This is a genomic window from Curtobacterium sp. MCSS17_008 (genome assembly GCF_003234185.1).
Taxonomy (GTDB): Bacteria; Actinomycetota; Actinomycetes; order Actinomycetales; family Microbacteriaceae; genus Curtobacterium.
The window spans coordinates 1-55888 of sequence record NZ_QKSM01000016.1 but is presented as its reverse complement, the minus strand read 5'-3'; the positions used below and the strand labels follow the sequence as shown (position 1 = coordinate 55888).

60 protein-coding genes (1 of these 60 cut by a window edge) are annotated in these 55888 nt (G+C 72.6%); 35 read left to right on the top strand and 25 right to left on the bottom strand.

The genetic code is table 11. The features are described from left to right. The 5 genes from DEJ23_RS13620 to DEJ23_RS13600 all read right to left on the bottom strand — a co-directional run. Positions 1-232 carry the 5' portion of an NAD(P)/FAD-dependent oxidoreductase gene (locus DEJ23_RS13620; RefSeq protein WP_111240776.1) on the bottom strand. 962 nt of this gene lie to the left of the window's left edge, so 232 of the gene's 1194 nt are visible here — the first part of the coding sequence; it begins with the start codon at positions 230-232; its stop codon lies off the left edge, out of view. 7 nt (positions 233-239) lie between these two features. Next, positions 240-1040 (bottom strand): SDR family NAD(P)-dependent oxidoreductase, encoded by an 801-nt coding sequence (locus tag DEJ23_RS13615; protein WP_111240775.1) that lies wholly within the window; start codon positions 1038-1040, stop codon positions 240-242. 9 nt (positions 1041-1049) lie between these two features. Further along, complete coding sequence (locus DEJ23_RS13610) at positions 1050-1556, bottom strand: Dps family protein (protein WP_111240774.1); 507 nt, start codon at positions 1554-1556, stop codon at positions 1050-1052. A 107-nt stretch (positions 1557-1663) separates the two neighbouring features. Continuing rightward, positions 1664-2176, bottom strand: coding sequence for a MarR family winged helix-turn-helix transcriptional regulator (locus tag DEJ23_RS13605; protein ID WP_111240773.1), 513 nt, complete (start codon positions 2174-2176; stop codon positions 1664-1666). A gap of 155 nt (positions 2177-2331) precedes the next feature. Continuing rightward, positions 2332-2889: an NADPH-dependent FMN reductase gene (locus DEJ23_RS13600; RefSeq protein WP_111240772.1), complete on the bottom strand. Its 558-nt coding sequence runs from the start codon at positions 2887-2889 to the stop codon at positions 2332-2334. A 134-nt stretch (positions 2890-3023) separates the two neighbouring features. Between DEJ23_RS13600 and DEJ23_RS13595 the strand changes: the two genes are divergently transcribed. The 4 genes from DEJ23_RS13595 to DEJ23_RS13580 all read left to right on the top strand — a co-directional run bounded on the left by DEJ23_RS13595 (position 3024) and on the right by DEJ23_RS13580 (position 7743). After that, a complete protein-coding gene (locus DEJ23_RS13595; RefSeq protein ID WP_111240771.1) occupies positions 3024-4667 on the top strand; it encodes a glycoside hydrolase family 13 protein in 1644 nt (547 codons plus the stop codon). A 98-nt stretch (positions 4668-4765) separates the two neighbouring features. Beyond that, on the top strand, positions 4766-6718 hold the full coding sequence (locus DEJ23_RS13590; RefSeq protein WP_111240770.1) for a DUF11 domain-containing protein: 1953 nt from the start codon (positions 4766-4768) through the stop codon (positions 6716-6718). 120 nt (positions 6719-6838) lie between these two features. Beyond that, positions 6839-7480, top strand: a complete 642-nt coding sequence (locus DEJ23_RS13585) for a DUF308 domain-containing protein (protein WP_258375556.1) — start codon at positions 6839-6841, stop codon at positions 7478-7480. Beyond that, the gene (locus tag DEJ23_RS13580) at positions 7477-7743 is read left to right on the top strand and encodes a hypothetical protein (protein ID WP_111240768.1); all 267 of its coding nucleotides are present in this window, start codon (positions 7477-7479) and stop codon (positions 7741-7743) included. The genes DEJ23_RS13585 and DEJ23_RS13580 overlap by 4 nt, the downstream gene beginning before the upstream one ends. Positions 7744-7778: 35 nt before the next feature. On the opposite strand, the gene DEJ23_RS13575 is transcribed toward DEJ23_RS13580, so the two are convergent. Continuing rightward, complete coding sequence (locus tag DEJ23_RS13575; protein WP_181429271.1) at positions 7779-8690, bottom strand: LysR family transcriptional regulator; 912 nt, start codon at positions 8688-8690, stop codon at positions 7779-7781. 48 nt (positions 8691-8738) lie between these two features. Between DEJ23_RS13575 and DEJ23_RS13570 the strand changes: the two genes are divergently transcribed. Further along, complete coding sequence (locus DEJ23_RS13570; protein ID WP_111240766.1) at positions 8739-10022, top strand: MFS transporter; 1284 nt, start codon at positions 8739-8741, stop codon at positions 10020-10022. Between the two features lie 168 nt (positions 10023-10190). Further along, complete coding sequence (locus DEJ23_RS13565; RefSeq protein ID WP_111240765.1) at positions 10191-10802, top strand: hypothetical protein; 612 nt, start codon at positions 10191-10193, stop codon at positions 10800-10802. Between the two features lie 54 nt (positions 10803-10856). On the opposite strand, the gene DEJ23_RS13560 is transcribed toward DEJ23_RS13565, so the two are convergent. Continuing rightward, a complete protein-coding gene (locus DEJ23_RS13560; protein WP_111240764.1) occupies positions 10857-11771 on the bottom strand; it encodes a cation diffusion facilitator family transporter in 915 nt (304 codons plus the stop codon). Between the two features lie 46 nt (positions 11772-11817). On the opposite strand from DEJ23_RS13560, the gene DEJ23_RS13555 reads away from it, so the two are divergent. Continuing rightward, entirely contained in the window at positions 11818-12492 is a 675-nt protein-coding gene (locus DEJ23_RS13555; RefSeq protein ID WP_111240763.1) for a DUF4166 domain-containing protein, read from the top strand. Continuing rightward, a complete protein-coding gene (locus DEJ23_RS13550) occupies positions 12489-13481 on the top strand; it encodes an epimerase (protein WP_111240762.1) in 993 nt (330 codons plus the stop codon). Before DEJ23_RS13555 ends, DEJ23_RS13550 begins: the two co-directional genes overlap by 4 nt. A gap of 58 nt (positions 13482-13539) precedes the next feature. Here DEJ23_RS13550 and DEJ23_RS13545 read toward each other — a convergent pair whose 3' ends face one another. After that, on the bottom strand, positions 13540-14508 hold the full coding sequence (locus DEJ23_RS13545; protein WP_111240761.1) for an EamA family transporter: 969 nt from the start codon (positions 14506-14508) through the stop codon (positions 13540-13542). A gap of 71 nt (positions 14509-14579) precedes the next feature. Here DEJ23_RS13545 and DEJ23_RS13540 point away from each other — a divergent pair, with 71 nt between their 5' ends. Continuing rightward, entirely contained in the window at positions 14580-15494 is a 915-nt protein-coding gene (locus DEJ23_RS13540) for a LysR family transcriptional regulator (protein WP_111240760.1), read from the top strand. A gap of 145 nt (positions 15495-15639) precedes the next feature. Here DEJ23_RS13540 and purB read toward each other — a convergent pair whose 3' ends face one another. The 3 genes from purB to DEJ23_RS13525 form a co-directional block, all read right to left on the bottom strand. Continuing rightward, positions 15640-17025, bottom strand: a complete 1386-nt coding sequence (gene purB / locus DEJ23_RS13535; RefSeq protein WP_111240759.1) for an adenylosuccinate lyase — start codon at positions 17023-17025, stop codon at positions 15640-15642. Then, a complete protein-coding gene (locus DEJ23_RS13530) occupies positions 17022-17534 on the bottom strand; it encodes a low molecular weight protein-tyrosine-phosphatase (protein WP_111240790.1) in 513 nt (170 codons plus the stop codon). The genes purB and DEJ23_RS13530 overlap by 4 nt, the downstream gene beginning before the upstream one ends. A 143-nt stretch (positions 17535-17677) precedes the next feature. Continuing rightward, positions 17678-18076: a phage holin family protein gene (locus DEJ23_RS13525; protein WP_111240758.1), complete on the bottom strand. Its 399-nt coding sequence runs from the start codon at positions 18074-18076 to the stop codon at positions 17678-17680. 50 nt (positions 18077-18126) lie between these two features. On the opposite strand from DEJ23_RS13525, the gene DEJ23_RS13520 reads away from it, so the two are divergent. From DEJ23_RS13520 to DEJ23_RS13500, 5 genes are all read left to right on the top strand, one after another. Next, positions 18127-19206: a histidinol-phosphate transaminase gene (locus DEJ23_RS13520; RefSeq protein ID WP_111240789.1), complete on the top strand. Its 1080-nt coding sequence runs from the start codon at positions 18127-18129 to the stop codon at positions 19204-19206. A gap of 23 nt (positions 19207-19229) precedes the next feature. Beyond that, entirely contained in the window at positions 19230-20363 is a 1134-nt protein-coding gene (locus DEJ23_RS13515; RefSeq protein ID WP_111240757.1) for a thiamine pyrophosphate-dependent enzyme, read from the top strand. Between the two features lie 89 nt (positions 20364-20452). Continuing rightward, on the top strand, positions 20453-21412 hold the full coding sequence (locus DEJ23_RS13510) for an alpha-ketoacid dehydrogenase subunit beta (RefSeq protein ID WP_111240788.1): 960 nt from the start codon (positions 20453-20455) through the stop codon (positions 21410-21412). A 31-nt stretch (positions 21413-21443) separates the two neighbouring features. Beyond that, positions 21444-23060 carry a dihydrolipoamide acetyltransferase family protein gene (locus DEJ23_RS13505; protein WP_111240756.1) on the top strand — a complete coding sequence of 539 codons (1617 nt, stop codon included), beginning with the start codon at positions 21444-21446 and terminating at the stop codon, positions 23058-23060. 119 nt (positions 23061-23179) lie between these two features. Continuing rightward, a complete protein-coding gene (locus DEJ23_RS13500) occupies positions 23180-23845 on the top strand; it encodes a GNAT family N-acetyltransferase (RefSeq protein WP_111240755.1) in 666 nt (221 codons plus the stop codon). Here DEJ23_RS13500 and DEJ23_RS13495 read toward each other — a convergent pair. The 4 genes from DEJ23_RS13495 to DEJ23_RS13480 all read right to left on the bottom strand — a co-directional run bounded on the left by DEJ23_RS13495 (position 23764) and on the right by DEJ23_RS13480 (position 28995). Then, complete coding sequence (locus DEJ23_RS13495) at positions 23764-25044, bottom strand: esterase family protein (RefSeq protein ID WP_111240754.1); 1281 nt, start codon at positions 25042-25044, stop codon at positions 23764-23766. The genes DEJ23_RS13500 and DEJ23_RS13495 overlap by 82 nt on opposite strands. Continuing rightward, on the bottom strand, positions 25041-27080 hold the full coding sequence (locus DEJ23_RS13490; protein WP_111240753.1) for a bifunctional lysylphosphatidylglycerol flippase/synthetase MprF: 2040 nt from the start codon (positions 27078-27080) through the stop codon (positions 25041-25043). Before DEJ23_RS13490 ends, DEJ23_RS13495 begins: the two co-directional genes overlap by 4 nt. Before the next feature lie 90 nt (positions 27081-27170). After that, a complete protein-coding gene (locus DEJ23_RS13485) occupies positions 27171-28376 on the bottom strand; it encodes a sensor histidine kinase (RefSeq protein WP_111240752.1) in 1206 nt (401 codons plus the stop codon). Next, a complete protein-coding gene (locus DEJ23_RS13480; RefSeq protein WP_220034235.1) occupies positions 28369-28995 on the bottom strand; it encodes a response regulator transcription factor in 627 nt (208 codons plus the stop codon). Before DEJ23_RS13480 ends, DEJ23_RS13485 begins: the two co-directional genes overlap by 8 nt. A 125-nt stretch (positions 28996-29120) precedes the next feature. Here DEJ23_RS13480 and DEJ23_RS13475 point away from each other — a divergent pair, with 125 nt between their 5' ends. Further along, positions 29121-29855: a GntR family transcriptional regulator gene (locus DEJ23_RS13475; RefSeq protein ID WP_111240750.1), complete on the top strand. Its 735-nt coding sequence runs from the start codon at positions 29121-29123 to the stop codon at positions 29853-29855. Between the two features lie 155 nt (positions 29856-30010). Here the strand turns inward: DEJ23_RS13475 and DEJ23_RS13470 are convergent, their stop codons facing one another. Both DEJ23_RS13470 and DEJ23_RS13465 read right to left on the bottom strand, forming a co-directional pair. After that, positions 30011-30463: a glucose PTS transporter subunit IIA gene (locus tag DEJ23_RS13470; protein WP_111240749.1), complete on the bottom strand. Its 453-nt coding sequence runs from the start codon at positions 30461-30463 to the stop codon at positions 30011-30013. After that, positions 30460-30696 carry a PTS transporter subunit EIIB gene (locus tag DEJ23_RS13465; RefSeq protein WP_058741885.1) on the bottom strand — a complete coding sequence of 79 codons (237 nt, stop codon included), beginning with the start codon at positions 30694-30696 and terminating at the stop codon, positions 30460-30462. The genes DEJ23_RS13470 and DEJ23_RS13465 overlap by 4 nt, the downstream gene beginning before the upstream one ends. A 176-nt stretch (positions 30697-30872) precedes the next feature. On the opposite strand from DEJ23_RS13465, the gene DEJ23_RS13460 reads away from it, so the two are divergent. The 13 genes from DEJ23_RS13460 to DEJ23_RS13400 all read left to right on the top strand — a co-directional run bounded on the left by DEJ23_RS13460 (position 30873) and on the right by DEJ23_RS13400 (position 42878). Continuing rightward, positions 30873-32141 (top strand): PTS transporter subunit EIIC, encoded by a 1269-nt coding sequence (locus DEJ23_RS13460; protein WP_111240748.1) that lies wholly within the window; start codon positions 30873-30875, stop codon positions 32139-32141. A gap of 164 nt (positions 32142-32305) precedes the next feature. Beyond that, positions 32306-33232 (top strand): metal ABC transporter solute-binding protein, Zn/Mn family, encoded by a 927-nt coding sequence (locus DEJ23_RS13455; protein WP_111240747.1) that lies wholly within the window; start codon positions 32306-32308, stop codon positions 33230-33232. Between the two features lie 56 nt (positions 33233-33288). Then, positions 33289-34119, top strand: coding sequence for a metal ABC transporter ATP-binding protein (locus DEJ23_RS13450; RefSeq protein WP_258375551.1), 831 nt, complete (start codon positions 33289-33291; stop codon positions 34117-34119). After that, positions 34119-35063 (top strand): metal ABC transporter permease, encoded by a 945-nt coding sequence (locus DEJ23_RS13445; protein ID WP_258375550.1) that lies wholly within the window; start codon positions 34119-34121, stop codon positions 35061-35063. The genes DEJ23_RS13450 and DEJ23_RS13445 overlap by 1 nt, the downstream gene beginning before the upstream one ends. Next, complete coding sequence (locus DEJ23_RS13440) at positions 35060-35473, top strand: Fur family transcriptional regulator (RefSeq protein WP_181429270.1); 414 nt, start codon at positions 35060-35062, stop codon at positions 35471-35473. Before DEJ23_RS13445 ends, DEJ23_RS13440 begins: the two co-directional genes overlap by 4 nt. Before the next feature lie 10 nt (positions 35474-35483). Beyond that, complete coding sequence (locus DEJ23_RS13435; protein ID WP_111240745.1) at positions 35484-36179, top strand: alpha/beta fold hydrolase; 696 nt, start codon at positions 35484-35486, stop codon at positions 36177-36179. Positions 36180-36230: 51 nt separating this feature from the next. Beyond that, complete coding sequence (locus tag DEJ23_RS13430; protein ID WP_111240744.1) at positions 36231-37700, top strand: lipase maturation factor family protein; 1470 nt, start codon at positions 36231-36233, stop codon at positions 37698-37700. Between the two features lie 358 nt (positions 37701-38058). Beyond that, a complete protein-coding gene (rpmB, locus tag DEJ23_RS13425; protein WP_022903747.1) occupies positions 38059-38295 on the top strand; it encodes a 50S ribosomal protein L28 in 237 nt (78 codons plus the stop codon). Continuing rightward, positions 38295-38465 (top strand): 50S ribosomal protein L33, encoded by a 171-nt coding sequence (gene rpmG / locus DEJ23_RS13420; RefSeq protein WP_022908193.1) that lies wholly within the window; start codon positions 38295-38297, stop codon positions 38463-38465. The genes rpmB and rpmG overlap by 1 nt, the downstream gene beginning before the upstream one ends. Before the next feature lie 2 nt (positions 38466-38467). After that, entirely contained in the window at positions 38468-38773 is a 306-nt protein-coding gene (rpsN, locus tag DEJ23_RS13415; protein ID WP_022903745.1) for a 30S ribosomal protein S14, read from the top strand. Positions 38774-39064: 291 nt separating this feature from the next. After that, positions 39065-39352, top strand: coding sequence for an HU family DNA-binding protein (locus tag DEJ23_RS13410; protein ID WP_111226856.1), 288 nt, complete (start codon positions 39065-39067; stop codon positions 39350-39352). A gap of 176 nt (positions 39353-39528) precedes the next feature. Further along, complete coding sequence (locus tag DEJ23_RS13405) at positions 39529-41574, top strand: cytochrome c oxidase assembly protein (RefSeq protein ID WP_111240743.1); 2046 nt, start codon at positions 39529-39531, stop codon at positions 41572-41574. Further along, positions 41571-42878, top strand: coding sequence for an ATP-dependent RecD-like DNA helicase (locus DEJ23_RS13400; protein WP_111240742.1), 1308 nt, complete (start codon positions 41571-41573; stop codon positions 42876-42878). Before DEJ23_RS13405 ends, DEJ23_RS13400 begins: the two co-directional genes overlap by 4 nt. A gap of 95 nt (positions 42879-42973) precedes the next feature. On the opposite strand, the gene DEJ23_RS15805 is transcribed toward DEJ23_RS13400, so the two are convergent. Further along, positions 42974-43423, bottom strand: a complete 450-nt coding sequence (locus DEJ23_RS15805) for a DUF4383 domain-containing protein (RefSeq protein ID WP_181429269.1) — start codon at positions 43421-43423, stop codon at positions 42974-42976. 238 nt (positions 43424-43661) lie between these two features. On the opposite strand from DEJ23_RS15805, the gene DEJ23_RS13390 reads away from it, so the two are divergent. Next, on the top strand, positions 43662-44558 hold the full coding sequence (locus tag DEJ23_RS13390; RefSeq protein ID WP_181429268.1) for a phosphatase PAP2 family protein: 897 nt from the start codon (positions 43662-43664) through the stop codon (positions 44556-44558). Between the two features lie 114 nt (positions 44559-44672). After that, the gene (locus DEJ23_RS13385) at positions 44673-45812 is read left to right on the top strand and encodes a CE1758 family FMN-dependent luciferase-like monooxygenase (protein WP_111240740.1); all 1140 of its coding nucleotides are present in this window, start codon (positions 44673-44675) and stop codon (positions 45810-45812) included. 151 nt (positions 45813-45963) lie between these two features. On the opposite strand, the gene DEJ23_RS13380 is transcribed toward DEJ23_RS13385, so the two are convergent. Both DEJ23_RS13380 and DEJ23_RS13375 read right to left on the bottom strand, forming a co-directional pair. After that, positions 45964-46317, bottom strand: a complete 354-nt coding sequence (locus DEJ23_RS13380; protein WP_111240739.1) for a multidrug efflux SMR transporter — start codon at positions 46315-46317, stop codon at positions 45964-45966. Between the two features lies 1 nt (position 46318). Continuing rightward, a complete protein-coding gene (locus tag DEJ23_RS13375) occupies positions 46319-46633 on the bottom strand; it encodes a multidrug efflux SMR transporter (RefSeq protein WP_111240738.1) in 315 nt (104 codons plus the stop codon). A gap of 97 nt (positions 46634-46730) precedes the next feature. On the opposite strand from DEJ23_RS13375, the gene DEJ23_RS13370 reads away from it, so the two are divergent. Genes DEJ23_RS13370 through DEJ23_RS13355 form a run of 4 tightly spaced genes read left to right on the top strand, consistent with a single transcriptional unit; the run spans position 46731 to position 50633 of the window. Continuing rightward, entirely contained in the window at positions 46731-47309 is a 579-nt protein-coding gene (locus tag DEJ23_RS13370) for a TetR/AcrR family transcriptional regulator (RefSeq protein WP_258375546.1), read from the top strand. A gap of 58 nt (positions 47310-47367) precedes the next feature. Then, positions 47368-48381 (top strand): permease, encoded by a 1014-nt coding sequence (locus DEJ23_RS13365; RefSeq protein WP_181429267.1) that lies wholly within the window; start codon positions 47368-47370, stop codon positions 48379-48381. After that, on the top strand, positions 48368-49225 hold the full coding sequence (locus tag DEJ23_RS13360; RefSeq protein WP_111240736.1) for a TIGR03943 family putative permease subunit: 858 nt from the start codon (positions 48368-48370) through the stop codon (positions 49223-49225). The genes DEJ23_RS13365 and DEJ23_RS13360 overlap by 14 nt, the downstream gene beginning before the upstream one ends. Further along, a complete protein-coding gene (locus DEJ23_RS13355) occupies positions 49215-50633 on the top strand; it encodes a hypothetical protein (protein ID WP_111240735.1) in 1419 nt (472 codons plus the stop codon). Before DEJ23_RS13360 ends, DEJ23_RS13355 begins: the two co-directional genes overlap by 11 nt. A 24-nt stretch (positions 50634-50657) precedes the next feature. Here the strand turns inward: DEJ23_RS13355 and DEJ23_RS13350 are convergent, their stop codons facing one another. From DEJ23_RS13350 to DEJ23_RS13330, 5 genes are all read right to left on the bottom strand, one after another. Then, positions 50658-51617 (bottom strand): AraC family transcriptional regulator, encoded by a 960-nt coding sequence (locus DEJ23_RS13350; RefSeq protein ID WP_111240734.1) that lies wholly within the window; start codon positions 51615-51617, stop codon positions 50658-50660. Between the two features lie 214 nt (positions 51618-51831). Further along, entirely contained in the window at positions 51832-52878 is a 1047-nt protein-coding gene (locus DEJ23_RS13345; protein ID WP_111240784.1) for an NAD(P)-dependent alcohol dehydrogenase, read from the bottom strand. A 191-nt stretch (positions 52879-53069) separates the two neighbouring features. Next, positions 53070-53744 (bottom strand): DUF6766 family protein, encoded by a 675-nt coding sequence (locus DEJ23_RS13340; RefSeq protein ID WP_111240733.1) that lies wholly within the window; start codon positions 53742-53744, stop codon positions 53070-53072. 89 nt (positions 53745-53833) lie between these two features. Then, positions 53834-54259 carry a hypothetical protein gene (locus DEJ23_RS13335; protein WP_111240732.1) on the bottom strand — a complete coding sequence of 142 codons (426 nt, stop codon included), beginning with the start codon at positions 54257-54259 and terminating at the stop codon, positions 53834-53836. A 91-nt stretch (positions 54260-54350) separates the two neighbouring features. Then, positions 54351-55409, bottom strand: a complete 1059-nt coding sequence (locus DEJ23_RS13330) for a glycerate kinase (RefSeq protein WP_111240731.1) — start codon at positions 55407-55409, stop codon at positions 54351-54353. 248 nt (positions 55410-55657) lie between these two features. On the opposite strand from DEJ23_RS13330, the gene DEJ23_RS13325 reads away from it, so the two are divergent. Continuing rightward, positions 55658-55888: alcohol dehydrogenase catalytic domain-containing protein (locus DEJ23_RS13325; RefSeq protein WP_181429266.1), on the top strand; the 231-nt coding region annotated here is incomplete at its 3' end.

Sequence of the window (55888 nt, the reverse complement as noted above, 5' to 3'; positions counted from 1 at the left end):
TCCCGAGCACGAACGTCGCGCCGGTCTCCTCGGTGTGCAGGTCGACCTTCTCGTCCCAGCTGAACTCCGGGTCGGTCCACAGCTTCTTCGAGAGCGCCGGACGGGCGTAGGGCCGGTCGACGTCCTCGCTGATGATGCCGATCGAACCGTCCGCGTCGATCTCTCGGACGCCGCGGGCAGCCGCGTCGGCCACCATCCCGCCCCCGACGATGAGGTACCGGAAGTCGGTCATGGGTCTCCTAGATCGTGGCGACCGAGCCGGAGTCGACCCGGTAGTTCGAGCCGTTGACGAAGCTCGCCAGCTCGGAGCACAGGAAGGCGACGACGTTCGCGACCTCCTCGGGCTCCCCGCGGCGGCCGAGTTCCATGTACGGGCGTTCCTCGTCGAGGAAGCTCGAGATCGCCTCGTCGAACGAGGTGCCGAGCTGCTTCGCGCGCTTGTCCATCATGGCGTCGGTCATCGGCGTGTGGATGAAGGCGGGGCTGACGGTGTTCACGAGCAGACCCTCGGAGGCGTACGAGCGCGAGAGCCCCTTCGCGAACGACAGCACACCGGCCTTCGCGGCGCAGTAGGGGAGTTCGTCGTCGTACGGCTGCGAGGCGTCCTCGGACACCAGGTACACGATGCGTCCCCAGCCGCCCTTCCGCAGGTCGCCGAGGAACTCGCGCGTGATCCGCACCGGTCCCATCAGGTCGACGTCGATGGTGTCGAGCCACCCCTGCTCGTCGATCTCGTGGAACATGCCCTGGGCGCCGGTGACGCCCGAGGACTGCACGAGGATGTCGATCTCGCCGACGGCGTCGCGCACCCTGTCGTGCAGCGCGGCGAGGCTCTCGGGCTTCGTCACGTCCGCGGCGAAGGCGAACAGCTTGCCGTGGGGTGCTTCGAGTTGGTCGGCGCTCGTGTCGAGCCGCCCCTGGTCGATGTCGGTGACGACCACGGTCGCACCCTCCGCCAGGAGGATGCGGGCCGTGTTCCAGCCGATGCCGGAGTCGCCGCCGAAGACGAGCGCGGTCTTGCCCTGGATCCCGAGGTCCACGCGACGTCCCTACTCGTGCTCGGACGCCTCGGCGACGGCCGGGGTCGTGGCCGCGGCGAGCGGCGTGCGCGGCTCACGGTTCTCGGCCGAGACCATCCAGGCGAGCTGCTCGAGGCGCTCGATGAAGCCGTGGAGCAGGTCGGCGGTGGTCGGGTCCTCGTCGTCGACCTCGTCGTGCACGTCGCGCATGGTGCCGGTGGTCTGGTAGAGCCGCAGCGTGATCAGGTCGATCGCGTCGTGCGTGTCGATCTCGCCGTCGGGGAAGGCGTCGAGGTGCGTGCCGGCAGCGACCGTGGCAGAGCGGCCGTCCGGGATCGCGTAGAGGGCGCGCATGCGCTCCGCCATGTCGTCCGCGAACTCACGAGCGGCTTCGACGATCTCGTCGAGCTGCAGGTGCAGGTCGCGGAAGTTGTGGCCGAGGATGTTCCAGTGCGCCTGCTTGCCCTGCAGGTGCAGGTCGATGAGGTCCACCAGGACGGCCTGGAGGTTGGCGGCGAGCTTGTCCGATGCGTGCATGATCGGCTCCTTTCGCGGTCGGTGACCCTTCAGGTCTACGCGGTCACGCGGCGCGCGTTCCCAGAGCACGTGCACCCGGGCGTCCCCCGCCCGGTCCTGACCCGGCGTCAGTGCCCGGGAGCGGGGTCCACCTGGTCGACCGCGTCACGCATCCGCTCGAGGAACGTCGCGACGGCGCGGGCGTCATCGGCGGACAGCCCCTCCGCGATCGACATCATGCGCCGGTGCATCACGCCGAGGGTGGCCCGGACCTCGTCGTCGGTCTCGGTGGTGGGCGTGATCACGAGCGCACGCCGGTCGGTGGGGTGCGGGTCACGCCGGACGTGGTTGGAGCGTACGAGTCGGTCGATCAGGATCGTCGTCGACGCCGACGAGATCCTGAGGTAGGCGGACAGGTCCTTCGGCTTCACCGTCCGGCCGGCGCGTTGGGCCTGCAGCAGGTACCGGACGGCGAGCAGGTCGGTCTCGCCCATGCCCATGGAGTCGCGCGTCCGCCGGCGCATCGCGGTCTCGGCGGCCCGGTAGCGGCGCAGGGCGTTCAGCACGGCGACGCCGCGCTGGGTGGCGTCGTCGTCGGGGAACCAGTACCCGGACGGCTCCGTGGTCTCCTGCGTCGACATGCCGTTCAGGGTAACCCGTCTGGTATCTCGTCCATCTAGCGGGTCCGCGCCCGGTGGACAAGTCGATGCGTCCGCATCGGACGGACGGGAGGCGCGGCACCCGCTGGCACCGCGCCTCCCGTCCGTGAGCGGGTCGCGCCCGCGACCGGTGCGGCTCAGGCGGCGGCGCGCTCGTCCGCCGCGCCGGCGAGCGCGCGGAGCGCGCCCTGCACGAGCTCGGTGACCTCGGCGTCCTCGCGGGGGTGGGTCTCGGCGAACCGGACCACCGACTGCGGGATGGCGACCTTGACGTCCTCCAGGACCTTCGCGCCCGCGATGCCGGCGGCCTTGCGGGCGTCGTCGTGGGCCCAGACGCCGCCGTACTGACCGAACGCCGAACCGATCACGGCGAGCGGCTTGCCGGAGAGCGGCGAGGCGCCGAACGGCCGCGAACCCCAGTCGAGCGCGTTCTTCAGCACGGCCGGGATCGTGCCGTTGTACTCGGGCGTGACGAGGAGCACGGCGTCCGCGGCGGCCACGGCGTCACGGAAGGCGACGGCGGCAGCCGGCGGGGTGTCGCCGTCGATGTCCTCGTTGTAGAAGGGCAGGTCGACGATCCCGTCGAAGGTCGTGAGCGAGATGCCCTCGGGGGCGTGCTGTTCGGCGGCCTCCGCGAGCTTGCGGTTGATCGAGCCGGCGCGCAGGCTGCCGACGAGGACGAGGACGTTCGTCATGGTGGATCCCTTCTCCCCGTGACCGTTCGGCCACGCAATGGTGTCAGCGACAACCAAGTCGCGAGCCGGACACGCTATTCCCCGTCGTGCCCGGGCCTGGTCCCGTCACACCGGTCCGTCGGTACGGTGACCGTGTGAGCACCTCCCGGACGCCCGCCAGCAGCCCGCGCACGACCGACCCGGACTGGTGGCGCCAGGCCGTCGTCTACCAGGTGTACCCGCGGAGCTTCGCGGACACCGACGCCGACGGCCTCGGGGACGTCGCGGGCATCACGAGCCGTGTGCCCTACCTGGCGTCGCTCGGCGTCGACGCGGTGTGGCTGTCGCCCTTCTTCCCGTCGCCGCTCGCCGACGGCGGGTACGACGTCGCCGACTACCGGGACGTCGACCCCCGCCTCGGCTCGCTCGACGACCTCGACGCCCTCATCCGCACCGCCCACGAGCACGACGTCCGTGTGATCGTCGACGTCGTCCCGAACCACACCTCGGACCAGCACGAGTGGTTCCGGCAGGCACTGGTCGCGGCCCCCGGTTCCCCCGAGCGTGCACGCTACGTGTTCCGCGACGGCGCCGGGGAGTCGGGCGAGCTGCCGCCGAGCGACTGGGTGTCGAACTTCGGCGGCAGCGCCTGGACGCGGGTGCCGGACGGGCAGTGGTACCTGCACCTGTTCGCGCCCGAGCAGCCGGACCTCGACTGGTCGAACCCCGAGGTGCGCGCGGACTTCGAGGACACGCTGCGCTTCTGGTCGGACCGCGGGGTGGACGGCTTCCGGGTCGACGTCGCGCACGGGCTCGCGAAGGACCTGTCGACGCCGTACCGCCCGTCGAACGGGGAGTCGCTGCCGCTCGACGGCTCCGACCCGCTCTACGACCGCGACGAGGTGCACGAGGTCTTCGCGTCGTGGCGCACCGTGCTCGACGAGTACGACCCGCCCCGCGCGGCGATCGCCGAGGCGTGGGCCCCGGCGCCGCGGCGCGTGCTGTACGCGCGTCCGACCGAGCTCGGGCAGGCGTTCAACTTCGACCTGCTCGAGTCGCCGTTCGACGCCGGGTCCTTCCGGACGATCATCGAGCGGAACCTCGCCATGTCCGAGGAGTCGGGCGCGTCCTCCACGTGGGTCCTGTCGAACCACGACGTGGTCCGGCACGCCACCCGCTACGGTCTGCCCGAGGGCACGGACACCGACGCCTGGCTGTTGACCGACGGCACCGAGCCCGAGCTCGACCGAGCGCGGGGTGCGCGGCGGTCGCGCGCGGCGACCATGCTGGTCCTCGCGCTGCCGGGGTCGTCGTACCTGTACCAGGGCGAGGAGCTCGGCCTGCACGAGGCGCCGGCGATCCCGCACGACCTCCTGCAGGACCCGAAGTGGATCCGCACCGGGCACACCGTCAAGGGGCGCGACGGGTGTCGCGTGCCGATCCCGTGGACCCGGACCGGGCCGTCGTTCGGCTTCGGGGACGTGGCACCGCACCTGCCGCAGCCCGCTGACTTCGGAGCCTCCTCCGTCGAGGCCGAGGACGACGACCCGGACTCGACCCTCTCGCTCTACCGGCGGGCGACGGCTGCACGCCGCCGGCTCCAGCGCGGTGAGGAGCTGCGGTGGCTCGACGCCGGCGACGACGTCGTCGCGTTCGCCCGGCACGACGGGTGGCGCGCAGTCATGAACTTCGGCACGACGCCGGTGCCGTTGCCCGAGGGGTCCGTGGTGCTCGCATCGGGTCCGCTCGACGCCGGGGACGGCCTGCTGCCGGGGGAGACCACCGTCTGGCTCGAGTGATCGCAGCTGGTCCTGCACAGCGGCGCCGTCGGCAGGGGTTCTCCCCAGAAGCCACCGACGCCTGCTGAGCGGGCTGCCCCGATCGCGACGATCGGGGCATGACACACACCACCATCCCGACAGCCGTCCACCGCGACGGACGCCCCCGGCGACGCCGGACCGTCGGCGCCCTGGCGAGCGGACTGCTCGCAGCGGCGGTGCTCGCCGCCCCGGCGTTCCTGCCGTCGAGCTCGTCGGCCGACGACCTCGCGTTCCCGTACGTCGACCGCTTCGACTCCGCCGCGGGCGGCACCCTGAGCGGCGATGCGCACGTGGTCGACGGACGGCTCCGCCTCACCGACCAGACCAACGACCAGGCCGGTGCCTGGTCGACGGACGACACCTTCCGCTCGGACCTCGGCCTCGACATCGAGTTCGACTACGCGATGTACAACGACGTGGGCGACCAGGGGGCCGACGGGCTGCTCCTGTTCCTCGCGGACGGGTCTGCCGCACAGGGCGTCGGCTCCTTCGGGGCAGGGCTCGGGTACGCCTGCCGCACTGAAGCGACCCAGGGCGGTGGCGCCCACTGCGACCTGCCGGGCGTCCCCGGAGGGTTCGCTGCCGTCGCGGTCGACCACTACGGCAACTTCTCGCAACGGATCAACGGCTCCGGCCTCGGTCGACGTCCGGACAGCGTCGTGGTGCGTGGGTCAGGTGACGGGACGGACGGCTACCGGTACGTCGACGGCGCACCCGCTCCCGGTGGGACGACCACCGACGGGCCGACGATGCGCAAGGTCCGGGTGAGCCTCGTCCCCGGGCAGGTCGGCGAGCTGTTCCTGACCGTGCGGCTCGAGGACGGGGGCGTGCTCCGCACCGTCCTCGACCGCGTGCCGCTGCACGGCGACTCCCAGGCGCCGCTGCCGGACACGCTCCGGCTCGGCTTCGCGGCGGCGACCGGGAGCTTCGTCGACCGCCACGAGGTCGACGACCTCCGTGTCTCGCAGCCCGTCGACCTCGCCGTGGCACAGGAGGCCCCGGCGCTCGCGACACCCGGCCACCCCTTCGCCTACACCGTGACCGCGACCGACGCCGGGCCGAACCGGTCCGACCCCAGTGCACTGCAGGTGGACGTGCCGGACGGCCTGCGGGACGTCTCGTGGACCTGCACGGCGACCTCCGGGTCCACCTGCGGGACGACCTCCGGCACGGGCGACGTCGACGAGGGGCTCGACCTCGCTGCCGGCGGCTCGGCGACGGTGACCGTCACCGGCACCGTCGCGGACGACGCCACGGGGACGCTCGACAGCACCGCGACCATCACGCCACCGGCATCGCTGTCCGACGTCGACGAGTCGGACAACCGCTCGGCGGTGTCGAGCCCGGTCGGTGCGGCACCCGACCCCGAGGCACAGCTGGAGACCGACAAGTCGGCGTCCCCGTCGACCGGCGTCGCGCCCGGTGACGAGGTCGAGTACCTGGTCACCGCACGGAACCGCGGGCCGGACGCCGCGCAGGACGTCGGGGTGGTCGACGACCTGCCGCCCGCGATGTCCTTCGTCGGCTCCGACGATGGCTGCACCGCCGACGGGCAGTACGTGACCTGTCGCTCGGACGAACCCCTCGCCGTCGGGGAGCGTCGGTCGTTCCGGATCCGCGCCGTGCTCGACCCGGACTACGCCGGCGACGGCTCCGACGTGGTGAACGTGGCGACCGCGACGTCCCCGACGGACCCGGACGGTGGCGACCCGTCCCCGGAGGTGATCATCGGTGTCACGGTGCCGGACGACGGCTCCGACGGGGGTGACCACGACGGGGCCGGGGAACGTCCCTCGCCCACGCCGGTGCCGACGTCGGACCCCACGGGGACGGCGTCCGGCAGGCCGACCCCGGTGCCGGCTGCCGCCGGTCGACCGGCTGGCGACCAGGGGCGCGGGCCGCACGCGCTCGCCTGGACCGGTGCCGAGGGACTCGGCCTGCTCGGTGGTGTCGCGGCGGGTGCGATCGGGCTGGGAGCCGCAGGACGGTGGCTCGCGCGTCGACGGACGACGGCCGACCACGAGGGGTGACGACCGCACGTCCGGCCCCGGTGCCGGTCGCGGTCCGTACCGACCGCGACCGGCCCGGTCGGTTCCCCGGTGCGCCGGCGGTAGACTCGGACCACGATCCGCATGCCCGAAAGAGGTCCTGTGTCCGACTCCGTGGACGACGCCGGCCAGCGCGCGCGGTACTGGCCGATCCCCGTCCTCCGGGCCGTCCCAGCCGCGGTCGTGGCCCTCGTCATCACCTTCTCGTCCAACCACGCCGCCGGCTACGGCCTGCTGCTCTTCGGCGGGTTCGTGATCGTCGACGCGCTCGTGCTCGGGTGGGCCGCCCGCAGTCGGATGTCGCTCGACGAGCGGTCGCGCCGGACCACGCTGGTGCAGGCGGTCGTGTCCCTCGTCGCCGGGGTCACCGCAGTCGCCACGAACGGCGTCGGGCTCCCGGCGTTCATCACGGTCGTCGTCGGGTGGGCGGTGCTCTCGGGGGGACTCGAGCTCGCTCAGGGACTCCGCGCCCGCGGACGGTCGCCGTTCGCCCGCGACTGGACGACGATCGGCGGCCTCACCCTGCTGCTCGCCGTGGCCTTCCTCGTGACGCCGCCGGACTACTCCCGGCAGCTCGGCGGTGTCGAGCAGGTCACCGGCACCCTGGACGCCGCAGTCGTCCTCGTCGGCCTGCTCGGCGCCTACCTCGCCATCGCGGCGGTCTTCCACGTGATCGCCGGACTCTCGCACAAGTGGGGCACGGCCGCTCCGGCCGCGGCCCCGGACGGAGCACCACACGCATGACCACCCCCAGCCGTCGCGACCGCCTGCGCCCCGCCGAACTCCTCGTGATCTCGGCGGTCATCGCGGTGTTCACCGGAGCGGTCGTGCTCTTCTCGACGCGGGAGTTCGAGCTCGCCCTGGTCTTCCTCGGCGTCGCCTTCATCGTGGTCGTGGTGGTCCTCGCCATGCTGCAGCTCGCGGCGTCCAGTGACCAGGACGACAACGACATGCTCGGCGGGCACAAGGCGCCCGGGGAGCAGACGGACGGCGACGACTTCCACTGACGTCCCCACCGGGCAGGTGGGAGCCGGCCCGGACGTCACCCCACGCGGGCGGCGACGATGTCGCGGGCCAGCGTCCGTGTGGCGCGGTTCGGCTCCGAGCCGGACCGCATCGCGAGCCCGATACGTAGGGGGTCAACCTCGTCCTCGAGCTCGAGGACCGCTCCGTCGTGCCGGACCCCCGAGTCCGGGACGACCCCGACGCCGAGTCCTGCCGAGGCGAACCGGATCACGGCCGGCATGTCGTTCATCTCCGCCACGACCCGTCGGCGGATCCCGAGCCGATCGAGGGCGGCGTCGAGGATGAGCCGGTTGCCGAACCCGTGCGCAGTGTCGATGAACGGTTCGCCAGCGAGCTCCGAGAGCGACACCGAGCGGCGTCCGGCGAGCGGGTGGTCGGCGGCCGTGAAGACCCGGAAGGGCATCTCGCGCAGCGGTTCGACGACGACGCCTGCCGGGACCGACGGCAACCCGGTGTAGGCGAGGTCGAGCCGTCCGGCGACCAGGTCCTGCACCAGGCCGGTCGTCCCCGTCGGCGAGGTCATCAGCTCCACGGCCACGAGCGGGTGCCGCTGCCGGAAGCGCCGCAGGACCCCGGTCAGGTCGACGATGTCCATGCTCGTGAAGATGCCGAGCCGCACCCGTCCGCGCAGGTCCGCGTCGTCGACGGTCGCCAGGTCGCGCATGCGGTCGAGCGCGTCGAGCACGGCGTGCGCGTGGGGGAGCAGGTCCTCGCCGGCGGTGGTCAGCACGAGGCGTCGGCCGGTGCGGTCGAAGAGCCGGACGCCGAGCGAGCGTTCGAGCGAGGCGATCCCGGCGGAGACCGTCGACTGCGCGGCCCACAGGCGCTCGGCGGCACGGGTGACACCGCCCTCGGCAGCGACGGCGACGAACTGTTCGAGCAGACGGGTCTCCACCGTCTGAGTATCGATCGGATCGATGGTTGCCATCAAGAGCATCCGTTGGACTCGATACGCTCCGCGGAGCACCATCGAGGCATGTCCTCGATCACCGCCTCCGCCCCCACCGTGGGCGCAGCCTCCGAACGCACGGCTCCCGGACGGGTCCCTGCCCCGCGCGGCCGCCGTGCCCACTCCCGCCGACGGCACGGCTTCGGCTTCTGGGCCGTGGCGTTCGCGTTCCTGTCGGTGATGGCCTTCGCGACCGTCCCGGCGCCCCTCTACGTCATCTACCAGGCACGGGACGGCTTCCCGACGTTCACGACCACGGTGGTCTTCGCCGCCTACGGCGTGGGCGTCGTGGCCTCGCTCTTCCTGGCCGGACACCTCAGCGACGTGCACGGTCGACGCCCGCTGGTCCTCGTGTCGATCGCGCTCGAACTGGTCGCGGCCGTGCTCTTCCTGCTCTGGGACGACGTCGCCGGCCTCGTCGTGGCGCGCCTGGTGACGGGGCTCGGGGTCGGGCTCCTCACCGCGACGGCGACGGCGCACCTCGGCGAGCTCCGCGTCCGGGCGACCGGGTCGTCGGCCTCGGCGCAGGGCGCGAGCGTCGCAGCAGGGGCCGTCAACCTCGGTGGTCTCTCGCTCGGTGCGCTCGTCGGCGGCGCGCTCGCCGAGTACGTCGGGCAACCGCTCGTCGTGCCCTACGTCGTGTTCGTGGTCACCCTCGCCGTCGCGTTCGTCGTCGTCCTCGCCGCGCCCGAGACCGTCGACCGTCCGGAGGAACCGGTTCCCTACCGACCGCAGCGGATGGTGGCTCCCGAGGGGCAGGCGGGCGTGTTCTGGGCGGCCGGTACCGCGGCGTTCGCCGCCCTGGCGGTGCAGGGACTCTTCACCTCGGTGGCCCCGACCTTCCTCGGCACGACCTTCCACGTCACGGACCGGCTCGCCGCGGGGGCGACCACCTTCGGGGTGTTCGCCGCGAGCGCCGTCTCGCAGATCGTGTTCGCGAAGCTTTCCCAGCAGCGGCAGATCCGTCTCGGGCTGGTCCTGCTCGTGGGCGGCCTGGTGGTGCTCGCCGTCGCCGCGGTGCTCCTGCAGGTCGCGGGGTTCATCGGCGGCGGGGTGGTCGCGGGAGCCGGCGTCGGGCTGCTGTTCCGGGCGTCGATCGCCCGAGCGGGGTCGCTCGTCGGGCCGGAGCGCCGCGGCGGGGTCCTCGCGGCGACGTTCCTCATCGCGTACGCGGGGCTGACCGTGCCGGTGGTGGCGGTCGGCGCAGCGCTCCTGGTCGTGCCGACGCTCCCGGTGCTGCTCGGCTACGTGGTGTTCGTGGTCGTGCTGGCGCTCGTCGCGGGCACGCGGTTGGCGGCCCGCGCGGAGTAGCACCGGACGGGACCACGGCCGCGGCGTCGGACCAGGCGGTGCTGGTCCGACGTCGCAGCGCTGGTCCGACGTCGCCTGCGCCGCACCGCCCGGCCCGCACCGCCCGGCCCGCACCGCCCGCCCCGGCTCACACCGCCCTGGCCCGAGCCGCCCGGCATACTGGGACGCATGCCCCAGCAGCGTCGACGTCCGGTCGTCACCGCCGTCGCCGCCGTGATCGCCGCCGGCCTCGTCGCCGGCGGCTTCGCCCTGACGGCCCAGCGCAGCGGCGAGGACCCGGTGATCGGAGGCGGCGCCGACACCGTCGCACCGAGTGCCACCGCCGCCGACGGTGCCGCCCGCGACGGCACGGTCACGATCACCCGGACGGGTCCGGACCTGCCCGGACCCGACGTGCTCGACCGCTGCGACCGCGACAGCCGTGCCGTGGTCGCCCGCTACGACACGACGGCGCTCGGGCGGGTCGTGCTGCAGTGCGGCACCTCGGGTCAGGGCTACGAGCACATCCGTGTCCGGCACACCGCGGACTGGCGCGACGTCGTGACGGGGCACGGCTCCAGGGACTGGGACGACGCCGTGCTGACCGCCGTGCGGACGGTGCTCGAACGCCCGGCCGACGGGTACCCCGAGGACGTCGGCGACGGCAAGGTGTGCTTCGCGGCGCCGGTGCGCTTCGACGACGGCTCCCGCCCGGAGGGGGAGCCGTTCGTGCGCGTCATCGTCTCCGCGACCACCGGCCGCGTCATCACGGCCTTCCCGACCGACGACGGCGGCTGCTGACCTCCGCACCCGACGCGCAACGACCTGGCACCCCGCCGTCGCGCCGTCCTGCCCCTAGGCGTGCACCTCGTGCTCGTGCCGCCGGTGCGAGACCGGTTCGAGCTGGAAGGTCGAGTGCTCGACGGGGACGTCGAAGTGCTCCGCGACACACTGTTGGAGCTCGTCGAGGATCCGCGGCGCATGAGCGGTCGAGAAGCAGTGGTCGTCGACCACCACGTGCGCCGTGAGGTTCGGTACGCCGGTCGCGACGAGCGTGGCGTGCAGGTCGTGCACCTCGATCACGTGGTCGAGCTCGAGGATGTGCCCGCGCACGTCGTCGAGGTCGAGCCCCGGCGGGGTCGACTCGAGCAGCACGTTCGCGGTCTCGCGCAGCAGCCGGACCGCGCGCGGCAGGATGAGCAGCCCGATCAGGATCGCGGCGATCGAGTCGGCCCGCTCCCACCCGGTCAGCATGAGCACGACGGCCGCGGCGATGACCGCGACGGAGCCGAGGGTGTCGTTGAGCACCTCGAGCCGCGCCGCCCGCGAGGTGAAGCCCTCCCCGGAGGCCCGGGCAAGCACGCCGTACGCGACGAGGTTGCCGACGAGCCCGACGACGCCGAAGACGAGCAGCGGTCCGGAGTGGACCTCCGCCGGCACGAACAGCCGCTGCACCGCCGAGATGACGACGTAGACGCCCACGGCGAGCAGGATCGCCGCCTGCGCCGTCGCGCCGAGCACCTCGGCCCGTTGGAACCCCCACGTCCGCTGCGCCGTCGGCGTCCGCCGCGCGAGACGGGTCGCGACGAGACCGATGCCGAGGCCTCCGGTGTCGACGACCATGTGCCCGGCGTCGACGAGCAGGGCGAGCGATCCGGTGGCGACCGCCCCGACGACCTCGGCGAGCAGGATGCCCGCCGAGATGCAGAACGCGACGAGCAGCGCGCGCTCGGAGGCGCCGGCGTGCCCGTGCGCGTGGTCGTGTCCCATGCCCCAATCGTAGGGAGCGGGACCGACGCCGTGCCAGGATCACGTCGTGACCCGGTCGCCCTACGAACTGAGCACGCCGTCCGACGTCCTCGCCCGGCTGCACCCGCGCCTCCGCACCTACTTCGGAGCGGTCCCCCCGGGTCACGTCGGTCTCGGTGAGGGCGTCTTCGACGTCGTGGGGACGCCCCGGCGCTGGCTCTGGCCGCTCCTGGCGTGCTTCGCGCGGGACGCGGTGATGTTCCCGGTGTGGGAGCGGGACGTCCCCTTCACGGTCGAGAACCGTCCGGCTCGCGTCGGCCGCGGGGCGACCACCGGACGCGAGGCACAGGTCGCCGTCCGCGCGCACCGCACCTTCCGGTTCCGCTCCGGCACGCGCACGATGGTGGACGCCATCGCAGCGGAGCCGGACGGGCTCGTCGACCACCTCGGTCGCCGTGGGCGGGTGGGTGCGCTGCTCCGCGCGGAGGTCGACGCGCACGGGCCGGAGGCGGGCGCCCTGCGCCTGGTGTCCACACGCGTGACGTTCCGTGCGCTGGGACGGGGGTGGAGCCTCCCGACGGTCCTCGCACCGCGCGTGACGCTCGTGGAACGATTCGATGACGATGCCGACGTGCAGCGCGTGTCCCTGGTGCTCGCGACCCCGGTCCTCGGCACGCTGTACCGGTACGAGGGCGCGTTCCGCTACCGGATCGTGCCGGACACCGGACGGGGGAGACGATGAGTGACGAGACCACCGACGCGCCGCTGGGCCGTGTCGTGCTCGCGGGGGCGAGCGGCTTCGTGGGGCGGTACCTGCAGGACGCGTTCCGCGACGAGGGGTACGAGGTCGTCACGGTCGGTCGCGTCGGCGACGCCGTGTGGGGGAACACCCTGCGCATCCGCGAACTCGTCGACGGTGCCGCACTCGTCGTGAACATGGCGGGCAAGAGCGTGAACTGCCGGTACGGGCGGCGGAACCGGGCGGAGATCATCCGGTCCCGGGTCGACACGACGCTCGAACTGGCCGAGGCGATCCGCACCGCCGAGCACCCGCCGCCGCTCTGGGTGAACGCGTCGACGGCCACGATCTACCGGCACGCCGACGACCGGCCGCAGGACGAGGCGACGGGTGAGCTCGGTGCGGGGTTCTCCGTCTCCGTGGCGAAGGCGTGGGAGCACGCCCTGTTCGCGGCCGACCTGCCGCACACCCGTCGTGTCGCGCTCAGGATGGCGATCGTCCTCGGCGACGGCAGCGCCCTCGTCCCGCTGCTCCGCCTCGCGCAGGCGGGACTCGGCGGGCCGCAGTTCGACGGGCCGTGGTTCCCGACGCGCTCCCGGCTGCGTGCCGGCACCTACCACCACGACCGGCACACCCGGGGGCGGCAGCGGTTCAGCTGGGTGCACATCGCCGACGTCCTCGGGGCGATCCGCTTCGTGCGCGACCACGAGGACCTCGACGGGCCGGTGAACGTCTCCAGCCCGGAGCCGTCGGACAACCGCACGGTGATGGCGACCATCCGCGACGCCGTCGGCCGGCGCTTCGGGCTGCCGACGTGGCGGTGGATGCTCGAGATCGGCTCGTTCGTGATCCGCACCGAGACGGAGCTCGTCCTGAAGAGCCGCTGGGTCGTGCCCACGCGGTTGGTCGAGGCGGGCTACGAGTTCCGGTACCGCCACCTGCGCGGAGCGCTCGCCGACATCATCGCGGAGCGCCGGCAGCACCGGGGCTGACCGGCTCCGGCTCGTGGGGTGCGGCCGGAGGCGCCGGCGTCCACACGAGACGGCCCGGTCACACCGAGACGGTCCCGGAATCGGCGGCGTCTCGACGCACCGGCGGTGCCTCGGTGTCCTCGGGAGCGAGCGCCACCGGCGCCACCGGGAGCGGGGGCGCGGTCCTGCCCGTCCGCGACGACCACAGGACGGCGGCCACGACCACGGCTCCGGCCACCACCTCGACCAGGTCCGGCACCTCGCCGAAGGCCGCCCACGACGCGAGCACGCCGACCACGGGCACGAGCATGGAGAACGGCGCCACCGTGCTCGACGGGTACTTCCCCATCAGCCGCGACCAGATGCCGTAGCCGACCAGGCTGCCCGCGACCACGATGTAGAGCAGTCCGAGGTCGGCGGGCAGCGCCGACGCCGTGAACGCCGTGCCGAACGCCTGCCCGACCCGTGCCGGCCCCTCGACGAGCAGCGACAGCGCGAACATCGGGACGGGCGGCACGACCGCCCACCACAGCGTCAGGTGCAGCGGGTTGACCGGTCCGGTCCGCCGCGTCGCCACGTTGCCGAGCGCCCAGCCCAGGGCGCCGCACAGCACGAGCACGACCGGCAGGAGCGCCGCGGTCTGCGCCCGGTGCACCGCGATGACGCCGAGGGCCGCGACGGCGACGGAGACCCCGACGACCTGCCGGGCGGTGAGTCGTTCACGGAGCAGGATCCCGGCGAGCACGACCGTGAACGGTGCCGACGCCTGGATCACCAGCGACGCGAGCCCCGTGGGCATCCCGGCAGCCATGCCGAGGTAGAGGAACGCGAACTGCAGCACGCCGAGGGTCGCGCCGACCAGCAGGATCCAGCCGAAGCGGACCTTCGGCCGCGGCACGAACAGGATCGTCGGGACCGCGAGGAGCGTGAACCGCACGGCCGCCAGCAGGAACGGCGGCCAGTGGTCGAGCGCGATCGCGGTGGCGGGGAAGTTCAGCCCCCATGCCACGGCGACGACGAGGGCGAGGATGCGGTCGCGGAAGAGCACGTGTCGATCGTCCCGTACGAGAAGCGGTAGCACCAGCGAACGATCCGACAGCGACGTTGTAGGGTCTCTGCATGGTCGGCTTCGACATCGCCCTGCTGCCGGTCCTCCGCGAACTCGCCGAACGGGGGAGCGTCACCGCGGTCGCCGCCGCCACCCACCGGACGCCGAGCGCGGTCTCGCAGCAGCTCCGCACCCTGCAGCGCCAGGCCGGCGTCCCCCTGGTCGAACGGGCCGGACGCGGTGTCCGGCTCACGGCGCACGGCCGCGCGCTGGCGGGCATGGCCACCGGGGTCGCGACGGCGCTCGCCACCGTGGAGTCGGCGTGGGCCGAGCACCTGGCGGGCGTCAGCGGGACCGTCGACCTCGCGGTGTTCCCCTCGGCGGCGGAGCTGCTGTTGCCGGGCCTCCTGACCCGCATGCGGGAGCACCCGGGCATCGTCCTCGAGCTCTCCGACGTCGACGTGAGCGAGGGGGAGTTCGCCCCACTGACCGCCGACCACGACGTCGTGATCGGCCACCGCCCGGACGGCGCTCGGCGCGCGGACGGCACCGAGGTCGAGACCCTCCCCCTGCTCCGCGAACCGCTCGACGTCGCCCTGCCGCTCGACCACCCCCTTGCCGGCCGTGAGCGCGTCCACATCGAGGACGTCGTCGACGAGACCTGGATCGGCGTGCCGGAGGACTACCCGATCGACCGGGTGCTCACCGCGATGGCGGCCGCGTCGGACACCCCGCCGTCGGTCGCGTTCCGCACGATCCACCTGCCGGTCATCGAGAACCTGGTGGCAGCGGGACACGGGATCGCCCTCGTGCCCCGGTACACCTCGGGCACCCGCGCGCCCGGTCGGTTCCGGCTGGCGACGCTCGCGGACGTCCGGGCCGGACGCCGGATCGAGGCGCTGGTCCGGCCGGACCGTGCGGTCCGTCCCGCCGTACGGACCGTCCTGGAGGCCCTGGTCGCCGAGGCGACGGCCGTCACCACCTGACGCGGTGCGGCGAGCGGCGGGGCCGCCCCGCGCCTCCCGTCCGACGCCGTCCCGTCTCGATCGCGAAACGCAACGTGGGCGGTTCCGCGCAGCGGAATGTCGCTGCGCGGAACCGCCCACGTTGCGTGTTGCGGAAGGGGACGGGTCACACGTCCAGGTGGTCGACGAGCTCGTCGGCCAGGCCCGTGTACGTCGCCGGGGTCAGGTTCGTCAGGCGCGCCTTGGCACCCGAGGAGATGTCGAGACCGTTCACGAACTCGACCAGTTCCGCCTGGCCGATGCGCTTGCCGCGGGTGAGCTCCTTGAGCATCGCGTACGGGTCCTCGATGTTCGACTGCCCGGCCGTGACCTCGGCGCGGATCACGGTCTGGACGGCCTCGCCGAGCACCTCCCAGTTGTGGTCGAGGTCCTCGGCCAGACGGGTCTCGTTCACCGCGATCTCGCCGAGCCCGCGACGCAGGTTGTCGAGCGCGAGCAGCGAGTGCCCGAACGCGACGCCGATGTTCCGCTGCGTCGTGGAGTCGGTCAGGTCGCGCTGCAGGCGGCTCGTGACGAGCGTCTCGGACAGCGTGGAGAACAGCGCCGACGAGATCTCGAGGTTCGCCTCGGCGTTCTCGAACCGGATCGGGTTGATCTTGTGCGGCATGGTCGACGAGCCCGTGGCACCCGCCACCGGGATCTGCGTGAAGTACCCCATCGAGATGTAGGTCCACACGTCCGTCGCCAGGTTGTGCAGGATCCGGTTCGCGTGGCGCACCCGGTCGTACAGCTCGGCCTGCCAGTCGTGCGACTCGATCTGCGTCGTGAGGGGGTTCCACGTCAGGCCGAGGCCCTCCACGAACTCCTTCGACAGCGCGGGCCAGTCGGCCTCCGGGTCGGCGGCGAGGTGGGCCGAGAAGGTGCCCGTCGCGCCCGAGAACTTGCCGAGGTACTCCCCGTGCTCGATCTGCGCCAGGACGCGCTCGAGGCGGTAGACGACGACCGCGAGCTCCTTGCCGAGCGTCGTCGGCGTCGCGGGCTGGCCGTGCGTGTGGGAGAGCATCGGGACGGCCCGGAGCTCCTCGGCCATCGTGCGCAGCGTCGCGAGGACGGCGCGGTAGGCCGGCAGCCAGACCCGGTCGACGGTGTCGCGCACGGTGAGCGCGTAGGACAGGTTGTTGACGTCCTCGCTCGTGCACGCGAAGTGCGTGAGCTCGGCGATCGCGTCGAGCCCGAGCTCGGACAGCCGACGGCGGACGAAGTACTCGACGGCCTTGACGTCGTGTCGCGTCGTCGCCTCGATCTCCGCGAGCTCGGCGATCTGCTCCTGGCCGAAGGTCTCGACGACCCGGCGGAGCGCGGCCTTGTCGTCGACGCTGAGCGGCGACGTGGTGAACATGGCGTGGTCGGTCAGGAAGATGAGCCACTCGACCTCGACCACGATGCGCGCGCGGTTGAGGCCGGCCTCGGAGAGGTGCTCGCCCACCGTGTGCACGATCGGGTAGTACCGCCCGTCGAGCGGGCTGATCGGCTGCGGGGGAAGGGGGGTCATGGGGCTCCCTGACGGACTGCCGGTTCGAGTTGGCGGAAGAGCGCCCGGCAGGCCCGCTCGACGGTCGAGAGCACTCGGTCGAACTCGTGCCGGTCCGCGTAGTACGGGTCCGGCACGTCGGTCTGCTGGGGCCAGGCGTCGTCGTACCGCAGCAGGAGCGTCACCTTCGCGGCGTCGTCCATCGTCGGTGCCCACGAGCGCAGGACGCGTTCGTGGGAGCGGTCGAGTGCGACCACCAGGTCGAGGTCCGGGAACCGGTCCGGGTCGAACTGGCGGGCGCGATGCCTGCTGCCATCGTATCCGCGTGCCGCCAGCGCTGCGATCGTCCGCTCGTCGGCGGGTTCCCCGACGTGCCAGTCGCCCGTGCCGGCGGACTCGACCTGGAAGCGGTCGGACAGCCCGGCGTCCGCGGCGATCTGGGCGAACACGATGCCGGCCATCGGCGACCGGCAGATGTTCCCGCTGCAGACGAACGACACGCGGAAGGGTGCGGGGCCGTCCTCGGTCATGTGCACATCATGGCGCAGCCGGCTGACGTCCGCGACGGCGGTGCGGCCCGGGCCCACGCCGCCGGTTCCTGCCCGAGGCGCCAGCGGCGGGCAGGCGGTGCCGGTGGGGAGCGGCACGGCGGGACCGTCGCCGTCGGCCTGCGTCACGGACGCTGTCGGCGCAGCACCGGGCGCACGAAGAGCCCGATCAGCCAGGAGAACACGGCGAGCACGAACGCGCCCACGATGCCCCAGCCGAACGACTCGACCTGCAGCCCGAAACCGATCGTGTCCGAGATGCCGGCGACGATGAGGAGCAGCACCGCGTTGACGATCAGCGAGATGAGGCCGAGCGTCAGGACGTAGAGGGGGAAGGCGACGATCCGGATGATCGTGCCGATGACCGCGTTCACCAGGCCGAACACGAACGCCACGAGCAGGAACGTGAGCACGACGGCGGTGGTGTCGCCGTCGCCGAACGGGGTGACGGTGACACCGCTCACGATGAGCGTGGTGAGCCAGAGCGCGACGGCGTTGACGACGAGGCGGACGAGGAATGGCATGCCCCAATGATGCCCGTCGCGCCCCGGACGGGTGCCGGTAGCCTGTGCGCGTGACTGACGAGCGCGTGCACATCCGGCCCGAGGTGGCGGTCCTCCCCGCGTACAAGCAGGGTCGGCAGGCGGCGCCCGACGCCTTCAAGCTGTCGAGCAACGAGAACCCGTTCCCGCCGCTGCCGGGCGTGGTCGAGGCCGTGCAGGCGCAGACCGCCTACAACCGCTACCCCGACGCCACCGCCCTGGCCGTGCGTGCGGTGCTTGCGAACCGCGCCGGGCTCACCGTCGACGAGGTCCACGTCGCGCCGGGCAGTGTCGCGATCCTGCACGAGCTCGCGAAGGCGACGAGCGGCCCCGGCGACGAGATCGTCTACGCCTGGCGGTCCTTCGAGGCGTACCCGGGCGTCGTGACGGTCGCCGGTGCCACGAGTGTGCAGGTGCCGAACCGGCCCGACGGTGGGCACGACCTCGACGCCATGGCCGACGCCGTGACCGAGCGCACGCGCATGGTGATCGTGTGCTCGCCGAACAACCCCACCGGGCCGGTCGTCACCGCCGCCGAGTTCGACGCCTTCATGGCCCGGGTGCCCGCCACCGTGCTCGTGGTGCTCGACGAGGCCTACGCCGAGTTCGTCACCGAGCCGACCGCGGTCCGCGGCACCCCGCTGCTCGAGCGGTACCCGAACCTCGTCGTCCTCCGCACGTTCTCGAAGGCGTACGGGCTGGCGGGCCTGCGCGTCGGGTACGCGTTCGGTCCGGCGTACGTGCTCGACGCCGTCCGTGCCTGTGCGATCCCGCTGTCGGTGACGGCGCAGGGGCAGGCCGCGGCGCTCGCGAGCCTCGAGCGCGAGGACGAGCTGCTCGCACGCGTCGCCGAACTCGCAGCGAGCCGTGACCGCGTCGTCGCCGCGCTGCGCGGCCAGGGCTGGGACGTGCCGGATGCCCAGGGCAACTTCGTCTGGCTCCCGACGGGCGACCTGACGGCCCACGCGGCCGAGCGGTTCGAGGCCGCCGGCATCATCGTCCGGGCCTTCGGCAACGAGGGGATCCGGGTGTCGATCGGGGAGCACGAGGCTGTGGAAACGCTCCTCGAAACGGCGGGCTCGCTTGTGGGGGACCTCCAGGCGGCCCGGTAGCCCCTGGCGTTACGCTGACCGACATGTCATTCCACGCCGCGGCCCCCGCGACGGCCACCGTCCGGCTCCTCGACCCCGAGGGCCGGTTCGTGGAGACCGACGAGAACGCCGAGTACGCCGCCGCCGCGCGGGCGATCCCGGACGAGACCCTGCTGGCGATGCACCGCCGCATGGTGCTCACGCGTCGGTTCGACCACGCGGGCCACAACCTCCAGCGCACCGGTCAGCTCGGCCTCTGGGTCCCGAGCCACGGGCAGGAGGCGGCCCAGGTCGGCTCCGTCTTCGCGCTCCGCGCGCAGGACCACGTCTTCCCGTCGTACCGCGAGCACGCGGTGACGATGCACCGCGGCGTGGAGCCGATGGAGATCATCGCGATGTACCGCGGCCAGACGCACGGCGGCTGGGACCCGGACGAGCGCGGCAACACGCACATCTCGACGCTCGTGATCGGCTCGCAGACGCTGCACGCCACGGGCTACGCGCTCGGTCAGCAGCTCGACGGCGACGTCGGGACGGGCGACCCCGACCGCGATGCGTGCACGATCGTGTACTTCGGCGACGGCGCGACGAGCCAGGGCGACGTGAACGAGGCCTACGTGTTCGCCGCGTCGACGAAGGCCCCGGTCGTCTTCTTCCTGCAGAACAACCACTGGGCGATCTCGGTCCCCGTGTCGACCCAGTCGCCGACGCCGCTCGTCGACCGCCCGCGCGGCTTCGGCATCCCGAGCGTCCGTGTCGACGGCAACGACGTCCTCGCGTCCTACACGGCGTCCCTCGTGGCGACCGACCACGCCCGCAGCGGCCAGGGTCCCGCCTTCGTCGAGGCCGAGACCTACCGCATCGGCGCACACACGAGCTCGGACGACCCCACCCGGTACCGGCTCGACGACGAGCTCAGCTCGTGGGTCGAGCGCGACCCGATCGCCCGGTCGGCCGCCTACCTGCGCAGCCGGGGCGTGACCGACGAGCAGCTCGCCCGCTTCGACGAGGAGGGCGAGGACATCGCGGCCGACGTCCGTCGCCGCACGGTCGAGATGACCCCGCCGTCGCTGGACGTCATGTTCGACAACGTGTACCGCGAGCCGCACCCGGTCACGACCGCGCAGAAGGCCTGGCTCGAGCAGTACGAGGCCGGTTACGAAGGGGGCTCCCACTGATGAGCACCACCGAGCAGCTCTTCGACTACACGCTCCGCGCCCACCCCGGTGCGGGCGAGGTCCCCAGCGAGCCCGTGCAGAACCTCCCGATGGCCAAGGCGCTCAACGCCGGTCTGGCCGCCGCCATGACCGCCGACGACAAGGTCCTGCTCATGGGCGAGGACATCGGACAGCTCGGCGGCGTCTTCCGCATCACGGAGGGCCTGCAGGAGCGCTTCGGCGCCGAGCGCGTCCGGGACACCCCGCTCGCCGAGTCGGGGATCATCGGCACCGCGATCGGCCTCGCGCTGCGCGGCTACCGCCCGGTGGTCGAGATCCAGTTCGACGGGTTCGTCTGGCCGGGCTTCGACCAGATCACCTCGCAGCTCGCCAAGATGCAGAACCGGCTGCCGGCGCACATGTCGCTGCCGGTCGTCATCCGCATCCCCTACGGCGGGCACATCGGCGCCGTCGAGCACCACCAGGAGTCCCCGGAGGCGTACTTCGCCCACACGCCGGGCCTCCGCGTGGTGAGCCCGAGCACGCCGAACGACGCGTACTGGATGATCCAGGAGGCGATCGCGTCGAAGGACCCGGTCGTGTTCCTCGAGCCGAAGTCGCGCTACTGGCCGAAGGGCGAGGTCGACCTCGTCGGCGGCCACGTCCCGATGCACACGACGCGCGTCGCCCGCACCGGCACCGAGGTCACCCTCGTCGGTCACGGTGCCATGGTCGCGACGCTCATGCAGGCGGCCGACATCGCCGAGTCCGAGGGCACGAGCTGCGAGGTCATCGACCTCCGCTCGATCTCGCCCATCGACTGGGAGCCGCTCCTGGCCTCGGTGCGCAAGACCGGTCGCCTCGTCATCGCGCAGGAGGCCTCCGGCTTCGTCAGCGTCGGCAGCGAGATCGCCGCGACCGTCGCCGAGCAGTGCTTCTACACGATGCAGGCACCCCCGATCCGGGTCTCCGGGTTCGACGTCCCCTTCCCGGTGTCGAAGCTCGAACACCTCCACCTGCCGGACGCGGACCGTGTCCTCGAGGCCGTCGACCGCGCCCTCGCATACTGACCGAGCCGACCAGAACGCCGAAGGAGCCGCAGTGCCCGCCGCCGAATTCCCCCTGCCCGACGTGGGCGAAGGCCTGACCGAGGCCGAGATCGTGCAGTGGCGCGTCGCGATCGGGGACGAGGTCACCGTCGACCAGGTCCTGGTCGAGATCGAGACCGCGAAGTCGCTCGTCGAGCTGCCGTCGCCGTTCGCCGGCACCGTCACGGGCCTGCTCGTCTCCGAGGGTGACACCGTCGAGGTCGGCAAGCCGATCATCCGTGTCGACTCCGACGTGCAGGTCGCGGCCGGTGCCGCCGCGGGTGGTCAGCCTGGAGGCCCGGCTCCGGCCGTCGACGGCGCCCCGGCCTCGCCCGGTGTCGCCGTCGCCCCGCCTGCCGCGGTCGCACCCGCGGCTCCCGCCGCGCAGACCCCGCCGCCGCAGGCGGCCGCCGTCCCGGCCCCCGCCGTGGCGTCGACGGACCCGGCTGCCGCACCCACGCAGGCCGCGCCCGCCGCGCAGCCGAAGCACGCTGCTCCGGCGCCGGCGCAGCCGGTCGCCGACAACGCTACCGTCGTGGGGACCGACGAGTCGTCCGGTGCCGTCCTGGTCGGCTACGGGTCGGCCACCACGTCGCCGTCCCGTCGCAAGCCGGGCGCCCGCCGGGCCGCAGCGCTCGCGGCCGAGGCGAGCCGTGCCTCCAGTGCGGACGCCGTCGCCGCCGCCGAAGCCGCTTCGGACCCGGGCGAGGACAGCATCTCGCAGGCCGTCGAGGCACAGGGCAGCCGCCCGCGCAAGAAGGTGTCCACCGGCACGGTCCTCGCGAAGCCGCCGATCCGCAAGCTCGCGAAGGACCTCGACGTCGACCTCACCGAGGTCGTGCCGACGGGCCTCGCGGGCGAGGTCACGCGCGACGACGTCATCCGGCACGCCAAGCAGGCCAGCGTCTTCCGCAACATCGAGACGCCCGAGTGGGGCGACGTCCGCCGCGAGACCATCCCGGTCAAGGGCGTCCGCAAGGCCATCGCGAAGGCGATGACCACGTCGAAGTTCACCGCGCCGCACGTGTCGCTGTTCGTCGACGTCGACGCGACCCGCACCATGGAGTTCGTCAAGCGCCTGAAGTCGTCGCCGACGTTCGCCGGCGTCAAGGTCTCGCCGCTGCTCGTCTTCGCCAAGGCGGTCATCTGGGCCGTCCGTCGGAACCGGTCGGTGAACTCGACCTGGACCGACCAGGAGATCATCGTCCACCACTTCGTGAACCTCGGCATCGCCGCGGCGACCCCGCGGGGGCTCATCGTGCCGAACATCAAGGACGCGCAGGACATGTCCCTGTTCGAGCTCGCCAAGGCGCTCGAGGACCTGACGCTCACCGCGCGCGACGGCAAGACGACGCCGCAGCAGATGGCGGACGGCACCGTGACGATCACGAACATCGGTGTGTTCGGCATGGACACCGGGACCCCGATCCTCAACCCGGGCGAGGTCGCGATCATCGCGATGGGCACGATCAAGCCGAAGCCGTGGGTCGTCGACGGCGAGGTCCGGTCGCGCATGGTGACCACGATCGGCGCGTCCTTCGACCACCGGGTCGTCGACGGCGACGTGGCGTCACGCTTCGTCCACGACATCGCCTCGGTGCTCGAGGAGCCGGCGCTCCTGCTCGACTGACGCCACCACGTCCGTGCTGGTCCGGCCCCGGGCTGCGGGAAGCCGCAGTCCGGGGCCGGATCACGCGGGCGTCGCGTGGTGTTCACCCACTTGTCGGGGGTCCGGGTGATGATCGGACCATGGCCCACCAGCTCCTGACCCCACAGCAGGAGATCCGGACGGATCGCCTGGTGCTGACTCCGCTCACGCCCGCCGACATCGACGACGTGCACGCGGTGTTCTCCGATGCGCGGACCTGGGGGCACCTCCCCGCCGGTCGGCACGCCGACCGCGCGACGACGGTGGACCTGGTGCAGCGCAAGATCGGCGGTCGTGCCCGGCACGGCCTCGGATCGTGGACCGTCCGCACGATCCACGGCTCGTTCGTCGGCGTCGGCGGTGTCGACATGACCGTGGCGGGCGTCTGGAACCTCGGGTACCGGCTCGATCCGGCGGCGTGGGGTCAGGGGTACGCGAGCGAGCTCGCCGTCGTGGCCGTGGCCGAGGCACACCGCGCGGCCCCCTGCGCACCGGTGACCGGTCGGGTGCTGACGAACAACCCGGCCTCGGCGGCGGTGCTGCGGAAGGCCGGGCTCTCGCTCGTTTGGCAGGGACCGGCCTCGGCCGCTGCGCCGGAGGGCGTGCTCGGGCAGGTCTGGACGGACCGCGAGCTCACGGACGACCAGTTCGCCTGGCTCGTCCGCAACGCCGGACCCGGCGGCCGTCAGCGATCAGCCGTGAACAGCGCGTCAGCCAGCGGCCCGACGTCCTGCCGGAACGACCACCGCACCGTGTTCCAGTCGTGACCGCTCCCCGGCGCGGTCTCGATCGACACGGTGGCCCCGGCCTGCCGCGCGGCCGTACCGAGCTTCCGCGCGTTCGCGCTGAACTCCCGGTCGGCCGATCCCGCCGTCAGCCAGAGCGCGTGTCCGTCGAGCCCGTTGGCGTGCATCTGGGCGATCGGCGCAGCGGCCTCCCACCGGGCGACCGAGCCGCCGAACGCCTGGTCGGCGCTGTGCTGCGGCCCCTGGTCGTTGGGTTGCAGTTCGCTCGACACCGCCAGGGCCGCGCCGAACTCCGACGGGTGCCCGGTGGTGAACTGCATCGCGCAGGTCGCGCCCTGCGAGAACCCGGTCAGCCCCCAGGCCCGCCGGTCGCTCGTCGCGGGCAGGTTCGCGGCGATCCACGCCGGCACGTCCCGCGTGACGTAGGTCGCGACGTGCCCGAGCCGGGAGTCGACGCACATGGTGTTCCTGCCCGGCGCGGAGAGCTGGTCGACGCTGACGACGATCGGTGCGCGCCCGTCGTGGGCACGGGCGTAGGCGTCGAGCGGCTCGGCCAGGTGTCCGGCGGTGAAGAGGTCGCCCGGAGCGCCGGGCTGCCCCGAGAAGGCGATGACGACCGGCAGCGGTCGGGGGTGCCGCACCAGCGCCGCCGGCGGCAGCCAGACGACGGCCGGACGGGCGTCGAAGTGCGAGCGGGTGCCGGGGATGTCGACGGTGCGGACCTCGCCGGCAGCGGGCATCGCGTCGAGGGGCGCGGCATCCGGGTCGTAGGCGGGCCACGGGTTGCTCTGCACGACGGTGGCGAGGGTCGGGTACTTGGCGAACTCGACGTTGACGCCGAGCGCGGGGACGACGAGCGTCGCGGGGACGAGCACGGCGGCGACCACACGCCGCCAGCGCCCGCCCTGCACGATGCCGGTGACCGCGAGGGCGAGTCCGGCAGCCGCGAACGCGATCCACATCTGCGTGACCGGGCTCAGGGCGACACCGAACAGGTCGACGACGTCGGTCAGGAACCAGCACACGGCCAGGACGACGAGCACGGCGGCGGCGGCGACGGCGCCCCGGACCCCGACCCGCCGCCAGGCCGCGGGGGAGCGCCACGACCGGACCGCCGGCAGCAGCACGACCAGGGCGAGCACGACGAACGCCGTGTCGGCGGGGACGAGCTTCGACGGCGCCTGGAGCTGGGTGGCGAGCAGCCACTCGGTCGCACTCACGAGCGGGCGTCGGTGCCGGCGCGCTCGGCCGCTGCCGACACGTGCGCCTGCCGGAGCGCCCAGAGGTGCTTCGGACGGAGCCCGGGCACGTACGCCCCGGCGAGGGCACGGCCGACGCGCGGGACCTGCAGGGCGCTCGGCACGAGGAGCCAGAGCGGCTCGTGCCGGGCACCGAACTTCTCCTTGAAGCGCTGCAGCGACCGGAAGCCGTACACGGGCTCGAGCACCCGGGCGAGCAGCCGGGACCCGCGGGCGACCAGGGGCCCGGCGTCGTCGTGCACCGCGAGCGGGGTGCCGGACAGGCTGATCGTGCGGAGGCCGGCCTCGCGAGCGCGCAGAGCGGTCCGGGCGATCAGGAACTCCATCACGCCGGGCATCCCGTCGTCGGCGCGCCGCATGACGTCGAGGGTGTAGCCGACCAGGGCGCCGTGCTCGTGCACCGGCAGCCAGCTCGTCACCGCGTCGACCCGACCGTCCGCCGTGACCGCGAGCATCAACCGCACCTCGGGGTCGTCGAGCTCACGCAGTCCGCCGAGCGTGAAGCCCATCTCGGGCAGGCGTCGGTCGGCGGCCCACCGGGAGCAGACGGCCTCGACCTGGGCACGTCGGTCGGGGTCGAGCGCGTCGAGGGTGGTCCACTCGTCGCGGACGCCCTCGCGGTCGGCGCGGTTCGTCGCCGTCCGCAGGTCCTGGCGCTTCTTCCCGCGCAGGTCGAACGTGTCGAGGTCGAGCAGGCACTCCACCCCGACGGGCAGCGCCGTCCAGCCCTCGGCCACCAGCAACGCCCGCACCGGCTCGTGCACGCTCGTGAACGCGGGCACCCAGCCGTTGCGCTCGCAGAACGCCGTGAACGCGGCGAGCACGGCGACCCGGTCCCCGGTGGCGCAGGCGGGATCGGAGACGGTCAGGGCCACGTCCGCGCGGACCCGGTACGCCACCGCGCCCCGCCCCTCCGGGTCTGTCCAGGTCGCGTTGCCCTGCCAGGTGCCCATGTGCCCGAGTGACCCGGCGTCGCCGCGGCGGACCATGCCGAGGTAGTCGTCGCCGCACGCCGCCGCGGCCCGGAAGCGGCCGCGCACCAGGCGGTCCCGCAGGAGCACGACCGCGAGCAGCAGGACGGCGGGCACGAGCCACGCACCGAGCAGCGTGACCTGCCACTCGACGGCGTCCAGGCTGAGACCGTGCCACTGCACGGCCCCGTCGGACAGCGGTTCGATGAGGAACACGTCGGACACCACGGCGGTCAGCGTCACGAGCACGCCCGCCGCGAGCAGGATCCCCGCGCGCCGACCGCGCTGCACGAGCCAGGCGGACCCGAGCAGCAGCAGACCGACGACGAACGTGGCGCGGTCGCTCATGGCGTCGGCGAACGGGGACAGCACGCCGTCCGGGGCCGGGACCACGAGCGTGACCAGGGTGCCGGCCCCGAGCGCGACGAGCGCGCCGACGACGAGGGTGCGCGGATTCCGCGGCGCGGCCGGCGTCGCCCCCGTGGTCGTGGTGGCCGGACTGGAGGCGCGGTGCACGACGACCGCACCGGCCACGGTCCCGAACAGGGTCGCCAGGGCACGGGCCAGGTCCGAACCGTGGCCCGCGAACAGCACGAGCGTGAGCACCACGGTCCAGAGGACGGCGCGGACCCGGCGCCGCCGCTGCACGGGCAGGGCGGCGGACACCGCACCGAACAACGCCGTCGCGACGATCGACGGCGCGAAGAGCGGTTCGCCTGCGGCGGCCTCGGCGTGCGCCTCGCCCGCCGCCTGTCCGACCGTCACCGCCAGCAGGGTGACGAGCACCGCGAGCGCCGGTGCGCCGGTGCCGATGACGACGGTGCGGAGCGGGCCGAGGGACCGCTCGGCGAGCACGACCGCCACCACGACGGCACCCGTCGCGAGCAGGGCGATCGGTGGGTGGTGCGGGAAGTCCGGCTCCGCGTGGGCGACGCGGGCGGTGACGACGAGCACGACCGCGGCGACGGCCGTGGTCACCGAGACCGGTGCGCGTCGGAGGTGTGCGAGGAGGGATGCGGGTGCCACGGTGTCATCACAGCGCAGCCGCACCTGATCGCACATCGGACCGCGGCCTGAAGCCCGGTGGCCGATCGGCCACCCGGCGTCCTCCGGCCGTCAGCCTGCGGTCGGAGTGGGCACGTGCTCGACCGGCAGCCGGAGGTGGAGTGCGAACCCGTCGCCGGGCTGCGGACCGTGCTCCAGCCGTCCGCCGAGGAGCGACGCCCGCTCGCCCAGGCCGATGAGGCCGAGCCCCGAACCCGGCAGCTCGAGGCGGTCGGCCCGCGCCGGTCCGTTCACCAGGTCGACCAGCACCTGGTCGCCGCGCAGACGACCGCTCACCCGGACCACCGCGCCCGGCGCGTGCTTCCGGACGTTCGTCAGGCCCTCCTGCACGAACCGGTAGACCGCGCGCTGCACGGGGAGGGGCAGCGTGTCGGGCAGGTCGACGGCGACCGTGGTCTCCAGGCCGCTCGCTGCGACGAGCCGGGGCAGGTCGGCGAGCACGGGCTGCGGGGCCATCTCGCGGTCGGTGCCGCCGGACGCCCGCAGCACCTGCACCATCTCGCGCAGCTCCTGCAGGGTCACGACGCACAGCTGCCGGATCGTCCGCGCGAACGCCCGCTCGCGTTCGTCCCGCCCGGCCACCTGGACGCCGCCGGCCTGCACCGCGATGAGCGTCACCTGGTGCGAGACGACGTCGTGCATCTCGCGGGCGAGCAGGGCGCGTTCGCGGGAGAGCGCGACCTCGGCCGCGCGGCGGCGCTCCTCGGCCCGGGACGCCCCGAGCTCGGCGATCCGGTCGACCAGGTCGGCCCGGGTACGGACGAGCAGCCCCATCGCGAGCGGCCCGAGCGCGAAGATCGCCGCGTAGACGATCGAGACGACGATCTCGTCGAGCTGCTGCGGCGGCCCGACGACGAATCCGCTGAAGCCCACGAACTGCACGGCGGCGGCGAGGAGCATGAGCCAGCGCCGGTCGGTGCGCTCGCCGAGGGTGAAGAGGGCGATGCTGGCGGCGACCACGCCGGAACCGATGAACAGCCCGGGCATCGTCAGCGCGAAGGTGAGCACGGGCAGCCGGCGCCGGAGCACGAGCGCCACCGCGGCGACGACCGAGACGGTGACCTCGGTGGTCGTCGCTCCGGCGATGTCCAGCACGGCGTCGACGACGGCGGCCGCGAGGAACAGCGCGTCGACCAGCCACCAGGGGGCGGGGTGCGCACGTGCCCAGCGCAGGCCGGCGAGGACGAGGGAGTCGAGCCTCCCGTCCGTCCGCGCGAGCAGCGAGCGGACGCGTCCGGCCGTCGTCGGGTCAGCCATCGAGCAGCCCGGCGTCCGCCGCGCGCAGCGCCAGCTGGACACGGGTGGTGACGCCGAAGGCGGAGAGCAGGGCGCGGACGTCCTCCTTGACGGTGCCGGTGCTGACGCCGATGCGCTGGCCGATCTCGGGGTTGCTCGCGCCCTCGGCGACGAGTCGCACGACGGCGTGCTCCCGGTCGGACAGCTCCGGGGCGGGCGTCACGGGGCGGCAGGTGAACAGGCTGGTGCGGTCCAGGCCGGGCGCCAGGACGATCCCACCGCGGGCGAGGGCGCGGACGTACTCGGCGAGCGACTCCGGGTCGGTGTCCTTGAGCAGGAACCCGGCGGCGCCCGACTCCATCGCCCGTGCGACCACCTGGGTGTCGGTGTCGAACGTGGTGAGCATCGCCACGGCCGGCGGCTCCGGCAGCTCGCGGAGCGCGGCGAGCACCTCGAGCCCGTTGACCCGCGGCATGCGCACGTCGAGCAGGACCACGTCGGGGGCGTGTCGGCGGACCGTCTCGACGGCGTCGACGTCACCGCTCGTGGCGACGACGTCGATGTCCGGCGCCGCGCCCAGGATGAGTTCGAAGCCGTACCGGACGAGGGTCTCGTCGTCCACGATCACCACCGAGGTCACGGGCGTCATCCTGCCACGGCGTTGGCGATCGTCGAGGGAATCGCTACTGTGAGGAGGACTGGTCATGTCCGCCCAGTACCAGCGGCGGGACCACCCCGACACCCAGCGACGGAGCACGAGGACGCATGACGAGCCGCATCACCGAGGGTGCCGAACCGAAGCACCAGCAGTTGCGGCGGATCCTGCTCGACCTGGCGACGACACGGCTCGCGCCCGGAGCGGCCATCCCCTCGGAGCGGCAGCTCATCGCCGAGTACGGCGTCTCGCGGATCACGGTGCGCGAGGCCCTGGGGCAGCTCGTGAACGAGGGCTACCTGGAGCGCGTGCGCGGCAAGGGCACCTTCGTGGCACACCGTCCCGTGCGGTCCACGCTGCACCTGGCGTCGTTCACCGAGGAGATGCGGGCGCTCGGGCACGTGCCGACGACGGTCGTCCTCGTCCGCGAGGAGCGCGTCCCGCCGACCGACACCGTCGCGGCGCTGCGGATCGGCGAGGGCGACACGGCGTACCACCTCAAGCGGCTCCGGATGGCGGACGGGGCGCCGGTCTCGATCGACGACGCGTGGCTGTCGGCGTCGGCGTTCCCCGGGCTGCTGGAACGGGACCTGTCGGGGTCGGTGTACTCCCTGGCGGCGAACGAGTACGGCACACCCATCGACCGGGCGCAGCAGACGGTGGCGGCGACGCCCGCCGCCGACGACGTCGCGACCCTGCTCGGGACGAGGACCGGCGCGCCGCTGCTCGAGTTCGACCGGGTGTCGTACTCGGGCGACCGGCCGGTCGAGCACGCGCGCTCCTGGTACCGGTCGGACCGCTACCGGGTGCAGATGGAGGTCACCGCGAAGCGTGCGGTGGCGTAGCCGGGGCCGTCGCGGCGAGCCGGTGACCCGGCGGCCGGACCGCCGGCCGGCCGGCCGGACCGGGGCGCGGGAGCGACAGCGCTCGGCCACGTCCCGGCCGAGCGCTGTCGCTTCCCCTGCGTGGTCGCTCTCGTCGTGCTCGCCGGAGGCGGGCGTCAGACGGTGAAGAGCGTGTCGCCCTCGACGACGGTGGAGCCGACCGTGCCCTGGTCGACCGAGTCCGGCGCGGAGCCGAGCACGACCACCGGGCACACGGGCGAGTAGCCGGCGGCCTGGATCACCGACGGGGTGAACCGGACGACCGGGTCACCCGCCTGGACGGTGGCACCCTCGGCGGCGAGCAACTCGAAACCCTCGCCCGACAGCTTCACGGTGTCGATGCCGACGTGCACCAGGACGTCGGTGCCGGCGGCGCCCTGCAACGCGAACGCGTGCGGGTGCAGCTTCACGATGGTGCCGTCGACCGGTGCCACGGCGGTGACCGGCCCCTCGACGTCCGTCGGGTCGACCGCGACCCCGGCGCCGACGAGCTGCTCGGCGAACACCGGGTCGGGCACGTCGGCGAGTCCGACGACCGGGCCCGCGAACGGGGTCCGGACCACGGTCACAGTTCGTCCTGGATGTCCTGCGCGAGGTTGTCGGCGATCGGGCCGACGATGACCTGCCACCCGGTGCCACCGCCGACGACGGCCTGCGCGCCGGCGGCCTGCAGTGCGGCCTTGTCCACGAGGTCGCCGTCCTCGACCTCGACGCGGAGGCGCGTGATGCAGCCCTCGACCTCGTCGATGTTGTCGGCGCCACCCAGCGCGGCGATGATGTCGGCTGCCTTGATGTCGGCCATCGTTTCCTCCTCGTTACGGCTTCTCGCACCGGGTTGACACGCATCAGGTCGCAGGTTCAGACTACGGAACTGGTCATGACCGGACAGGACCGGACCGGCGGTACCGCCGAGGTTACCTGCGCCGCACGCACGACTCAACTCACCCCGAGCTCCACCCGACGACGAGAGGAACGCCGATGAGCACCGCTGCTGCAACGGACGTGCCGGAGAAGAAGACCCCGAAGAAGCAGTCCAGGCTCTTCGCGAACGCACAGCGGCTCGGTCGCAGCCTGCTGCTGCCCATCGCCGTCATGCCGGCCGCGGGCATCCTGAACCGCCTCGGCCAGGCCGACATGCTCGGCGCGATCCCGGGGTTCGAGCAGGGCGCCGCGGTCATCGGTGCCGCCGGCAACGCGATCTTCGCGTGGCTGCCGCTGCTCTTCGCGGTCGGCATCGCGATCGGCTGGGCGAAGAAGTCGGACGGTACGACGGCGCTCGCGGCGGTCGTCGGCTACATGGTCATGTACGAGGTCTGGAAGGTCATGTCGCCGATCGTCCTGGCCGGGGTCGAGGACGCGAACGGCGACCAGAAGATGATCAACTACGGCGTGCTCGGCGGCATCGTGATGGGTCTCGTCGCGGCGAACCTCTGGCAGCGGTTCCACCGCACGAAGATGCCGGACTTCCTCGGGTTCTTCTCCGGTCGTCGTCTCGTCCCGATCATCACGGCGGCCGCGGGGCTCGTCATCGCCGTGCTCATGTCGTTCGTGTACCGGTACTTCGACATCGCGCTGACGGCGGCCGGGCAGGCCGTCGCGGACAACGCGGTCCTCGGCGGCGGCATCTTCGGGTTCGCGAACCGCATGCTCATCCCGCTCGGACTGCACCAGCTGCTCAACTTCTTCCCGTGGTTCCAGCTCGGGAGCTTCCCGGGCGTCACCGGCGACCTGGTCCACGGCGACATCCCGCGGTTCCTCGCCGGTGACCCGACCGCGGGCATCTTCCAGACCGGCTTCTTCCCGATCATGATGTTCGCGCTGCCGGCCGGCGCCCTGGCCATCTGGCGGAACGCCAAGCCGCAGAACCGCAAGCTCGTCGGCGGCATCATGCTCTCCGCCGCGCTCACCTCGTTCGTCACGGGCATCACCGAGCCGCTCGAGTACTCGTTCATGTTCGTGGCGTTCCCGCTGTACGTCATCCACGCGGTGCTCACCGGCACGTCGTTGGCCCTCGTGAACGCGCTCGGGATCCGCGACGGCTTCTCGTTCTCGGCGGGGGCGATCGACTTCGTGCTCAACCTCGGCAAGTCGGAGGGAGGGCTCTGGCTCATCCCGATCGGCCTGGGCTACGCGGTCGTCTACTACTTCCTGTTCTCGTTCGTGATCAAGAAGTGGAACCTCCGGACACCGGGGCGCGAGGACGACACGATCGCCGACAACACCATCGACGCGGCCACCAAGCCCTGATCGCCGAGCCCTGATCGCCGAGTCCTGACCGCCGAGCCCCGACCGCGCACGCGGCCTCGGAGCGAAGGGGCGCGGTGCCGACCGGCACCGCGCCCCTTCCGTCCGGCCGGACGCGCACGAGATCGGTTTTGACAATCGTTATCAGGAAGGCCTACCGTCGTCCCATGCAGAACCGTCGTCTCCTCGCCCTGCCGCTCGTCGCCGGCGCCGCCGCCCTCGCGCTGACCGGGTGCGCCACGTCCTCGTCGTCCGGGAGCGGCGGGAGCGGCGGGAGCGACGACGCGACCGTGCGGATCGTCGCGTCGACGAACGTCTACGGCTCCATCGCCGAGGAGATCGGCGGCGACGCGGTCGAGGTCACGAGCATCCTCGAGGACCCGTCGCAGGACCCGCACTCGTTCGAGTCGAGCGCGCAGACCCAGCTCGCCGTCTCCAAGGCCGACCTGCTCATCGAGAACGGCGGCGGCTACGACGACTTCATGACCACCCTCGCGGACGCGTCGGACACCGAGGCCGACACCATCAACGTCGTGGAGCTCTCCGGACTCGACGAGGGCGGCGACTCGGAGTTCAACGAGCACGTCTTCTACGACTACCCGACGATGGTCAAGCTCGTGGCCGACGTCGAGCAGCGCCTGACGGAGCTCGACTCGGCGCAGGCCGACACCTTCGAACGGAACGCGGAGGCGCTCACCACGAAGCTCGAGGACCTCGAGTCGCAGACCGCCGCGGCGAAGGAAGAGGTCGACGGCGACGAGGTCTCGTACACCGAGCCGGTGCCGGGGTACCTCTTCGACGCCATGGGGCTCGTCAACGTCACGCCCGAGGCCTTCGCGGAGGCGATCGAGGAGGGCGACGACGTGCCGCCGGCGGCGCTCAACGACACCCTCAAGCTGTTCAGTGACAAGACCGTGGAGCTCCTCGCGGTCAACGAGCAGACCTCGAGCCCGGAGACCGAGCAGGTCGAGGAGGCAGCCGACCAGGCCGGGATCCCGGTGGTCGGTGTCACGGAGACGCTCCCGGAGGGGGAGGATTACGTCTCGTGGCAGCAGGCGAACATCGACGCGATCCAGGCGGCGCTCACGAAGTGACCTCGGTCGACACCCCATCGCGAACCGCCGCGGCCACCGGCCGTGGCGGTTCCGCCGTGCTCGCGCTCCGCGACGCCGGGCTGTCGTACGGCTCCCGGGCGCTCTGGTCGCACCTCGACCTGGACCTGGCACCGGGTGAGTTCGTCGCCGTGCTCGGACCGAACGGTGCAGGCAAGACCTCGCTCCTGCGCACCGTGCTCGGTCAGCAACGCCTGACCAGCGGCACCATGTCGTTCCTCGGGCAGCCCGTCCGCCGCGGCCACCGGAAGATCGGCTACATCCCGCAGCAGCGCCTCGTCGAGGCCGGCACCCCCCTGCGTGCGCGGGACATGATCGCGCAGGGCGTGACCGGCTCGCGGTGGGGCGTCCTGCCCGCCAGCAGGTCCGAGCGCGCCCGCATCGACCGCATCCTCGACGAGGTCGGCGCGACCGACTTCGCCGACGCCCCCGTCGCCGAGCTCTCCGGCGGCGAGCAGCAGCGCACCCGCGTGGGGCAGGCCGTCGCCGCCGACCCCGCGCTGCTCCTCTGCGACGAGCCCCTCATCTCGCTCGACCTCCGGCACCAGCGCGGGGTGACCGAGCTCATCGACCGGCAGCGTCGGCAGCAGGACGCCGCCGTGCTCTTCGTCACGCACGACGTGAACCCGATCCTCGACGTCGTCGACCGGGTCCTCTACATCGCCGGCGGCCGGTTCCGGATCGGCGCCCCGGACGAGGTCCTGCGCGCCGACGTGCTCACCGACCTGTACGGCACGCCCGTCGACGTCGTCCGCACGATGGGACGGATCGTCATCGTCGGCGCGAACGAGGCCCACGACCAGACCGGGGCGCACCACCACTGCGACCCGGACCCGCACGCGACCGTGCCGGACGAAGGGCGGATCTGATGGACATCTGGTCGACCGTCTTCTCGTTCCAGGACTACGGCGAGCTCCTCGTCCTCGTGCAGAACTCGATCTGGGCCGGCGCGGTGCTCGGCATCGTCGGTGGGCTCATCGGCCCGTTCGTCGTCGCCCGGAACATGCCGTTCGCCGTGCACGGGATCTCGGAGCTGTCGTTCGCCGGGGCCAGCGCAGCGCTGCTGTTCGGCGTGAACGTCGTCACCGGGTCGCTCGTCGGGTCGGTGGTCGCGGCGCTGCTCATCGGGCTGCTCGGCTCCCGTGCCCGCGACCGCAACTCGATCATCGCCGTGCTCATGCCGTTCGGTCTCGGCCTCGGGATCCTCTGCCTGGCGCTCTACAAGGGACGGGCGGCGAACAAGTTCGGGCTGCTCACCGGACAGATCGTCTCGGTCGACAACCCGCAGCTGGCCTCGCTGATCGTGGTCTCGGCGATCGTCGTCGTGACGCTCCTGGTCATCTGGCGGCCGCTGATGTTCTCGTCGGTCGACCCCGACGTGGCCGCAGCCGCAGGGGTGCCGGTGCGGACCCTGGCGATCGTGTTCATGCTCGCGCTCGGGCTCGCCACCGCCGTGTCGGTGCAGATCGTCGGCGCCCTGCTCGTGCTCTCGCTGCTCGTGACGCCCGCTGCCGCCGCCCTCCGGCTGACGTCGCACCCCGTGGTCGTCCCGGTGCTGTCGACGGCCTTCGCGGTGGTGTCGGTCGTCGGTGGCATCCTGCTCGCCATCGGTGGCGGGCTGCCGATCAGCCCCTACGTCACGACGATCTCGTTCGTGATCTGGGTCGTCTGCCGGATCGTCGGCAGTCGTAAGGACAGGCGCGGACGCGACCGGATCGCGGACCGCGAGCAGCACGACGGGGGTGCGCCGCGCCTCCGGTCCGACCGGGCAGACCAGGCGGCCGTGGGCCGCGAGGAGGGAGTCACCGCGTGAACGCCGTGCAGAAGCCGAAGCGGAACACCTGGCAGCGCGAGGCGGTGCGCACCGCGCTGTCCGGCACCGAGGGGTTCGTCAGCGCGCAGTCGTTGCACCAGCACCTGCGCGACGGAGGATCGACGATCGGACTCGCCACCGTCTACCGGGCGCTCGCCGACCTGGCGACCGAGGGCGACGCGGACTCCCTGCAGCAGGACGGCGAATCGCTGTACCGGGCCTGCACCACCGACCGGCACCACCACCACCTGATCTGCCGGAACTGCGGCCGGACGGTCGAGATCGAGGCCGACCCGGTCGAGCGCTGGGCGCAGGACGTCGCCGCCGCGAACGGGTTCACCAACGCCAGCCACGTGGTCGACATCTTCGGCGAGTGCGCGGCATGCAACGCGGCACGCACGGGCGAGTAGCCTCCCGCGCATGCACGTCATCCTGGTGCCCGGCTTCTGGCTCGACGCGAGCGCGTGGGACGAGGTGACGCCCGTGCTGCAGGAGGCGGGGCACTCCGTCCAGGCGATCACCCGCACGGGCGACACGCTCGACGAACAGGTCGCCGGCATCGTCGCCGTCCTGGACACGGTGGCGACGCCCGCGGAACCCGTCGTCCTCGCCGGGCACTCCGGTGCGGGACCGATGGTGCTCATGGCCGCCGACCAGCGGCCGTCGTCGGTCGCCCACCTGCTCTACGTCGACACGTTCCCGGGGCCCGAGGGCGGGTGCGTCAACGACGAACTGCCCGTCGTGGACGGGGTCGTGCCCCTGCCCGCGTGGGACGTGTGGGAGCCGGCGACCGTGCGGGGCATGACGCCCGCGTTGCGCGAGGCGTTCGAGCGGCGGGCGGTCCCGGAGCCCGCCGCGGTGGCGACGGACCGGTTCCACTACGCGGACCCGGCGCGGCACGGCATCCCGGCGACGGTGATCACGTGCGAGATCCCGGCGACCGACCTCGCCGCCATGGTCGCGGAGCACCACGCGTGGACCACCGAACTCGTCGCGACCGAGGACCTGTCGATCGTCGGGCTCGAGACCGGGCACTGGCCGATGGTCACCGTGCCGCAGCAGCTCGGCGAGCTGATGGTGCAGGCGCTCGCGCCGAAGCCGACGGACGGTCCGTAGCGCGCGGAGCCGTGGTCCCGTCCTGGTCGACGCCGCGTAGCGTCACGACCCGTGGACGTGACAGCGTGGACCCAGTGGTCGGCGGCGGGTGACTACGACGTCGCCAGGTTCGTGCTGCAGCGCGGTGTCGCCGCGATCGCCTGCCTGGCGTTCGTCTCCGCGCTCCTGCAGTTCCCCGCCCTGGTGGGGGAGCGCGGGCTGCTGCCCGTGCCGCGGTTCCTGCAGCGGCCGTACGCCCGGACACTGCCCGTGGTCTGGCGGTGGTGGCGGTACACGGACCGACGTCTGCGCGTGCTCGCCGGCGGGGGAGCGGTGGTGTCCCTCGCGCTGGTGCTCGGGCTACCGCAACGCGGGCCCTGGTGGGTGCCGACGGTGTGCTTCCTGCTGCTCTGGCTGGCGTACCTGTCCGTCTCCGACGTCGGGCAGACCTTCTGGGCCTTCGGGTGGGAGTCCCTGCTGGTCGAGGCGCTGTTCACGGTGGCGTTCCTCGGCGCCGACGACGTCGCACCGCCGATCGTCGTGCTCGTCGCCCTGCGGTGGCTCGTGTTCCGGCTCGAGTTCGGCGCCGGGATGATCAAGATGCGCGGCGACCGGTCGTGGCGGGACCTGACGGCGCTGTACTACCACCACGAGACGCAGCCGATGCCGAACCCCCTGTCGCGGACGGCCCACCTGCTCCCACGCCCCGTGCACCGGTTCGAGACCCTCGGCAGCCACTTCGTGCAGCTCGTCGTGCCGTTCTTCCTGTTCGCCCCGCAGCCGGTCGCCTCGGTGGCTGCGGCGCTCGTGCTCCTCACCCAGCTCTGGCTCGTGGTGTCCGGCAACTTCGCGTGGCTCAACTGGATCACCCTCGTGCTCGCCTTCGCGGCGGTCGACGACCGGTCCGTCGCCGTGGTGCTGCCCGGGCTCGAACCCCTGCTGTCGCAGGGTCCGTCGGCCACGCCGGTGTCGTTCGTCGCCGTGACGGTGGTGGTCGGCGCACTGCTCGCCTGGCTCTCCTGGCCCGCCGCGAGGAACCTGGTGTCGCGCCGGCAGCTCATGAACGCCTCGTTCAACCGCTGGCACCTGGCGAACGCGTACGGGGCCTTCGGCAGCGTGACGCAGCAGCGGGACGAGGTCGTCGTGGAGGGGACGCTCGCCGCGGTGCCGGCCGAGGACGACTGGGTGGCGTACGAGTTCCGGGGCAAGCCGGGGGACCCGTACCGGCGGCCCCGGCAGTTCGCGCCCTACCACCTGCGGTTGGACTGGCTGATGTGGTTCCTGGCGCTCGGGGCGGACGACGGCTGGTTCCGGGTGTTCGTGGTCCGGCTGCTCGAGGCGGACCGGCCGACACTGCGCCTGCTCCGACGCGACCCGTTCGACGGGCAGCCGCCGCGGTGGGTCCGGGCGCGCGTCTACCGGTACCGTTTCGCGACGCGGGCCGAGCGGCGTGCGACCGGGCTCTACTGGGTCCGGCAGGAGCGCTTCACGCTCGTGCCGCCCACCGGCCTCGGCGAGGGCCGGTCGCGGTCGCGACCCTGAGCGGGACGGGACACGGACGGCGGGCGCACACCGCGCCTCCCGGCTGGACGGACGGCGGGGCCGGACGGCAGGGCCGGACGGCGGGGCCGGACGGGAGGCCCGGCTTGCGACACGCGCGGCCGTCCCGTAACGTGAACCCCTGGTCCGCCGCGTCCGCGTGGCAGACCCAGTTGTTCCAAGCCCTCCGACCGTCGCGAACGCCGCGGTCGCGCGGCGTCCACAGGCCCTTCGACAGGGTCCGCGGACCTGGGCGGTGCGCACAACCCCCTCGCAGTCCACCCGGTGGTCCTGCGCGTGCGCACCAGGCAAGTGAACTTGGGTGCGGCCGTCCGGTCGCACGGTACCTCAGGAGGAAACCATGGCAGCAGTGTGCCAGGTGACCGGAGCCACCCCCGGCTTCGGACACAACATCTCGCACTCGCACCGCCGGACGAAGCGTCGCTTCGACCCGAACGTGCAGAAGAAGACGTACTACGTGCCCTCGCTTCGTCGTAACGTCACGCTCACGCTCAGCGCGAAGGGCATCAAGGTGATCGACGCACGCGGCATCGAGTCCGTCGTCAAGGATCTCCTCGCCCGTGGGGAGAAGATCTGATGGCCAAGAAGGGTCAGGACGTCCGTCCGATCATCAAGCTCCGCTCCACCGCGGGGACCGGGTTCACCTACGTGACCAAGAAGAACCGTCGCAACAACCCGGACCGCCTCGTGCTCAAGAAGTACGACCCGGTGATCCGCAAGCACGTCGACTTCCGTGAGGAGCGCTAAGCATGGCGAAGAAGAGCAAGATCGCGAAGAACAACCAGCGCGCCGAGGTCATCGCGCGCTACGCCGAGCGTCGCCTCGAGCTGAAGAAGGCCCTCGTGGACCCGAACGGCACCGACGAGTCGCGTGAGGCCGCCCGCGTCGGCCTGCAGAAGCTCCCGCGCGACGCGTCGCCGGTCCGCTACCGCAACCGCGACGCCATCGACGGTCGCCCCCGTGGCCACCTCGGTGAGTACGGCATCAGCCGTGTCCGCTTCCGCGACATGGCCCACCGTGGCGAGCTGCCGGGCATCACGAAGAGCTCCTGGTAGGCACCAGCACCACCGAACGCCCCGTCCCTCCCGAGGGACGGGGCGTTCGTCGTTCCCGGTCCACGCGGGGTACATCGTCGCCACATCCGTCACTCGGACCCCTCCCGACCCTCCACAACCCCGGAAATCCGGGCGAGTCGGTCGTCCGGGCCCCGCTCGGCTGGTAGGTTCGCTGACGGTTCCGCCGGGCGTGCTCGTCCGCGGGGCCACCACGTCCAGGGCACCCCGCTCCGGGCGGGCGGGCGTCCCGGACGTCCCACCGACACTGCAAGAAGTCCGAGGAGGACATCCATGGCTGACAAGTCACTGAACCGCACCGAGCTCGTCGCTGCCGTCGCGCAGGAGTCCGGCCAGAGCCAGGCCACCGTCAACGGCGTCGTCGACGCGCTGTTCAGCGTCGTCTCGTCGTCGGTCGCCGAGGGCACCAAGGTCACGATCCCGGGCTGGATCGCCTTCGAGAAGACCCACCGCGCCGCGCGCACCGGCCGCAACCCGCAGACGGGTGACGCCATCGAGATCGCCGCGAGCGACTCGGTCAAGGTCAGCGCCGGCTCGAAGCTCAAGGCTGCCGTCAAGTAAGACCGCTCAGCACCACCGGAAGGGACGGCCTCGGCCGTCCCTTCCGTCGTTCCCGGGCGGCTCGCGCGTCCGCGCTGCCCCGGCCTGTCCTGCACGGTCTGGAGGCACGGCCCACCGCCCACAGGTCGTCCCACCCGACGTGCCGTGGTCGGCCGGGCACCGCCTAGGCTTGTCGGGTGGACCGGATCGCACGCATCGCCGGCCCCGCCGTGCTGCTGCTCGTCGGGTTCGTCTCGCTCCTCGTCGCCCTCGTGATCGGCGGCGGGGCGGATCGAGCGCTCATCGCGGACCCGGGCGCGGTCGTGCGCTTCGGGCTCCCGATCGCACGGCTGGTCGTCGACCTGTCCGCGGCGGCGACCATCGGCGGGCTGGCGCTCACCGTCGTCGGACTGTCCCGCACCCGCCCCGAGTGGGACCGCGCGATCGACGTCGCCGCCGGTGCCGCCGGTGTCTGGACGGTCGCCGCCGCCGTCACGACGTTCTTCACCTTCCTGTCCGTCGCCGGGTCGACCGTCAGCCTCGACGAGCAGTTCGGCCAGTCGATGGGCGTGTTCCTCACCGGCACCGACCTCGGCACCGCGTGGCTCGTCACCGTGCTGGTCGCCGCCGCGGTGACGGTGCTCTGCTTCGCCGTCCGCGGGCGCGGCATGGTGGCGTTGACGGCCGGTGTCTCGCTGATCGGACTGGTCCCGCTCGCGCAGCAGGGACACGCGTCGGGGACGGCCAGCCACGACTCCGCCGTCACCGCACTCGGCCTCCACCTGGTCGGCGCGGCGCTGTGGGTCGGCGGGCTGCTGCTCGTCGTCCTGCTCCGGAACGTCCTGACGGGGGACCGGTTGCCGCTCGTCGTCGCGCGGTACTCGAGCATCGCGCTCGGGTGCTTCGTGCTCCTCGCGGTGTCGGGCGTGGCGTCGGCGCAGATCCGCGTCGGCGCACTGGCGGACCTGACCAGCCCGTACGGCGTCCTCGTGCTCGTCAAGTCCGCGGCGCTCATCGGCATCGGGGTGCTCGGCGCCGTGCAGCGTCGGCGCGCGATCCGGTCCCTGACCGAGGAGCCGGAGCGACGGGGACCGTTCTGGACCCTCGTGCTCGTGGAGCTCGCGGTCATGGGCGTCGCGAGCGGGTTCGCCGCGGCGCTCGGGCGCACCGCGACCCCGGTCGGCCAGGTCGCGCTGAGCCGGACGACGAACCCGACCCCCGCCGAGCTCCTGACCGACGACCCCCTCCCCGGCGACCCCGGCACCTGGGGCTGGCTGACGGCGTGGAACATCGACCTGTTCTGGCTGCTGGCCGCCGTGCTCGCCGCGGCCGCCTACGCCGCCGGTGTCGTCCGGCTCCGTCGTCGTGGTGAGCACTGGCCGGTCCGTCGCACCATCGCCGCCGCGATCGCCCTCGTCTCGTTGGTCGTGGCGACCTCGGGGTCGTTGCACACCTACGACCGCTTCCTCGTCTCCGCCCACGTCGGCGCACACGTCCTGCTCGGTCTCGTCGTGCCCGCGCTCGTGTGGGCAGCGGCGCCGGTCCAGCTCGTCCGGGCCGCCGTGCACCGCCGGACCGACGACTCCACGGGAGTGCGCGAGTGGACCGGCCTGCTCGTGGCCAACGGCGTCACCCGGTACCTGGCCCAGCCGTTCCCGTCCTTCGTCGTGCTCGCTGCGGTGTGGTGGGGGCTCTACGCCACGCAGGTCCTCCGCTGGTCCGTGAGCGACCCGTCCGGGCGCACCCTGGTCGACGTCGCGCTGCTGCTCGTCGGGCTGCTCGCCGTGCCCACGCTCCTGACCCCGGTGGCGGCAGGGGCCCGGGCGGCGAGCGCGGGCGCAGCCCTCGTGCGGGTCGTCGGCGCCCTGGTCGTCGCAGCCGGCACGGTGTCGCTCGGCATCGCGATGCAGGGGCCGCTCGGCCTGCTGCAGGCGTCCTGGTTCGGTGCGATGGGGCGTGCGTGGGGCCCGACGCCGCTGGACGACCAGGCTCGTGCCGGGGTCGTCCTCGTCGTCGCGGGCGTGCTGCTCGTCGTGACCGTCGTGCTGGTGGCCCTGGTGCGCCTCCGGAGCGACCGGGCTGACCGTGCCGTGAGCGACCGGGCCGGCCTCGCCGTGGCCGGCCGGGCCCCCGCTGTCGCGACGGTGCACCCGGAGGCGGCGGACCCGGAGACGGCGGACACGGAGGCGGCGCACCCGGAGACGGCGCACCCGGGATCGGCGTCGGGGACGGCCGCGCGGTGAGCGTCGAACTCAGCGCCGAGCAGCGTGCGGTGTTCGAGTACATCGAGCACACCCGTGACCACGTCTTCATCACCGGGCGGGCCGGCACCGGCAAGTCGACGCTGCTGAACCACCTGTCGTGGAACACCGAGAAGCAGGTCGTGATCTGTGCCCCGACCGGTGTCGCCGCGCTCAACGTCGGCGGCCAGACGATCCACTCGCTCTTCCGGCTGCCGATCGGCCTCATCGCCGACGCCGAGCTCCGGCAGGGCCCGGAGACCCGCAAGCTCCTCAACACGATCGACACCCTGGTCATCGACGAGGTCTCGATGGTGAACGCCGACCTGCTCGACGCCATGGACCGCTCGCTCCGCAAGGCCCGCGGGCGGCACTTCGAGGCGTTCGGCGGCGTCCAGGTCGTCATGTTCGGCGATCCGTACCAGCTGCCGCCCGTTCCCGGCGACGGCGACGAACGCGCCTACTTCACCGACCACTACCGCTCGATGTGGTTCTTCGACGCGAAGGTCTGGCTCGAGGCCGAGCTGCACATCGTCGAACTCGCCACCGTGCACCGGCAGCGCGACGACGCCTTCGCCGCGATGCTCACCGCGGTCCGTCACGGCCGTGTGACCGCCGACATCGCCGGGCAGCTCAACACCGCGGGCGCACGGACGGCACCCGACGACGCGATCACCCTGGCGACCCGGAACGACACCGTCGCCCGGATCAACAAGGCCGCGCTCGACCGGCTGCCCGGCAAGGTGAAGACCGCGCGGGCCGACGTGAACGGCGACTTCGGCGGGCGGAACTTCCCGGCGGACGAGGCGCTCGAGCTGAAGCCCGGCGCACACGTGATGTTCCTGCGCAACGACCCGGACCAACGCTGGGTGAACGGCACCCTCGGCGTGGTGACGACGATCCGCGACACCGTCTGGGTGGACGTCGACGGCGAGTCCTTCGAGGTGCAGCCGTCCGTCTGGGAGAAGTTCAAGTACTCGTACGACCCGGACAAGAAGGAACTCAAGAAGGACACCGTGGGGGAGTTCCAGCAGTTCCCGCTGCGGCTCGCGTGGGCGGTGACGATCCACAAGTCCCAGGGGTCGACCTACGACCGGGCGGTGGTCGACCTCGGCAACCGGGTGTTCAGCGCCGGCCAGACGTACGTCGCGCTCTCGCGGTTGACCTCGCTCGAGGGGCTCTACCTGACCCGGCCGCTGCGACCGCAGGACATCATCGTGGACCTGGACGTCCGTCGGTTCATGTCCGAGGCACCCCGGGTCGTCGCGACGGAGCTCGAGGCGGCCCGCCGCCCCGACGACGCCTGACACGACGGCGGTCCTGCGTCCAGCAGGAGCCCGGTACGACGACGCCCCGCCCACCAGCAGGTGGACGGGGCGTCGCGGACGAACCGGGGGAGGCGTCAGGCGCGAGCGGCCGCCCGCAGCGCGCGGACGTTCTCGCGGTCGGCGCCGAACGCGGTGAGCAGCAGCACGACACCGACGATCGCGTGGAACAGGTTGTCCGCGAAGGTCAGGGCGAAGACGTTCGCGGACGTCCCGCCGAGCGCGAAGCCGTAGACCGCCATCACGACGAGCACGACACCGACGAGACGGTTGCCGTTCCGCGAGCCGATGGTGGTGCCGGGACCCGTGATGAGCAGCACGACGGCGAGCAGCACCCAGAGCAGGCAGAGCGCGGGGTTCACGCCGAACGCGTTCCAGAGCATCCCGCCCTCGCGGCTGAAGAAGCCGGGGTCACCGTCGGCGGCGAAGAAGAAGCCGAGGAAGCCCCAGAGGGCCAGGAGCGATCCAGCCGTCAGGGCGAGGGCCCGGTTCGGCGACGCCGTGATGCTCGGTTCCTTGATGGCCACTTCGGTCTCCTCCTGGTACAGGGTGGTCGCACCGGACGAGCCGGTGAGGGGAGCCGGTGCCGCCGTGCGCCGTGCGCGGGCGGAGCGGCCGTCGGATCCGGAGGTGGCTGACCCCTGGTTCACAGGCGCGGACCGGCGGACCAACGGTATCGTGTCGGGCCCCGACCGTCCGAATCGCACCCGCGGCACGAGCCGGACGAGGAGACCGATGACCGCCACGCCGAGGAGGACCACGCCGGTGACCCGCACGCCCGAACGCATCGCGCCCGAGTCGCGGGTCCCGTTGGTCTCACGACGGTTGCGGTGGGCGCTGCTGGCAGCTCTGGGGTTCGTGATCGTGCCTCTCGTCTACGCCGCCGCCGTGCTGACGCCGATCGGGCAGCGGGTCGAGGACGCCGCGCTCGGCGGGGTCCGGGAGTCCGACCTGTTCGGGTCGGACACTGCACTGAACGTCATCTCGGTGCCGGTCATCCTGTTGCTGGTGATCGTGATCGCCGCCGTCGCGTTCGCCCGGCGCCGGCTCGCGGTGGGGCTCGGAGCGGGCGTCGTGGTGCTCGCGTCGGCAGCCACCTCGACGCTCGTCAAGCGTATCGCCGAGCGCCCGGAGATCGCCCAGTCAGAGACGCCGAACTCCTTCCCGTCGGGGCACGCGACGATCGCCCTGGCGGCACTGTTCGCCGTGCTGCTCGTCACGCCACGGCGGTGGCGGTCCGTCGTGACGGTCGTCGGGACGGGGTACGCGGTGTTCGTGGCGAACCAGACCGTGGTGTACGGGTGGCACCGGGTGAGCGACATCGTCGGCGCGTGCGCGATCGCCCTGTTCTGGCTCGGGCTCGTGCGTGCGGTCGGCCCCCGCGTCGACCGTGGCGAGCGCGGTGACCGCGACGGCCGACGTGGCCCGCGCCGGGTGCTGACGGTGGTGCTCCTGCTCGCGACCGGGGTCACCTTCCTGGTCGCGCTCGTGGCGCTCGTCGTCGCGCTCACCGGCGGAGCGGACGTCCACGGCGCCGTGCTCGTGGCCGGACGCATGGCCTCGAGCGCGAGCGTACTGGCGGTCGTCGCGGTCGTGTGGCTCGCCGACGGCCTGCACCACGCGGCGCGGACCGACACCCGGACACTGCCGCCGCGACGCTGAGCGCCCCCTGCACCTCCCGGCGCTGGCGGGAATGTCCGGGGCTGCGGTACGTTGTACCCACCAAGTCGATGCAAACGCATCGAACTGAGCAGCCAGCACCAGGAGGCGGGCACCATGCAGTTCGGGATCTTCACCGTCAGCGACGTCACGACGGACCCCACGACCGGGACCACGCCGGACGACACCCAGCGCGTCCGGGACATCCTCACGATCGCCGAGCACGCGGACCAGGCCGGCCTCGACGTCTTCGCCACCGGCGAGCACCACAACCCGCCGTTCGTCGCGTCGAGCCCGACGACGATGCTCGGCTACCTCGCCGGTCGCACGGAGCACATCACCCTGTCGACGAGCACCACCCTCGTCACCACGAACGACCCGGTGCGCATCGCCGAGGAGTACGCGATGCTCCAGGTGATCAGCGACGGCCGCATGGACCTCATGATGGGGCGCGGCAACACCGGCCCGGTCTACCCCTGGTTCGGGCAGGACATCCGCCAGGGCGTCAACCTGGCGATCGAGAACTACGCGCTCATCCGCCAGCTGTGGGAGAACGACGTCGTCAACTGGCAGGGCAAGTTCCGCACGCCGCTGCAGGGCTTCACCTCGACCCCGCGTCCGCTCGACGGCGTGCCGCCCTTCGTCTGGCACGGTTCGATCCGCACACCCGAGATCGCCGAGCAGGCCGCCTACTACGGCGACGGCTTCCTGCACAACAACATCTTCTGGCCGATCCAGCACACCGAGCAGATGGTCGGGCTGTACCGCCAGCGCTTCGAGCACTACGGGCACGGCACCGCCGACCAGGCGATCGTCGGCCTGGGCGGGCAGTTCTTCGCGCGGAAGAACTCGCAGGACGCGTGGGACGAGTTCCGCCCCTACTTCGACAACGCCCCGGTGTACGGTCACGGCCCCTCGATGGAGGACTTCACCGCCCAGACCCCGCTCACGGTGGGGTCGCCGCAGCAGGTCATCGACCGGTACGCCACGATGAAGGACCACGTCGGGCACTACCAGCGCCAGATGTTCCTCATCGACCACGCGGGCCTGCCGCTCAAGACGGTGCTCGAGCAGATCGACATCCTCGCCGAGGAGATCGTCCCCGAACTCCGCAAGATCAACGACGAGGGTCGCCCGGCCCACGTGCCGTCGGACCCGCCGTCGCACGCCGACCGCGTGGCCGCGGCGCTCGCCGCGGGGACCGTGGGCAGCGACCACGTCGCGGCCGAGGACGAGTGGACGGGCGCGTCCGTCTGATCACGTGACCCCCTGACGGCCTGGAGGCGCGGTGCCGGCCGGCACCGCGCCTCCCGTCCGTCGCGGCCCGCGACCACGGCACCGGCACCGGCACCGGCCGAGTCTCGGTCACAGCGACCGATCTCGCGCGTCTCGCTCCACGATCCGTCGCTCACACCGAGTCTCGGGGCGCTTCCGGCGCCACGGGCCGCGCGGGCACCAGCTTGAGCCCGACCACGCAGCCGACGATGCCGGCGATGAACAGCAGGCGGAGGAAGGTGACGGGCTCCGCGCCCGTCGCCATGCCCCAGAGGACGGTGAGGGCTGCGCCCGTGCCGGTCCACACCGCGTACGCCGTGCTGATCGGGATGTGCTTGAGCACGTAGCCGAACGCCACCAGGCTCACGACGATGGTGACCGCGAAGAGCGCGGTCGGACCGGGGACGGTGAAGCCGTCGCTCGCGCCGAGGGCCGTGGCCCACACGGTCTCGAGTGCGGCGCTGACGAACAGGACGAACCACGCCACCTCAGCTCACCACCTTGAGGCCGACCACGCAGGCGACCAGCCCGAGCACGAGCGCGACGCGGGTGAGCGACGCGGCCTCCTGGCGGCGGAGGATCGCGACGACGACCGTCAGCGAGGCCCCGATGCCGACCCAGACGGCGTACGCGGTCCCGACCGGGATCGCCTTCATGGCGAACGCGAGTCCCACCATGCTGGCCACCATGCCGGCGACGAACACGATCGTCGGCACCAGCTTCCTGAACCCGTTCGACGCGCTCAGTGCGGTGGCCCACACCGCCTCGAGCACGCCGGACAGGACGAGCACCACCCATGCCATGTCGGTCCCTCCGTTCGTCGCCCCGGAGTCGTACGAGTGTGCGACTTCCGTGGAGACGACGGTAGCACGAGTCGTACGACCGTGCGAGTATGGGCCCGTGACCACCCGTGAGGACCTCGAGCAGCGCCGACTCGACGTGTCCGCTGCCGCCTGCCGCGTGCTCGCCCGCGACGGCCTCGGCGCGCTGAGCGTCCGCGGCGTCGCGGCCGAGGCCGGGCTGCCGCCGAGCACCGTGCGGTACGTCTTCCCGACCCAGGCGGCGATGCGCGAGCACACCATCACGCTCGTCTTCGACCGGACGCGCGAACGCATCGACGCGATCCCCACGGGGCTGCCCGACACGGAGACCGCGCGCCGGGTCCTCCTCGAGCTGTTGCCCCTCGACGACGAGCGCATCGTGGAGCTCGACGTGTACCTGGCGCTCGGCAACGCCGCGCTCACGGATGCGGACCTGCGGCCGGCGCTCGACCGGGTGGTCGCCGAGATGCGGGCGTGGTGCGACCGGATCGTCGCGCTGGTCGGCGTTCCCGAAGACCAGCGAGCGGACGAGGCCTGCCGGCTGCACGCGCTCGTCGACGGCCTCGCGATGCACGTGGCGCGGCTCGACGCGGGGGAGTCCGGCGAGTGGGCGATCGCGCTGCTCGACCGACACCTGGCCGGCCTGCCCACCGACTGACACCCGGCGCCGCGCGGCTCACGGGCTGACCACGGCGGTCCTCGCCTATCCTGTCCCGGTGACGAGCGCTCCCCCTCGCCCCGCCCCCACCCGCACGCTCACCGGCCCAGGCCTGGTGCTCGGTGCCGTCGTGGTGCTGCTCGGCGTGCGCGTGGTCTCGCCGAACGTCGGGGCCGCCGGGCTCCCCGACGTCGTGCAGGACTTCCTGACGCTGGCGATCAGCGTCGTGGTCGAGTCGCTGCCGTTCGTCGTGCTCGGCATCGTGCTCTCGATCGTCGTCGAGGTGTGGGTGCCCGCCGGCGTGCTCGAGCGGATCCTGCCGGAGCGTCCGATGCCGCGGCGGGCCGTGATCTCGTTGATCGGCATGCTCTTCCCGGTGTGCGAGTGCGGCAACGTCCCGCTCGCGCGGGGCCTCATGATGCGCGGGTTCACCCCGGCCGAGGCGGTCACGTTCCTGGTCGCCGCGCCGATCCTCAACCCGCTCGTCATCGTCTCCACCGCGCAGGCCTTCGGATGGTCGGGATGGATCCTGGTCGTCCGGATCGTCGGCGGCTTCGTGCTCGCCAACCTGGTCGGGTGGATCGTCGCCGCGCACCGTCGTCCGGCCGAGCTCCTGCTCCCCGCGTTCGAGGCCCGCTGCCGTGCCGCCGTCGGGGCCCCGCCGTCGCGGAACCGCTGGCGCGAGAGCGCGTCCCAGTTCGGCGGGGAGACCGCGACGATGATGCCCGCGCTGTTCGTCGGTGCGGGGCTCGCGGCGGCGATCCAGGTCGCCGTGCCCCGGTCCACGCTCGTCGCGGTCGGCGCGAACCCGGTGCTGTCCGTCGCCGCGATGATGCTCCTGGCGATGACGGTGTCGCTGTGCTCGAACGTCGACGCCTTCTTCGCGCTCTCCTTCGCCTCGACGTTCCTGCCGGGGTCGATCACGGCGTTCCTGCTCATCGGGCCGATCATCGACGTGAAGATGATCGCCCTGCTCCGGACGACGTTCCGCGCACGCTTCCTGGTGCTGCTCGCCGTCGTCTGCGTCCTGTTCACGGCAGCGGTCGGGTTGGTGATGAATGTCCTCGTCTGAGAAGGCTCCCGCGTACCTCGGGCTCGGGTCGGTGCTCGCGGTGGCGCTCTGCACGCTGTGGCTCGCGCTCGTCGGGCACCTCGACCTGTACATCAACCCGCGGTACGACCTGTTCACGATCGTCCTGGCCGCGGTCGCGGTGCCGGCGTCGGTGGCCGGGCTCGTGGCCGTGGCGCGAGGGCACGGCCACGAGCACGGCGACGGAACAGCGCACGACGGCCAGGCGCACGACGGCCACGCGCACGACGACGAGACCGCCTACGAGCAGGGATCCGACGCCGCACGGACCGTCAGCCGCCGCGCACCCGGGGCAGCGCGGGTCACCCGTGGCGTGCTCGGCGGCATCGCGGCCCTGGCCACCGTGGGCGTCACCGTCGCCATGCTCGTGCTCCCGCCGACGACCCTGTCCGCCCGCACCGCCCAGCAGCGCAGCGTGGACACCGCCACGCTGTCGAACGCCACGGGCACCCAGGACGTCGCCCTGCTCGGCAGCGAGGGCGTCGACACCTCGGAGTACGGCGTGAAGGACTGGGCGTCGCTCATCCGCCAGACCACGGACACCACGGCGCTCGTGGGCAAGCAGGTGGAGCTGTCCGGCTTCGTGGTGCCCGGGGCCGACGGTTCCTTCACCCTGACCCGCTTCGTGATCAGCTGCTGCGCCGTCGACGCCCAGCCCGTCGGGCTCGGCGTCGTCGTCGACGGACCCGTGCCGGACGCCGACCAGTGGGTGCGCGTGACGGGCAAGCTCGCGGCGAACCCGGACCAGTCCGCCGACGCCCGCATCGTCATCCGCGCCGCGACGGTCCGCGACATCGACCAGCCGACGGACCCGTATGAGTACTGATCCGCAGGGCACCGGCCCGCTCCGCCGCCGGCCGCGCGACCGGTACCGCCTCCGGCTCGTCGCCTCGCTCACCGTGTTCGTCCTCGTCGGAGCCGTCGCCGCCGTCGTCGGCTTCCAGCAGGGACCCCGGCTGCGGGACGTGACGTACGACCCCACCGGACTCGTCACGCGTCCGGCGCAGCGCGTCATCCTCACCGCGAACCAGGCCCTGCAGCGCGTGCCGGCCGACGCGGTCACCGTGACGCCGTCGGCACCGCACACCGTCACGTCGAGCGGCAACACGATCGCGGTCGAGTTCGCCGGCCCGCTCGCCTACGACCGCTCGTACGAGATCGCGGTGGCCGGGGTCCGCGCTCCCGGGCAGCCCGCGACGTCGGAGCTCCGCACGACGATCACGACGGGGAGCACCGACGTCCTCGCCCTGGTGCCGGGAGCGTCGGGCGGCGAGGACCGGATCGTGCGGCGGTCCCTCGACGCCGGCGGCGCCACCACCGTCTACGCGGCGACCGGCATCACCGAGTACGCCCGGCTCGGACGCTCGCTCGTCGTGGTGCGCGGCGGCGACGGGAGCTCGACCGTCGAGATCGTCCCGCTCGCGGGAGGGGTGCAGGACGACAGCACCCCGGTCGAGCGGCTGACCCTGCCCACGAGCGACGGCCGGGTGACCGCGCTGCACGTCGCGGACGACGGGGCATCGTTCGGGTTCGAGTACGCGGACACGTCGACGGGGCAGTCCCGCGACGTCGGGCTGTACGTGGTCGACATGACCGGCACGCACCTGCCGACCGCGATCGCGGCGGACGGGAAGCCGACCACGGGCGCCGTCCCGCTGACCGTCGCACAGTGGGCGTACGTGCCCCGGACCGAGAGTGCCCTGGTGCGGACCGGCTCGGACGACCTGGTGCTCGTCGACATGAGCGGGCGGAACGACCCGGTCCGGCTCGGCAGCGCCACCTACCTGCACGGCTTCGTCGGCACCGGCACCACGGCCGTCGTCGAGACCGGCACCGGGATCGTCCGCCTCGACCTGACCGACGGGGAGCGGACGCCGATCGCCGCGCCCGAGGGCAGCACCGACGCGCCGTACCTCGGCCGGATCGCCCAGCTCGGCGACGACACCTACGTGCGGGTCGTCGGCGACGTGCGGCCGGACGGCACCCTCGCCCAACGGATCGTGCGGGTGGAGGGGAGCCGCGCCTCCCGGCTGCCCGTCAGCGTGCCCGAGGACGCGAGCGTCACGGCGGTCTGCCCGTCCCCGAACAGCCAGTTCCTCGCCGTCACGACCGCGTCCGCGTCGAGCGACCTGGTCAGCATCGTGGACGCCACCTCCGGTGCGCTCGAGGCGAGCGTGCAGGCGTCCTCGGTGGACTGGTGCGGCGCGCTGCCCTCCGGCGACGAGGTCGGCTGACCCCACCGTGCCGCCGGCGGGGCGTCAGTGACGCAGCGTCTGCTTCGGGTACTCGCCGAACCGGCGCAGGTACTCGCCGGAGAACCGGCCCATGTGCGTGAAGCCCCACCGGGCGGCGACCTCGGCGACGGACGTCGAGCCCGGCTCGGCGCGGACCAGGTCGTCGTGCGCACGGCGCAGCCGGACCTCGCGCAGGTACTGCATCGGCGTCCGGTCGAGCGTCCGCTGGAACGACTCCTGCAGGCCGCGCACGCTGAGGTCCGCCGCCTGGGCGATGTCGGACACCGTCAACGGCTCGTGCGCTCGGGAGTGGATGGTCTCGACCGCGGCACGCATCCGGGCGCTGCGGTGCTCACCCCAGGCGGTCGGCGCGGGCTCGCCGTGGAAGCGGTACATGTCGAGCAGGGAGCGCACGACCTCGCGCTGCGACTCGTGCCACGCCAGCGAGTCGGCGCCCTCGTCGCGGAGTGCCCGCACCGACGACGCGACCGAGCCGCGCCACCGCTCGACGGCTGCTGCCGAGGGCGGCGTGAACCGGTCGAACTGCAGGGAGCCGTCGACCAGGAACCGCTCGGCGGCGACGTCGAGCACGAAGTCGCGGTCGAGGTGCACGAGCCGCTGGTCCCAGTCGCGGTAGTCCATCTCGAAGCGCTGCTCGATCGGGAAGAGCACCGGCACGCCGTGCTCCATGCGCACGGCGTTCCGTCCGGTGTCGACGGTCGCCGCGCCGGAGTCGATCCACTGCACGACGACCTCGCCCTCCACGGCCACGTCGCCGCGGAGGTTGCCGTGCATCTGCGAGCGGCGGATGCTCATGCGCTCGTCGCCGACCGCGACGTAGCGGTACCAGTAGTCGTCGTCGACGTGGGCGGAGTGCCAGGCCTTGCCGGCGTACATACCGGCCAGGTCGGCGATCGCCTTGTCGGTGTCGTTGCCGGACACCGACACCAGGGAGCGGAGTCCCTCGTTCGTCGTGTTGTCCATCGGTCGAGCCTCTCGCGTTCCTGGGACAAGGGCCGGCGTGCCGCGTGAGACGGACCGTCCGCCCGCGTTGCACGGATACGCCCGTGTGACCGGAAGGGGGCGGACGGGAGGCGCGGCACGTGCTGGCACCGCGCCTCCCGTCCGTCGTGGCCGCCTGCGGATCGCAGGGGGACCGGGACCGGGACCGTCGGCCGGCGGCCGACGGGTGGTCGCGTCAGGCCAGGGTGGCCGTGTCGATCACGAAGCGGTACCGGACGTCCGACGACAGCACACGCTCGTACGCCTCGTTGATGCGGTCGGCGCTGATGAGCTCGGTCTCGGGCAGGATGCCGTGCTCGGCGCAGAAGTCGAGCATCTCCTGGGTCTCCGCGATGCCGCCGATGTTCGAGCCGGCGAAGGTGCGGCGGGCCCCGATGAGCGAGAACACCGGGACCTCGAGGGGTTCCGACGGGGCGCCGACGTTGACGAGCGCGCCGTCGACCTTGAGCAGGCCGAGGTACGACGCCAGCGGGATCTTCGCGGACACCGTGTTGATGATCAGGTCGAACGAGCCCCGCAGGCGCTCGAACGTCTCCGGGTCCTTCGTCGCGTGGTGGGCGACCGCGCCGAAGCGGAGCGAGTCCTGCTCCTTCGCGGTGGTCTGCGACAGGACCGTCACCTCGGCGCCGAGCGCCGCGGCGATCTTGACGCCCATGTGACCGAGGCCGCCGAGGCCGACGACGGCGACCTTCTTGCCCGGGCCGGCGCCCCAGTGGTGCAACGGTGAGTACAGGGTGATGCCGGCGCACAGCAGCGGCGCGACCTTCTCGATGTCGAGCGACTCCGGCACGCGCAGGACGAAGTCCTCGTTAACGACGACGGCCTCGGAGTAGCCGCCCTGGGTGATCGAGCCGTCGGCGGGGTCGACGCCCGCGTAGGTCTGGATGTTGCCCTTGAGGCAGTACTGCTCCTGGCCGGCGACGCACTGCTCGCACTCGCCGCAGGAGTTCACCATGCAGCCGACGCCGACACGGTCGCCGACGCGGTGCTTCGTGACGTCGCTGCCGACGGCGGAGACGTGGCCGACGATCTCGTGCCCGACGACCTGCGGGTACTGGATCTCGCCCCACTCGCCGCGGACGGTGTGGATGTCCGAGTGGCAGATGCCGGCGTAGGCGATGTCGATCTCGACGTCCTTCGGACCGAGGTCACGGCGGGTGATGGTGGTCTTGACGAGCGGCTCGGTGGCCGACGGTGCCGCGTACGCGTTGACGGTGCGCATTGGTCTCCTCGTGGGTGGTGCTGTGCGGGCCGGGTGCGGCCCGCAGACCAGTGTGACCGCACGTCCCGCGGGCAGGGAGGTTGCGATGGGGTCCCCCTCGTGGCGGGGGACGGCGCGTCGCGGCGGCTCGGCTCGCGGTGGCTCGGCTGGCGGCGGCTCGGCTCGGCTCGGCTCGGCTCGGCTCGGCTCGGCTAGCCCTCGGCGCCGGTGTCGTCGTCGCGCGCGCCGACCGGCTTCGACTCCGGCGACCCGCGTTCGCGCAGGAACACGGAGAGCACCACCATGCTGCCGACGGCCAGGAACTCGGACTGCCAGTTCTGCAGCGTCCGGTTCCAGAAGTCCGCGCTCGTCACGTAACCGATCCAGGTGACCGGCGGCTCGAGCGACGCCAGCTGCTCCTCGTTGAACGCGACCGTGCCCGCGACCGACTGCGCGAGCCAGGACAGCACGAACACCGTCCCCATCACGATGAGGAGCGAGTGCGAGAACAGCGTCTGGCGCAGCCCGACCGCGGCGGCCGACCGCGGTGAGCCGGGTCGCGCCGCTGCGCCCACCTCCTGGTCGTGGTCGGACTCGCGTCCGACCCCCGACGGCTCCTTGGACTCCGGTGACCCGCGCTGCACGAACCACACGGTCGCCCAGATGTAGAGCAGGAACTGCAGGTACTCCGACTGCCAGTTCTCGGCCACGTCGGTGGCGAAGGAGGACGACGTCACGTACTCGCCGTAGCCGATCGTCGCCAGGCCCTCGGCGGTCTGGGTGTCGTTGAAGGCGTACCAGCCGGCGAACGACTGCCCCACGAGGGCGAGCAGGAAGAGCGCACCGAAGAACAGGCTCAGCGAGTTCTGGCGGACGAAGTGTCGCACGCCGTCACCGCCCCAGCAGCCCGATGGTCAGGAAGGACGCCAGGCCGACCGCGATCACGACCAGGTAGGCGATGTACATCTTCCGCATCTCAGCTCCCGTCGACGGTGCACTCGTAGGGAGCGTCGGGCACCGGCCGGCACCCCGCTGCCCGCACCAGCCACGAGTCACCGGAGCGGGCGAGGAACACGGCGTGCCGGTCGGACTCGACGATCGCCGCCCGCCCGTACACCTGCGTCCGGCCGTCCTCGGGGGTCGGCAGGTCCAGGGCGGTCACACCGTCGGCGCAGGACCTGCCGGTGCGGTCCTCGACGTCCTCCCGGGCGTCCGGCACGAGCAGTGCGCACGCGGCGCGACCGTCCCCGTGCGCGACGTCGCGGAGGAAGCGGTCGGCGGTGGCCATCGCGTCCACGCGGGTGCTGCCGCCGGCGCTGCACCCCGTCAGGGCGAGCACGGACACGACGATCGCGAGGACCGTCGCGGTGGCGGTCGGTGTCGGGGCGGGCGTCGATCGCATGCTCTCGGACTACCGCAGCAGCGCTCGGGGGACGCTCGGGGTCCGCGCGCATCGAGCAGGAGCCGGTCCGCCGTGGTCGGGCCCGTGCCCCTCAGCCGACGAGCCTCGCCAGCCGCTGGCCCGCGATCGTGGCGAAGCGCAGTGGGTCACGGAGGGCGTCGTCCGGCTCCCCGGTGGTCTGCGTGGCGAGCACCACGAGCGAGGCCGCTGCGTCGAAGTCGTCGAGCGGCGCCTCGATCTCGCCGGCGACGAGGAGCGCCCGAGCACCCGGGGCGTGTTCCGCCGCGAGTGCCCGCACGACCGACGGCACCTTGCCCGCGGCGCTCTGCTCGTCGTAGCGGCCCTCGCCGGTCACCACGACGTCCGCACCGTCGAGCAGCCGGGGGAGCCCGAGCACGTCCGCGACCGCACGCGCTCCCGGAGCGAGCGTCGCACCCCACGCCAGCAGCCCGAACCCGACGCCGCCCGCGGCGCCGGCACCGGGCGTCGCCGAGTCGACCTCGGGGAAGTGCCGGGTCCAGTCGGCGAGCCGGGACTCGAACGACGGGGCGTGCTCCGCGGTGATGCCCTTCTGCGGTCCGAACACGGCGACCGCGCCCTCGGGCCCGAGCAGCGGTGAGGTCACGTCGGTCAGCACGACGACGCCACCCGCGGGGACGGCTCGGAGCGGACCACGGGCGATCCCGTCGTCGCGCACGACCAGCCCGAGGGCCTCGAGCACGGACCGTCCGCCGTCCGTCGACGCACTGGCACCGATGCCGAGCACGAGTCCGGTCGCGCCGCCGTCGAGCGCCGCCGCGATCGCCTCGCCGAACCCTCGGCTCGTCGCTGTGTCCGGCGCCAGCACGCCGCCGAGGAGCGGGAGGCCGCTCGTCGCCGCGAGCTCCACGACGGCGCGGCCGTCCGGCAGTCGGAGCCAGTGGGTGTCGACGGGTGTGCCGGCGGGCCCGGTCACCGTCACGGGCACGCGTTCGCTGTCCGGTACCGCCGCTGCGAAGGCGTCGATCGTGCCCTCGCCGCCGTCGGCCATCGGCACGACGACGACGTCGTCGTCCGGCCGTTCGCCGAGCCAGCCGGCGCGGATCGCCGCGGCGGTGTCGGCCGCGGTGGCGGTGCCCTTCATGGAGTCCGGAGCGATGACGACGCGCACCGGACCACCGTAGCCCGACCGGGGACCGTCCTCGTCGTCGGGCCGGGCGGGCGCCGGGCGAGCACCGGGCGCCTCCCGTCCGGCGTGCCCTGTCCGTCCTGCGAGGCCCGGTGCGCCGACGGCGCCCGTCGATCCGCCGGTGCCGCTCAGCCTGGGAGCGCTCGGACCCGCGACGCGCGTTGTGTGGCGGACGACGAACCCGCCGAAGCCGTCCCGAGGCAGACGGGTCGACCACGAGGAGGAACACCGTGAAGGCTGTCGTGTACAAGGGCCCGTTCGACGTCCAGGTCGAGGACGTCGACGACCCGAAGGTCGAGTCACCGCTCGACGTCATCGTCAAGATCACCACCGCGAACATCTGCGGGTCGGACCTGCACCCCTACGAGGGGCGGGTCGACTTCGAGTCGGGCATGGTCCTCGGCCACGAGAACATGGGCGTCGTCGTCGAGGTCGGCAGCGGCATCAACCGCATCAGCGTC

Coding starts and splice junctions, on each gene's coding strand:
- DEJ23_RS13475 (WP_111240750.1), top strand. CDS start 29,121: ATGACGAGCCGCATCACCGAGGGTGCCGAACCGAAGCACCAGCAGTTG.
- DEJ23_RS13500 (WP_111240755.1), top strand. CDS start 23,180: ATGGCCCACCAGCTCCTGACCCCACAGCAGGAGATCCGGACGGATCGC.
- DEJ23_RS13590 (WP_111240770.1), top strand. CDS start 4,766: ATGACACACACCACCATCCCGACAGCCGTCCACCGCGACGGACGCCCC.
- DEJ23_RS13485 (WP_111240752.1), bottom strand. CDS start 28,376: ATGGCTGACCCGACGACGGCCGGACGCGTCCGCTCGCTGCTCGCGCGG.
- DEJ23_RS13600 (WP_111240772.1), bottom strand. CDS start 2,889: ATGACGAACGTCCTCGTCCTCGTCGGCAGCCTGCGCGCCGGCTCGATC.
- purB (WP_111240759.1), bottom strand. CDS start 17,025: ATGACCCCCCTTCCCCCGCAGCCGATCAGCCCGCTCGACGGGCGGTAC.
- DEJ23_RS13580 (WP_111240768.1), top strand. CDS start 7,477: ATGACCACCCCCAGCCGTCGCGACCGCCTGCGCCCCGCCGAACTCCTC.
- DEJ23_RS13465 (WP_058741885.1), bottom strand. CDS start 30,696: ATGGCCGACATCAAGGCAGCCGACATCATCGCCGCGCTGGGTGGCGCC.
- DEJ23_RS13385 (WP_111240740.1), top strand. CDS start 44,673: ATGCAGTTCGGGATCTTCACCGTCAGCGACGTCACGACGGACCCCACG.
- DEJ23_RS13570 (WP_111240766.1), top strand. CDS start 8,739: ATGTCCTCGATCACCGCCTCCGCCCCCACCGTGGGCGCAGCCTCCGAA.
- DEJ23_RS13455 (WP_111240747.1), top strand. CDS start 32,306: ATGCAGAACCGTCGTCTCCTCGCCCTGCCGCTCGTCGCCGGCGCCGCC.
- DEJ23_RS13410 (WP_111226856.1), top strand. CDS start 39,065: ATGGCTGACAAGTCACTGAACCGCACCGAGCTCGTCGCTGCCGTCGCG.
- DEJ23_RS13550 (WP_111240762.1), top strand. CDS start 12,489: ATGAGTGACGAGACCACCGACGCGCCGCTGGGCCGTGTCGTGCTCGCG.
- DEJ23_RS13360 (WP_111240736.1), top strand. CDS start 48,368: ATGTCCTCGTCTGAGAAGGCTCCCGCGTACCTCGGGCTCGGGTCGGTG.
- DEJ23_RS13345 (WP_111240784.1), bottom strand. CDS start 52,878: ATGCGCACCGTCAACGCGTACGCGGCACCGTCGGCCACCGAGCCGCTC.
- DEJ23_RS13525 (WP_111240758.1), bottom strand. CDS start 18,076: ATGCCATTCCTCGTCCGCCTCGTCGTCAACGCCGTCGCGCTCTGGCTC.
- DEJ23_RS13510 (WP_111240788.1), top strand. CDS start 20,453: ATGGCCAAGGCGCTCAACGCCGGTCTGGCCGCCGCCATGACCGCCGAC.
- DEJ23_RS13335 (WP_111240732.1), bottom strand. CDS start 54,259: ATGCGATCGACGCCCGCCCCGACACCGACCGCCACCGCGACGGTCCTC.
- DEJ23_RS13610 (WP_111240774.1), bottom strand. CDS start 1,556: ATGCACGCATCGGACAAGCTCGCCGCCAACCTCCAGGCCGTCCTGGTG.
- DEJ23_RS13460 (WP_111240748.1), top strand. CDS start 30,873: ATGAGCACCGCTGCTGCAACGGACGTGCCGGAGAAGAAGACCCCGAAG.
- DEJ23_RS13575 (WP_181429271.1), bottom strand. CDS start 8,690: ATGGCAACCATCGATCCGATCGATACTCAGACGGTGGAGACCCGTCTG.
- DEJ23_RS13435 (WP_111240745.1), top strand. CDS start 35,484: ATGCACGTCATCCTGGTGCCCGGCTTCTGGCTCGACGCGAGCGCGTGG.
- DEJ23_RS13530 (WP_111240790.1), bottom strand. CDS start 17,534: ATGACCGAGGACGGCCCCGCACCCTTCCGCGTGTCGTTCGTCTGCAGC.
- DEJ23_RS13445 (WP_258375550.1), top strand. CDS start 34,119: ATGGACATCTGGTCGACCGTCTTCTCGTTCCAGGACTACGGCGAGCTC.
- DEJ23_RS13375 (WP_111240738.1), bottom strand. CDS start 46,633: ATGGCATGGGTGGTGCTCGTCCTGTCCGGCGTGCTCGAGGCGGTGTGG.
- rpmB (WP_022903747.1), top strand. CDS start 38,059: ATGGCAGCAGTGTGCCAGGTGACCGGAGCCACCCCCGGCTTCGGACAC.
- DEJ23_RS13515 (WP_111240757.1), top strand. CDS start 19,230: ATGTCATTCCACGCCGCGGCCCCCGCGACGGCCACCGTCCGGCTCCTC.
- rpmG (WP_022908193.1), top strand. CDS start 38,295: ATGGCCAAGAAGGGTCAGGACGTCCGTCCGATCATCAAGCTCCGCTCC.
- DEJ23_RS13350 (WP_111240734.1), bottom strand. CDS start 51,617: ATGGACAACACGACGAACGAGGGACTCCGCTCCCTGGTGTCGGTGTCC.
- rpsN (WP_022903745.1), top strand. CDS start 38,468: ATGGCGAAGAAGAGCAAGATCGCGAAGAACAACCAGCGCGCCGAGGTC.
- DEJ23_RS13565 (WP_111240765.1), top strand. CDS start 10,191: ATGCCCCAGCAGCGTCGACGTCCGGTCGTCACCGCCGTCGCCGCCGTG.
- DEJ23_RS13355 (WP_111240735.1), top strand. CDS start 49,215: ATGAGTACTGATCCGCAGGGCACCGGCCCGCTCCGCCGCCGGCCGCGC.
- DEJ23_RS13560 (WP_111240764.1), bottom strand. CDS start 11,771: ATGGGACACGACCACGCGCACGGGCACGCCGGCGCCTCCGAGCGCGCG.
- DEJ23_RS13540 (WP_111240760.1), top strand. CDS start 14,580: ATGGTCGGCTTCGACATCGCCCTGCTGCCGGTCCTCCGCGAACTCGCC.
- DEJ23_RS13605 (WP_111240773.1), bottom strand. CDS start 2,176: ATGTCGACGCAGGAGACCACGGAGCCGTCCGGGTACTGGTTCCCCGAC.